Here is a 54,877-nt window from a genome sequence, read left to right as displayed (position 1 = left end):
CCACCACGCCGCTGCTGGTCGTCTCACCGATCTGCTGCCCCATCCACGAGAACACGCCCGGCCCGTCCGCCCCGGACACCGACGCCATGAGTGAGGGCCGGTTGCGCTTCGTCGCCACCGGCGACCCGGCGGAGACCGCCGCCGGGAAGCTGACCCTGGCCGTCATCCGGGACGAGCTGGCCCGGCTGGTCGCGCAGCGGGCGGCCGACGACCCGCATCTGCGCCACCTCGACGGTCTCGGCCTCTACGGCGAGGCCGATAACGCCGAACTGCCGCTGCCCGACGAGCTGCACCCGGACCCCGCCACCCACCGGCTCATCGCCCGGCGTTTCGCGGACGCCGCCTTCGGCCCCGGCGGCCCGTTCGCGCGCCGGGACCGTTGACGCGCACCCGCCGCCCGTCGCCCCCGGGCTCTCCGGGGGCGGCGGCCGGTCAGGCGAGGAAGCCGAGCAGCGCCTCGTTGACCTCGTCGGCGTGCGTCCAGAGCAGACCGTGCGGGGCGCCCTCGATCTCCACGTACCGCGCGTCGGGCAGGTCGCGGCGGAAGCGGCGGGCGGTGGCGTCGACGGGCAGGATCTGGTCGCCGGTCCCGTGCAGGATCAGGGCGGGCTTGCCGCTCTCCCGGACCGCCCGGACATCGGCCCGGAAGTCCTCGATCCAGGAGGAGACGACCGCGTACGCCGCCACGGGGGCGCTCGACACGGCCACGTTCCAGCTCGCGGTCACCGCTTCCTGGCTGATGCGGCTGCCGAGGTTCTCGTCGAGGTTGTAGAAGTTCGAGAAGAACTGCGTGTACCAGGAGTAGCGATCCCCCTTCGCCGCCGCCTCGATACCGTCGAACACCTCCTGCGGGACGCCTTCAGGATTGTCCTCGCGGGCGACGAGGAACGGCTCCAGCGAGGCCAGGAAGGCGAGCTTGGCGACCCGCTCGTGGCCGTGCCGCAAGACGTAACGGGCCAGCTCGCCGGTGCCCATGGAGAAGCCGACCAGGACGACGTCGCGGAGGTCGAGGGTCTCCAGCAGCGTGTTCAGGTCGGCGGCGAAGGTGTCGTAGTCGTAGCCGGAACCCACCTTGGACGACTTGCCGAATCCGCGGCGGTCGTAGGTGACCACCCGGTAGCCGGCGGCCAGCAGCTCCCGGGTCTGACGCTCCCAGCTGTGCCCGTTCAGCGGATATCCGTGAATCAGTACGACAGGCTGCCCCGCGCCCTGGTCCTCGTAGTAAAGCTCGATCGGCGTGCTGTTCTCACTACCGACGGTGACGTAACCCATCTTCGTTCTCCCTTTTCCGAGGTAGAAAAGTCTGCCGGTGAAATGGCGGCCCCGCCACTGGCGGTGCGAGGCGGAAAGGACGGTTGGCGATGAACGCAGACACGACCGAACCGGCCGCAGGTGCCCTGGACGGCGCTGTGCGCCGGGATTCACGGTCCGCGCGTCCGCCTCGTCCGGACAACATCGACGCACACCCGCGCGTATCCCGTCGCCCCGGTGGACCGGCGGGACCGGGAAGTGCTCCACCCCGCGCCGTCGAGAGCGAGTTGACCTCGCTCTCGGTGGCCGGAACCGTAGCACGAGGGCGGTCCGCCGCCGCCCGCGCGGCCGGGCGCCGACCTGCCGTGACCTGCCGGACAAACAGTCTGGTTGACACATCAAACACTACTGTTACCGTAGGTGCCGCATCACCCGGCCGGTCGCCGCTCGTCGCGCCCGGCGACGCGCGGCCGGGGTTCCCGCAGGTCGATTCACCAGGAATTCCCGGACACGAGGCAGGTCAATTCCGGACCGGATCGCGGCCGATCGTGGTGTCGCCGCGGAATCATCGTCCGCAAGGCTCATCTTTCCCTTGAGCGGAATGATCCGCCGCCGGCCCACTCCGCTCCCAGTCCGACCGTACGACGACCGATTCCCGAGGATCTCCATGACGCAGACCCCCGCGACCGCCAAGCCCGACTTCAGCGGACTCAGCGCCCTGTACATCAACTGCACGCTCAAGAAGTCCCCCGAGGAGAGTCACACCCAGGGGGTGATCGACCGGAGCGTGGCCATCATGGAGGCGAACGGGGTGAGCGTGGACCAGTTCCGCGCCGTGGACCACGACATCGCCACCGGTGTCCGCCCGGACATGACCGAGCACGGCTGGGCCACCGACGAGTGGCCCAGCCTGCTCCCCCGGGTTCTCGCCGCGGACATCCTGGTCATCGGCGGATCGATCTGGCTCGGCGACAACAGCTCGGTGACCCGCCAGGTGATCGAACGGCTCTACGGGTACTCCGGCGTCCTCAACGAGCAGGGCCAGTACGCCTATTACGGCCGGGTCGGCGGCTGTCTCCTCACCGGCAACGAGGACGGCCTCAAGCACTGCGCGATGAACATCCTCTACAGCCTCCAGCACATCGGCTACTCCATCCCGCCCCAGGCCGACGCGGGCTGGCTCGGCGAGGTCGGCCCGGGGCCCTCCTACCTCGACGAGGGCTCGGGCGGACCGGAGAACGACTTCACCAACCGGAACGTCTCGTTCATGACCTACAACCTGCTCCACCTCGCCGCGATGATCCGGGGCTCCGGCGGCTTCCCGGCGTACGGCAACCAGCGCGCCGCCTGGGACGCGGGCTGCCGCCCCGACAACGCCAACCCCGAGTACCGCTGACCGCCGCCGCCACCACCGGCTCCCGGCGGCGCCGGAGCGAGCGCCGCGAAGTGGGGCGGCCCTGGAGCCGAACACACCGCCCACCCGCGCGTCCGGGACGACGAGCCCGGTCGAGGATGTGAGATTGAGATGACCGTTCCCAAGACGACCGACTGGCCGAGCCTCCGGGTCGCGGACTGGACCGCCACCCGCGACACTCTCCACATGTGGACCCAGATCGTGGGCAAGATCCGGATGGCGCACGCGCCCCTGGTCAACCACTGGTGGCAGGTGACCCTGTACGTCAGCCCGCGTGGCCTGACGACCTCGACCATCCCCTACCGCGGCGGGGCCTTCGAGGTCGAGTTCGACTTCGTCGGCCACCGGCTCGAGGTCCGCAGCAGCGACGGCGGCACCAAGGGCTTCGCCCTGCGCCCCATGCCGGTCGCCGAGTTCTACGCCCAGGTGCTGCACACGCTGGACGCGCTCGGGATCGAGGCCCCGATCCACCCGCACCCCAACGAGGTCGACCCGGCGATCCCCTTCGCCGACGACCACGAGCACGCCTCCTACGACGGTGAGGCGGCCACCCTGTTCTGGCGCCAGCTGTTGCAGGCCAACCGGGTCATGGGCGAGTTCCGGTCGCACTTCGTCGGCAAGGTCAGCCCGGTCCACTTCTTCTGGGGAGCGATGGACCTGGCCTGCACCCGCTTCTCCGGGCGGGAGGCCCCGCCGCACCCGGGCGGGGCGCCCAACTGCGGCGACTGGGTCATGGTCGAGGGCTACTCCCGGGAGCTGTCCAGCTGCGGCTTCTGGCCCGGCGGGGGCGAGGAGGGCGCCTTCTACGCCTACGCCTACCCGGAGCCCGAGGGCTTCGCCGAGCACCCGGTCGGCCCCGAAGGCGCCTACTTCAGCTCCGAGTTCAAGCAGTTCCTACTGCCCTACGAGACGGTCCGCACCGCCCCCGACCCGGACCGCGCGCTCACCGAGTTCCTGCACTCCACCTACGAGGCGGCGGCGGTGCACGGGCGGTGGGACCGCTCCGCACTGGAGGACGACCCCTTCCGGTGGGACGGCACGTCCACCCCGCGCTGGTCCCCCAGCTAGCCACCCGCCCATCTAGTTGACACATAAACCACCATCCGGCATAGTTGAAGTGTCAACTAGATGGGGCCGCAGGCCCCCGGCATGGCAAGAACGTCGAGAGAAGGCCCCACGATGGATGTTTCCCGTCTCGAATTCGGCATCGACAGCTTCGGGGACCTGCCGCGCGACGAACACGGCGAGGTGGTCTCGCACGCCCAGGCCATCCGCGCCACGGTGGAAGAGGCCGTCCTGGCCGATCAGGTCGGCATCGACGTGGTGGCGCTGGGCGAGCACCACCGGCCCGAGTACGCGATCTCCAGCCCCGAGACCGTCCTGGCGGGCATCGCGACCGCGACGGAGCGCATCCGGCTCGCGTCGGGCGTGACCGTGCTGTCCTCCGACGACCCGGTGCGCGTGTTCCAGCGTTTCGCGACGCTCGACGCCCTCTCCGGGGGCCGCGCCGAGGTGATCCTCGGGCGCGGTTCCTTCACCGAGTCCTTCCCCCTGTTCGGATACGACCTCCAGGACTACGAGGTGCTGTTCGAGGAGAAGATCGAGCTGTTCCACCGGCTCCTGGACGAGAAGCCGGTCACCTGGGAGGGCACCACACGCGCCGCGCTGAACGAGGCGGACGTGTACCCGAAGACCGAATCGGGGCGGCTCACCACCTGGGTCGGGGTCGGCGGGACGCCGCAGTCGGTCATCCGCACGGCGCATTACGGCTTCCGGCTCATGCTCGCCATCATCGGCGGCGCGCCCGACCGGTTCGCCCCGTACGTGGACCTGTACCGGCGCGCGAGCGAGGAGGCCGGTACCGCCGCGCAGCCGGTCGGAGTCCACTCCCCCGGTCTGGTCGCCGCCACCGACGAGGAGGCCAGGGAGCTCTTCTACCCCGGGTACCGGGAGATCCGGGACCGCATCGGGCGGCAGCGCGGCTGGCCCCCGCTGCGCCGGGAGGAGTTCGAGTCCGAGGTGGAGCACGGCTCGCTGTACGTCGGCTCGGTGGAGACGGTCGCGTCCAAGATCGCGCACGCCATGCGGGTGCTGGACGCCGGCCGGTTCGACATGATCTATTCCACCGCCGGGACGGTGGCCGCCTCCGCGCGGCTGCGGTCGGTCGAGCTGTACGGCACCGGGGTCATCCCCCGGGTCCGCGAACTGCTCGCCGAGGCGCCCGCGGGCACGGCGGGAGCCACCCGATGACCACCGTGGGAATTCTGGGGGCCGGGAAGCTCGGCACCGTCCTCGCCCGGCTGGCGGTCGCCGCCGGATACCGGGTCCTGGTCTCCGGCTCCGGCGACCCCGCCAGGATCACCCTGACCGCGAAGGTCCTCATGCCCGGCGCGACCGCGGTCTGGCCGGCCCAGGCCGCGGGGGCCGCCGACATCGTGGTGCTCGCCCTTCCGCTCGGCAGGCACCGCGCGCTGCCCGCCGGGGAACTCGCGGGCAAGCTGGTCGTCGACGCGATGAACCACTGGTGGGAGGTGGACGGTCCCCGCGACGCGGTCCTGCCGCCGGAGACCTCCTCCAGCGAGGCGGTCCAGCGGTTCCTGGCGGGCGCCCGGGTCGTGAAGGCCCTGAACCACATGGGCTACCACGACCTGGAGGACGGGGCGCGCCCGGCGGGCCGGCCCGGACGCAAGGCCATCGCCGTCGCCGGGGACTCCCCCGCCGACCTGGCCGAGGTGTCCGCGCTGATCGACGCGATCGGTTTCGACCCGCTCCCCATCGGCGGCCTCGCGGCGGGCGTCCGGCTCGAACCGGGGACCCCGGCGTTCGGAGCGAACGTCGACGCCGAGCGGCTCCGCGCGCTCACCGCCCCCGTCCCGGCGCACCCCCTCGGGGAAGCGGCCGACGACGGCGTCCCCGCCGCCCCGGCACTGCCGTAACCTCGGGCTCCCCGCTTCAGACCCCGGCGGGACACCCCGCCGGGGCATCCGGCCGTACGTCAGCGGCCGGGACCGGTACTCCGAACGAAGAGGCAAGTATGCGGCCCATCATTCCCGACTATCTGGCCGAGGTACTGGGAGAGGTGGAACCGGACGCCTCCGGCGCTCCGGCGGCCTACATCCCCGAGCTGGCGGGCGCGGACCCGGAGCGCCTGGGCGTGGCCCTGGCGACCGTGGACGGTCAGGTCTACGGCGTCGGGGACGTCGACGTCCCCTTCACCATCCAGTCGATCTCCAAGCCGTTCGCCTACGCGCTGGCTCTGGCCGACCGCGGGTTCGCCCCGGTCCTGGCCAAGGTCGGTGTCGAGCCCTCCGGCGAGGCCTTCAACGAGATCTCCCTGGAACACGGCACCGGGCGCCCCCTCAACCCCATGATCAACGCGGGTGCCATCACCACCCACTCCCTCACCGCCGCAGCGGACTCCGGCCCGGCCGAGCGGGTGGAGCGCGTCATCGAGGGCCTCTCCGCCTTCGCCGGCCGCCCGCTGGCCGTGGACGAGAAGGTGTGCGCGTCGGAGCTGGCCCACGCCCACCGCAATCTCGCCATCGCGCACATGCTGCGCAGCCATGACGTCCTCACCCAGGACCCCGCCGTGACCGTCGAGGGCTACACCCGGCAGTGCGCCCTGCTCGTCACCACCCGCGACCTGGCCGTCATGGCGGCCACGCTCGCCAACCGCGGCGTCAACCCCGTCACCGGCGAACAGGTCGTCCCCGAGAAGGTCGTACGCCAGGTGCTGAGCGTCATGTTCAGCTGCGGTATGTACGACGCCGCGGGCGACTGGATCACCCAGGTCGGCATCCCCGCCAAGAGCGGCGTGGCCGGAGGTCTCATCGGCTCCCTGCCCGGCCGTATCGGCATCGCCACCTTCTCCCCCCGCCTGGACCACCACGGCAACAGCGTGCGCGGAGTGTCCCTGTTCGAGCGCCTCTCCAACGACATGGGGCTGCACCTCATGGGGGTGCCCCCCACCGCGCGAGCGGTCCTGCGCTCCCACCACACCACCGGCACCCCGCCTCACGCCGTGCGCGTCCTCGACCTCCAGGGCGGCATCGGTTTCGCGGAAGCCGAACGCGTCGTGCGCGAGGTCCAGAACACCACCCCCGCGGAAACCCGGATCGCCATCGACCTCACCCGCGTCCACAGCATCGACGACGTCGCGCGCCGCATGATCCTGGAGATCACCCGCCGCCTCACCCTCGACGGCCACGACGTCTACCTCGTCGACCCCGAGACGACGCTGCCCGACCCCGACCCGGGAGACGGCGGGCACCTCACCGTCGTCCGCGAGACCGGCGAGGCGGTGACCGCTCCGGCGCGCGACACGGACGGGGCCCCTTCCTGACATATGTTGATACATCAACCAGGCGGGTCTAGGGTGGAACACGGGGTATTCGCCCCCCCCGCCCCGAGGATCCGGAGACGCTGCCATGCCCCTTGCCATCCGATTCGACTCCTACGGCGACCCCGATGTCCTGCGGGTGGCCGAGGTCGCGCCGCTCACCGCGGGCCCGGGACAGGTGCGGCTCGCGGTGCGGGCTGCGGGCGTCAACCCGGTCGACCACAAGATCCTCAGCGGCGCCATGCGCGGGATGATGCCCCTCGACCTGCCGGGCGGACTCGGCTCCGACGTGGCGGGAGTCGTCGACCAGGTCGGCGCCGGCGTGAGCGCCTTCGGCGTCGGGGACGAGGTGCTGGGAGCGTCCCTCACCCCCGCCTACGCGCAGTCCGCGCTGGCCGACCCCGCCGCCCTGGTCGCCAAGCCCGCGTCCGTCCCGTGGGAGGTCGCCGGGACCCTGGCCGGTACGGGCATCACGGCGTGGGAGGTGCTCGGCAAGCTCCGGGTCTCCGCCGGAGAGACGCTGCTGGTCCACGCCGCCGCCGGGGGCGTGGGCACCTTTGCCGTACAACTGGCCGTCGCCCGCGGCGTGCGCGTCATCGGCACCGCGGCCGAGCGCAACCACGCGCGGCTGCGCGACCTCGGCGCCGAGCCGGTCACCTACGGCGCGGGCCTCGCCGACCGCGTACGGGCGCTGTCCCCGCAGGGCGTCGACGCGGTCCTCGACGCCTCGGGCCGCGGCGAGATCCCGGACTCGATCGCCCTGGCCGGCGGCCCGGAGCGCGTCCTGTCGCTGGTGGCGTTCGACGCCGCGGACACCGGGATCCAGCTGCACATGGGCGAACCCGGAGCCGGGCGGCCCGAGGCGCTCGCGGAGATCCTCGCCCTCATCGAGGCGGGGCGGCTGCGGGTGCCCGTCGCGGGTACGTACCCCCTGAGCGAGGTGAGCGCGGCGCTGGAGGTGAGCCGGTCCGGGCACCCGGGCGGCAAGCTCGTGGTGCTCCCGGGGTGAGGCACCGGCCCGGCCCCGCTCCGGCGCGGCGGCGCCGTAGTGGCCCCGGCGTCGTTCAGCCCAGCGCCGGGATGACGACGGACCCGTAGGCGTCGATGGTGCCTTCCCGGTCGTCGTGCATGGCGTAGACGGCGAACTGGTCGACGCCGAGGTCCTTGAGCCGGCGGAGCTTGTCGATGTGCGCCTCCGCCGGACCGAGCAGGCAGAAGCGGTCCACGATCTCGTCCGGGACGAAGTCGGTCGAGGTGTTCCCGGCGCGGCCGTGGTGGCTGTAGTCGTAGCCGTGCCGGTCCTTGATGTACGCGGTCAGCTCCTCGGGCACCATCTCCGAGCGCTCGCCGTAGCGGGCGACCAGGTCCGCGACGTGGTTGCCGACCATGCCGCCGAACCACCGGCACTGCTCCCGGGCGTGGCCGAGGTCGTCCCCGACGTACGCCGGGGCGGCGACGCAGATGGTGACGGCGTCGGGATCCCGCCCGGCCTCGGCCGCCGCGTCCCGTACCGCCTTGATCATCCATTCGGTGAGGAAGGGGTCGGCGAGCTGGAGGATGAACCCGTCGGCCTTCTGCCCGGCCAGGGCCAGCGCCTTGGGCCCGTACGCGGCCATCCACACCGGCAGCCGCCCGTCCTTCACCCACGGGATGCGCACCGGCTGCTCGTCCACCGTCGCCTCCCGGCCCTCGGCCAGGTCCCGGATGGCGTCGATGGCCTCACCGAGGCGGGCCAGGGTGTTGGGGCGGCGGCCCGCGACCCGCATCGCGGAGTCGCCGCGCCCGATGCCGCAGACGGTGCGGTTGCCGTACATGTCGTTGAGCGTGGCGAAGGTCGAGGCGGTGACCTCCCAGGTGCGGGTCCCGGGGTTGGTGACCATGGGCCCCACGGTCATCCTGTCCGTGTGCTCCAGGATGCGGCTGTAGATGACGAACGGCTCCTGCCACAGCACCGCCGAGTCGAAGGTCCAGCCGTAGCGGAACCCGTTGCGCTCGGCGCGGCGCATCAGACCGACGACGGCGGAGGCGGGCGGGTCGGTCTGGAGGACGAGTCCGAAGTCCATGGCTGGTGCTCCTAGTCGAGATACTGGGAGGTGGCGCGGGGGGTGTAGGTGCCGTGTCCGACGCGCCCGGTGAACGTGCGTGCCTCGATGACGAGTTCGCCGCGTGAGAGCACGGTCTCGACCTGCCCGGTGACGCGTCGCCCCTCGTACGCCGAGTAGTCGACGTTCATGTGGTGGGTCTCGGCGGACAGGGTGTGCTCGGCGGCCGGGTCGTAGATGACGATGTCCGCGTCGGCGCCCGGGGCGATGGTGCCCTTCTTCGGGTAGAGGCCGAACATCCGGGCCGGGGAGGCGCAGGCGATCTCGATCCAGCGGCGGCGGGTGATGTGCCCGTCGACGACGGCCTGGTGCAGCAGGTCCATCCGGTGTTCGACGCCCGGCATACCGTTGGGGATCTTGGAGAAGTCGCCGCGGCCCATCTCCTTCTGCCCCGAGAAGCAGAACGGGCAGTGGTCGGTGGAGACGACCTGGAGCTCGTTGTTGCGCAGCCCCCGCCACAGGGCTTCCTGATGCTCCTTGGGGCGCAGCGGCGTGGAGCAGACGTACTTGGCGCCCTCGAAGTCCGGCTCGGCGAGGTTGTCGGTGGACAGGAACAGGTACTGCGGACAGGTCTCGCCGAAGACGGGGAGACCCTTGTGGCGGGCGGCGGCGATCTCCGCCACCGCCTCGTCGGCGGAGACGTGCACGACGTAGAGGGGCGCTCCGGCGACCCGGGCGAGCTGGACGGCGCGGTGGGTGGCCTCGGCCTCCAGGGCGACCTTGCGGACGTCCCCGTGGTAGCGGGGGTCGGTGCGGCCGGCGGCGAGGGCCTGCTCGACCAGGACATCGATGGCGATGCCGTTCTCGGCGTGCATCATGATCAGCCCGCCGTTGCCCGCGGCCTGTTGCATGGCGCGCAGGATCTGGCCGTCGTCGGAGTAGAAGACGCCCGGGTAGGCCATGAACAGCTTGAAGGAGGTGACGCCCTCGGCGACCAGGCGGTCCATCTCCCGGAGCGAGGAGGGGTTCACGTCCGCGAGGATCATGTGGAAGGCGTAGTCGACGGCGCAGTTGCCGTCCGCCTTGCCGTACCAGGTGTCCAGTCCCTCGCGCAGGGACGAGCCGACGCTCTGGATCGCGAAGTCGACGATGGTGGTGGTGCCGCCCCAGGCGGCGGCCCGGGTGCCGGTCTCGAAGGTGTCGGCCGCGTAGGTGCCGCCGAAGGGCATCTCCATGTGGGTGTGGGCGTCGACACCGCCCGGGATGACGTACTTGCCCGTCGCGTCGATGCTCCGGTCGGCGCTCCAGCTCCCGGCGGTGTCGGTGCCGTGGGCGGCCAGCGCGGCGATCCGGCCGCCCTCGATCAGGACGTCGGCGTGGATCTCGTCGGACGCGGTGATGACGAGGCCGCCGCGGATGACGGTGCGGCTCATGGGTTCCTCCTCACTGCGGGGCGCCCCGCCCGGCCGGACGGCGGTACGGCGGGGCGCCCCGTTGGGCGTTGGGCGGGTACGGCGTCGGACGCGCGTACGGCGGACGGGCCCCGGGGCAGGTCAGCCCGCCGCGTGCAGGGCGTCCGCGAGGATCGCCGCGCCCTCCTCGGCCTCGGCGACGGTCAGGGTCATGGGCGGGGCGATCCTGAGCACGCTGGTGCTGTGGCCGCCGCCCTTGCCGATGAGCAGCCCGCCCTCCCGTGCCGCTTCGAGGACGGCCGCGGCGGCGTCCGGGTCGGCCTCGTCGGTGCCGGGCCGCACCAGTTCGATGCCGATCATCAGGCCCCGGCCGCGCACCTCGCGTACGGCGGGGGAAGCGGCCGCGACGGACCGCAGCCGCTCGATGAGGAGACCGCCGACGCGCCGCGCGTTGCCCTGGAGGTCGTGGTCCAGGAGGTAGGAGAGGTTGGCGAGGGACGCGGCCATGGTGACGGGTGAACCGCCGAAGGTGGAGATGGAGTTGGCGTCGAGGCAGTTCATCACCTCGGCGCGGGCGACCACTCCCCCGACCGACATGCCGTTGCCGATGCCCTTGGCGAAGGTGAGGATGTCCGGCGGCCCGCTCCGCTCGTGCGCCTGCCAGCCCCAGAAGTGCTCGCCGGTGCGCCCCCAGCCGGTCTGCACCTCGTCCGAGATCCACAGCACGCCGTGCCGGTCCAGGACTTCCCGGAAGGCGGCGAACAGTCCGTCGGGCGGGGAGGTGAAGCCGCCGACGCCCTGGATGGGTTCGGCGATCAGCGCGGCGGGGTTGCGGGTGTGGCCGAGCAGGTCCTCCAGGTCCGAGACGCACGCCTGGATGAACCTCTGGTCGCTCAGCTCGGCGTACGGTCCCCGGGTGCGGACGCCGCCGTGGACGTACAGGGTCTGGAGCGGGGAGAGGCTCGTGGGCGACCAGGCCTGGTTTCCGGTGACGGACACCGTGGAGAACGACCGGCCGTGGTAGCTGTTGCGCATCGCGAGGATCTGGTTGGACCCGCGGTGGGCGGTGGCCAGGAGCAGCGCGGTGTCGTTGGCCTCGGTGCCCGAGGTGGTGAAGAAGACCCGGGCGTCGGGGATGCCGGAGAGGGTGGCGATCCGCTCGGCCAGTTCCACCATGGGGCGGTTGAGGTAGAGGGTGGAGGAGTGGATGATCCGCCCGGCCTGCTCGGCGACCGCCTTGGTGACCTCGGGCAGCGCGTGGGCGGTCATGGTGGTGAGGATGCCGCCGAAGAAGTCCAGATAGCGGTTGCCGTCCGCGTCCCAGACGTGGCGCCCCTCGCCGTGGGTGAGTTCCAGCGGCCGGCGGTAGTAGAGGGCCAGCCAGTCGGGGGCCACGGCGCGGTGGCGCTCGTAGAGGCCGGTCACGGCCGCACCAGCCCCTCGTAGGCGTCGGGCCGTCGGTCGCGGTAGAACGCCCACTGCCGGCGGACCTCGTCGATCAGCCCGAAGTCCAGGTCGCGGACGAGGAGTTCCTCGTCCTTGTCGCTGGCGACGTCACCGACGAACTGGCCGCGCGGGTCGACGAAGTAGCTGGTGCCGTAGAAGTCGTTGTCGCCGTACTCCTCACGGCCGACGCGGTTGATCGCGGCGACGAAGTACTCGTTGGCGACGGCGGAGGCGGGCTGCTCCAGCTGCCAGAGGTGGCTGGAGAGGCCGCGCGAGGTGGCCGACGGGTTGTAGACCAACTGGGCTCCACCGAGCCCCAGTTGCCGCCACCCCTCGGGGAAGTGCCGGTCGTAGCAGATGTAGACGCCGACCTTGCCGACGGCGGTGTCGAAGACCGGCCAGCCCGCGTTGCCGGGCCGGAAGTAGAACTTCTCCCAGAACCCCTTGACCTGCGGGATGTGGTGCTTGCGGTACTTGCCGAGGTAGGAGCCGTCGGCGTCGATCACGGCGGCGGTGTTGTAGTAGAAGCCGGTCTGCTCGATCTCGAAGACCGGGACCACGATCACCATGCCGGTCTCCCGGGCCAGGTCCCGCATCCGGCGGACGGTCGGCCCGTCCGGGACCGGCTCGGCCCAGCGGTAGTGCTCGGGCTCCTGGACCTGGCAGAAGTAGGGGGCGTTGAACACCTCCTGGAAGCCGATGATCTCCGCCCCCTGACGGGCGGCCTCGCGGGCGTGCTCCTCGTGCTTGGCAATCATCGATTCGGTGTCGCCGGTCCAGGTCGCCTGGACGAGTGCGGCGCGTACGACGTGGGACATGAGCTGCTCCTTCGACGCGGCGTCAGAGAGCCTGCACGCGTTCTCTACGCACGTAGATCGGTGCATGGATGGAGAACGTAAGCCCCGTGGTCCGGAGGGGCAAGACCATCGCCGTGAACCGGCGGAGTCGATCATGTTTCGTACCCGAGCGGTCCACAACGGACACGGTACCGACCGGACGGCGGTACGCGCGGGAGGCTCAGACCCCGGGCACGCCCGCCACACGCAGCGCGTGCACCAGGTCCCGGGCGCGCTCCGCGGACACCTCGCGGGCGGCGGCCAGCAGGAGGGCCACCAGCCGCGCTCCGGAGGTCCCGCCCGCCGCCGGGCCCCAGGCGCTCACGGCGAGGGCGGCGGCCTCCTGCGGGGTGCGTACGCGGACGAACGCACCGAGCAGGTCCAGCGCCTCCCGCTCCCGGCCCGCGCCGTCCAGGCAGAGCGCCGCGTCGCCCACCTCCCCGGCGGGCCGGGCCACACCCTGGCGCAGGAGCTGCCCGCAGTCCTCGTCGCGCCCCGCCGCGGCCAGCGCGCCCGCCGCGGCGGCAAAGGCGGCGGGCGGCAGCGAGGACACCTCCCACAGCAGGGTCCTCCAGTCGGCGGCGAGGCCCGCCCGGCACAGGGCCACCGCCAGGACCGGCAGCCGGGGCGCGGGCCAGGCGGCGACCTCGCAGAGCACCCCGTGGGCCTCGCCGCTCCGGCCCTCGGCGCGCAGCCGGAGCAGCCGGCCCACGGCGGCGGCCACGGCCTGCTCAGCGGCCGGGTCCGGTACGGGGTCCGGCCCCCGCCCCCGACCGGAGGCGGGGCGCCCCGCCTCCCCCCTGCCTCCGCCGAAGCGCGCCCCGCGCGGAGCCGGGGCGGCGGAAGGCGTGGGGACGGGCGGCAGGGGATCCGGTACGGGTACGGCGGCGCCGGGCCCGTCGTCCGTCTCCAGCCCGGCGAACCGCGCGCCACGCGGCTTCTTGCGCACGGGCGCAGGGGCGGGCGTGGACGCGGCGGCGGGCTCGGCGTACACGTCGAAGACGCCTCCGGAGGCGTGGGTGCCGGAGGTCCGTTCGGCCGGAGCTGTCGTGCCGCGCGCCGTCAGAGCCGTCAGCCGTCCGCGCAGTTCCACGCAGCGCGCGGAGGCCCGTTCGTGGTCGTCGCGGGCCCAGGCCAGGGCCTCCGGGCCGTCCCGGTCCGGGCCGGTGGCGGTACCGGCGCCACCCAGCCGTTCCGCCGCACGGGCCTGCTCGCGGAGCATCAACTCCAGCCGCCGGACCAGTTCCTGGCGCCCCCCGGGCCGCCGGTCGCGGGCGGCGGCGGACGCGGAGTGGAGCGTGGCCGCCCGCACCGAGACCCGCTCGGCGACGTGCGCTCCGTGCAGCGCGGCCAGGTCCGCCAGCAGCGACTCGACGACGTCCCAGGGCGGGATCTCCTCCCCGTCCAGGCAGGACCGCATCCCCACCGGGTCGCGCCGGGTGAAGACCCCGTACCAACCGCGCCCGGGATCGAGCCGCGCCACCAGATCACGGAGATACGGCGCGAACTCGTCTTCTCGCACCGCCTGCTGACGTACCGTCATCGCCGCCCTCGCCGACTGTCGGCCGGAACACTCCCGTGAGGAGGCATTCGACCGCAGGGGTGTTACGGGAAGGCTACGGACAGCTTTCAGGCACGCTGCGGCGGGCGCGCGACCGCCCGGAAGCGCGCCCCCTCGAAGCGGATCAGAAGGTGATGGCGATGCCGGTGTGCGGGCGCTTGCCGAGCCGGGCGACCGTGGCGGGCCAGTCGATGAGCCAGAACTTCCAGGTGTACTTGCGGGACAGCAGCTTGCGCGCCGCGCGGGTGGCGTCGGCGTCCAGCAGCCTGCCCGTGCCTTCGGCGCTCGGGGCCCCGTCGGCGATCCGGCCGCGGACGTCGCAGACGGTGACGAGCACCTTGCTGTTGTTGCGGAGCCGCTTGACCTTCCACGCGTCGGAGCGGGTCCAGACGTACAGCACCTCCCCCTCGGCCGCCGCCCAGACAGGCGTGGCGACGGGCGTGCCGTCCTTGCGGTAGGTGGTCAGACTGACGTATTCGCTGCGCGCGAAGTCCTGGAGAGTCACGCGCGTGACCCTACGCCCTGCCCGCACCGGCCGGGAGCCGCCGGGGGCGTCTACGCGATCAGCGGCGCCGCGGCCGGTGCGGGCGCGCAGCGGCCGAGCACGTCGTCCAGGGAGAGGCCCAGGGCTCCGGCGAGGGCGGCCACGGTGAAGAACGCGGGCGTGGGGGCGCGGCCGGTCTCGATCTTGCGGAGGGTCTCGGCGGAGATTCCGGCGCTCGCGGCGACGGAGACCATGCTGCGCTCGCCGCGGGCCTCACGGAGCAGCAGACCGAGCCGCTCGCCGCGCAGACGCTCTTCGGGAGTCAGAGGAGTACGGACCATGGCCTGAGTCTACTACGCGAAGCGATTTCTATACCGTCATTACTATACCGCTCAAGCGGTATAGTAATGGGCATGGTGCAGCTCAAGACAGACACACACATCGAAGCCATGCGCGCGTCCGGCCGGGTCGTCGCGCAGATCCTGACCCGGGCCCGGGAGGCGGCGGCGGTCGGCGTGACCCCCCGCGAACTGGACGAGGCGGCCCGCGAGGTGCTGCGCGAGGTCGGGGCCGCCTCGCCGTTCCTGAACTACCGTCCGCACTTCGCCTCCACCCCCTTCCCCGCCGTGATCTGCGTGTCCGTCAACGACGCGATCGTGCACGGCATCCCCTCCGACGAGCCGCTCCGGGACGGCGACCTGGTCAGCGTGGACGCGGGCGCGCTCCTCGACGGGTGGGCGGGCGACGCGGCGGTCAGCTTCACGGTGGGCCGCGCCCGCCCCGCCGACACCCGGCTGATCGCCGCGTCCGTGCGGGCCCTGGAGGCCGGGATCGCCGCGGCCGTGGTGGGCAACCGGATCGGCGACATCGCCCACGCGATCGGCACGGTCTGCCGGGACGCGGGTTACGGGATCATGGAGGGGTACGGGGGGCACGGCATCGGACGGTCGATGCACGAGGACCCGGCCGTGCCGAACGAGGGCCGCCCGGGGCGCGGGATGCCGCTGCGGCACGGGATGGTCCTGGCGATCGAGCCCATGCTGATCGCGGGCGGCGGCGACGCGTTCCGCGAGGACCGGGACGGCTGGACGCTGCGGACGACCGACGGGAGCCGGGCCGCCCACAGCGAGCACACGGTGGCGATCACGGACGACGGGCCGCGCGTCCTGACGGTGCTGTGACCCCCGTCCGGCGCCGGCCAGGGGCCGGCCCGCCGCCCCTCAGGGGCGCCCGACGAACCGCCTGGCCAGCTGCTCGCCCCGGCTCCGCGCCGTGGCGCGGCTCTCGATCGGCGAGATACGGGAGTTTTTGAACGCGATGTAGGTGACCCCGGATCCGGCGCCCCCGCTCACCGGGTCCGGGTCGATGCCCAGCGTCTTCGCCATGGCGTACGACGCCTCCCCGATGATCCGCGTCGGGCCGGTGTCGCCGATGACGCCGTAGCTCACCCGGCCGCGGTACACGACGGCCACGACGCTGCCGCCGCCGAGACCCGACTTCCGGTAGTCCCACACCTTGCTCGGCCCCGGTACCACCACATGGGGCAGCGCGGCCGAGTCGAGCGGCTTGCCGCGGGACGAGGTGAAAGCGGTCTCCGGCAGGAAGTAGGGGTCGGTCTTCCTGTTGCAGGCCCTGGACCTGCGGCCGTCGCAGTCGATGTCCATGTCCGCCTTCCAGAACACCGCGTCCCGGGTCCCGCAGACGGGGACGGTGGCCTTCGCGCTGCCGCTGTCCGTGCGGTACCGGCCCTGGGAGATCCGCCGGCAGGAACGGACCCCGGCCAGCAGGTCGGCGGCGGTCACGGCGGCCGGTGCCGCCGCCTCCCCCGCCTCCGCCGTCCGCGGTGCGGTCGCGTCCGTTTCGTCGGCGGCCGCGGGCAGCGCCGCGGTGAGCAGCGCCGCGCCGCAGACGACGGAGGTCAGGGCGAGCGTTCGGGTGCGCATGGAGCGGAGGGACCCTTCCGTGGACCGGCCGGGGAGCGGGCGGTCCGTCGGGGCCGCCGCCCTGCTCCGTGCGACCGGCTCAGTGCCCGCCGCCCGGGTGCACCACCCTTGCCGAGCCGCCACCCCGGCGCACCTTTTCCGCCGCCGCCAGCCAGCGGCCGTCGGGCAGCCGCTGGACGCCGGTGGCCGCCCCGATCTCCGGGTTCTGCTTGAAGGCGTGGCCGAGCTTCTCCAGCTCCGCCCGGACCGGGCTGTTCCACAGCTCCGGCTCGATCTCCGTGGCCGGTGCGTTGCGCTGGCTGGCGCGCGGCGCGGCGATCGCGTCGACCAGCGGGAGGCCCCGGTCGAGGTGTCCGGTGAGCGTCTGGAGGACGGTGGTGATGATCGTGGCCCCGCCCGGGGAGCCGAGGGCCAGGACCGGCTTGCCGTGCTTGAGCACGATCGTCGGGGACATCGAGGAGCGCGGGCGCTTGGCGGGCCCCGGGAGGTTCGGGTCGTGCACCGCCGGGTCGGCCGGGGCGAAGGAGAAGTCGGTCAGCTCGTTGTTGAGCAGGAAGCCCCGGCCGGGCACGGTGATGCCGCTGCCGCCGGTGGACTCGATGGTCAGGGTGTAGGCGACGACGTTGCCCCACTTGTCGGCCGTCGTGAGGTGCGTGGTGTTCTCGCCCTCGTATGTGGTCGGGGCGGCCTTGTCTCCGGCGGTGCACCGCTCGGGGTCGCGCGGGTCGCCCGGTGCCAGCGGACTGGTCAGCGCCTTGTCGTCGCGGATCAGGCAGGCGCGGGAGTTGGCGAACCGCTGGCTCAGCAGCTCCTTGGTGGGGACGTCCTCGAAGGCCGGGTCGCCCACCCAGCGGCCCCGGTCCGCGAAGGCGATCCGGCTCGCCTCGATCAGCCGGTGCAGATAGCGGGTGCGGTCCGCCCGGGAGAGGTCGGTGGACTCCAGGATGTTGAGCGCCTCGCCGACACCGGTGCCGCCGGAGGAGGAGGGGGCCATGCCGTAGACGTCCAGGCCCCGGTAGCCGACCCTGGTCGGGTCCTGGCGCAGGGTCCGGTAGGAGGTGAGGTCCGTGCGGGTGAGGTCGCCGGGGCGGACGACGCGGTCGGCGTCCGGGTCGACCGGGGGCTTGCGCACGGTACGGACGATGTCGTCGGCCAACTCGCCCTTGTACAGCGCGCCGACGCCCTGCCGGGCGAGGGTCGCGTAGGTACGGGCCAGGTCCGGGTTCTTGAACACCGAGCCGACGACGGGGAGTTCGCCGCCCGGCAGGAACAGCTCGGCGGAGGCCGGGAAGTCGGCGAACCGGGCCTGGTTGTCGGCCGTCTGCGAGCGGAAGGTGCCGTCCACCACGAAGCCGTCCCGGGCCAGACGCCGCGCCGGTTCCAGCAGCGTACGCAGGGACTTGCTGCCCCAGCTGTCCAGCGCCCGCTCCCAGGTGGCCGGGGTGCCGGGGGTGCCGACGCCGAGGCCGCTGGTCACGCCCTCCTCGAACGGGATCGGCTTGCCGTTCTCCAGGAAGAGGGAGGCGTCCGCGCTGCGGGGCGCGGTCTCACGGCCGTCGATGGTCCGCACCTGGCGCTTCTTCGCGTCGTAGTGGACGAAGTAGCCGCCACCGCCGATGCCCGCGGAGTACGGCTCGGTCACCCCCAGGGCGGCCGCGGTGGCGACGGCCGCGTCCACCGCGTTGCCGCCCTTGCGCAGTACCTCGATCCCGGCGGCCGACGCGTCCGCGTCGACGCTCGACACCGCTCCCCCGTACCCCACCGCCACCGGGGACTTGGGCGGTGCGGGCCGCCCGGTGGCGGAGCCCGCAGGGGCGGCGGCCCCCACGGACGCGACCACCGCGAGAACGGCCAGCAAGGACGTGTTCCGGCCGACGGAACGACGCATACGTACCTCCAGTCAACGGATCTCCGCCGCAGCGTAGTCCCGGCGGAGGCGGATCGTCAGGACCGCCTCGAACGGATACCCGATCGACCGATAGCATGCGCGCCCATGACGGACGACATGCGCGACATCGTGCTGGGCGTGATAGCGGCCGGTCTCAGCGGTGCGCTGGGCTGGCTGGCCCGCACCCACCTGTGGCGGCGCAAGCTCCGCCGCAAACAGACCTTCTTCGGGCTGCCGCACAACTCCGAGTGCCTGCTGGTGGTCAACCGGTACGCGGGCGCGGACGGTTCCGTGCACCGCTACGACGCCTTCGCGCTGCTGGAGCTGTCCGCGCTGATCAAGGACTGCGGGGCGCACGCGCAGATCGTCTCCCACGACACGGCCCAGCAGGGGTTCGGGGAGCGCACGGAATTCTGCGTGGGCGGGCCGGTCTCCAACCAGCGGATGGCGGCCCATCTGCGCACCCTGCTCCCCGGGGTGCGGGTGAACACCGGACAGGAGCCGGGCCCCGACCAGGGGGCCTTCCAGATCGGGTCGGAGCGCTACCGGCTGGAGCCGGGGACCGCGGAGTACGTCCTGCTCGCCCGGCTGACCGGCGGGCAGGACGCCCGCCCGGTCTTCGTGTTCTGCGGGCAGCGGGCCATCACCAACCAGGCGGCGACCCGCTATGTGGCCCGCAACCACGAGAAGCTGCTGCGCAAGCACGGCCGCAAGTCGTTCTGCCTGCTGCTGAAGGTCCTCAACTCCCAGGCGTACGGCCCCGATGTGGTCGAGGTCGTCGGTGATGTGACGCGCGAGGCGCAGGCGCCCGTACCGGCCGGCGGCGCACCGGCGTCGCACCGGGCGGGCGACTGAGCACGGCACCCCGCTTCCCGGGCCGCCCCCGGGACCGGGATTTTCCGGGACGGAACGGAACCCGGCACGGGGGGATCTCCCTCTGACCTGCTGAGTGTCCAGTCTGGGAGGTTTCCGTTGAGTTCCGCACGTCCGTCACGTTCCGCACGTCCGTCACGTTCCGCACGCCTGTCGCGTTCCGCACGCCTGCCGAGTTCCGCGTATCCGCGTACCCGGGCCGCCGTTCTGGCCGCCCCGGCGGTGTTGCTGGCCGCCGCGCTCACCGGCTGCTCCGGCGGGGGGTCCGGCTCGGCGGGATCCGGTCCGGACCAGGGGCCCGGCACCAGCGTCTCGGTGAACCTCACCGGCAAGGCGGCGGCCCCGGGGCGCCCGGTGGAGGTCACCCTGGCGCGCGGGAAGCTGAAGGCGGTGTCGGTGACGGCGGGCGGGGGCGGCGCGCTGGCCGGGAGGATATCCGCCGACGGCAGGACCTGGACGTCCGAGCGGGTCGCCGCGCCCGGCACGGCGTACACCGTCGAGGCGCGGGACACCGACGGCGGCAGCGACCGGGCGGCGTTCACCACCGCCGCCGCGGAGAAGGTCAACAAGCTGTCGCTGGCGCCCGGCAGGAACACAGCCGTCGGCATCGCCCAGCCGCTGTCGGTCGTCTTCGACCACCCGGTGAAGAACAAGGCGGCCGTGGAGAGGGCCCTGAAGGTGTCCACGTCGAAGGGGACCGAGGGCTCCTGGGGCTGGCTCCGGGACTACTCCGGCAAGGACCGGGTCGACTGGCGGCCCGAGAAGTACTGGAGGCCCGGCACGAAGGTCACCCTGGACGCGCGGCTGAACGGGATCGACACGGGGGCGGACGGCGGCTGGTTCGTCCGCGACTACACCACGGCGTTCACCATCGGCCCGGCCCAGGTGGTCGAGGTCGACCTCGACCGCCACCGCCTCTCGCTGCGCCGGGACGGCAGGCAGGTCATGGACGCCCCGATGTCGGCGGGCACCCCCGGCGGCGACAAGGCGTCCTGGCGGGGCACCGCGGTCCTGATGTCGAAGGAGGGCACGATCAACATGCGCTCCGAGACGGTGGGCCTCGGCGACGCCTACGACAAGATGGTCGACTACTCGATGCGGCTGACGTGGTCGGGGATGTACGCCCACGCGGCCCCCTGGAACGCGGGGTACTTCGGCCGGGCCAACCGGAGTTCCGGCTGCCTCGGGATGAGCGATTCGGACGCCTCCGCGCTGTACGGACAGGTCCAGGTGGGCGACCCCTTCGAGATCACCGGATCGGAGGCGAAGGGTACGGTCGCCGAGGGCAACGGGTACGGCGCGTGGAACCTCTCGTGGGCCGACTGGCAGGCCAAAAGCGCCCTGAAGTGACCCGGTGGCGCCCGTTCCGCACCGGACGCACTACTGACGCCACGTCCAACAATCGTTACCCTCACGCAACACGACGGGTAGTTACCAGGGGTAAACAACCGGGGTTACCGTCGGGTCACTTTGCACTGACCCGCGTGAGGAGTGACCCGTGGTACGTCCGAAACCGGCACTGCGCACCACCGCTTCGATCACCACCGCCGCCGCCCTGCTCACCGGGGCCGCGCTCGGCGCGGCCCCGGCGGTGGCCGCCGCACCCGTCACCGCGTCCGCCCCGTCGAGCGTCGCGACGAGTGCCGGCGGGCAGAGCCTGACGTTCCACGACATCCCCGGCTCCGGCGGCATCACGCTCAAGGGCAACGTCTTCTCGCCCTCCGGGGGCCCCGCCGGGGCGACGTACCCGCTGATCGTGTTCCCGACGAGCTGGGCCGTGCCGCAGATCGAGTATCTGGCGCAGGCCCAGAAGCTCGCCGACTCCGGTTACGTCGTGGTCAGTTACACCTCCCGCGGCTTCTGGCGCTCCGGCGGGAAGATCGAGGTGGCGGGCCCGCCGGACATCGCGGACGCCTCCGCCGTCATCGACTGGGCGCTGGAGCACACCGCCGCCGACCCGGACCACATCGGGATGGGCGGCGTCTCCTACGGCGCGGGCATCAGCCTGCTCGCGGCCGGGCACGACCCCCGCGTCAAGGCGGTCGCCGCGCTGAGCGGCTGGGCCGATCTCATCGACTCGATCTACAGCGGCCGCACCCAGCACCTCCAGGCGGCCGCCCTGCTCGGCGGGGCGGGCCTCGTCACCGGGCGGCCCAGCGAGGAGCTGTCGCAGACGCTGAAGGACTTCCTCGGCTCCAACCTGGACAAGGAGCCGGAGATGATCGCCTGGGGGAAGAAGCGCTCCCCCCTGACCTATCTCGACCGGATCAACGCCAACGGCGCCGCCGTCATGATGGGCAACGCCTGGGGCGACACCATCTTCCCGCCCAACCAGTACGCCTCGTTCTACGAGAAGCTCACCGGTCCCAAGCGCCTGGAGTTCCGCCCCGGCGACCACGCCACCGCCGAGGCCACCGGTCTGCTCGGGCTGCCCAACGACACCTGGACGAGTACCCGCCGCTGGTTCGACCGCTATCTCAAGGGTGAGCGCAACGGCATCGACACCGAGGCGCCGGTCCAGCTCAAGTCCCGTACCGACAAGGGCTACGAGGGCTATCCGGACTGGAAGTCGGTGGGCGCGGCCAGGAGCCGGATCGCTCTGGAGGGCACCAGGAAGGTGCGGGCGAACGTCGACTCGGGGGCCAACGGCGGCATCGCGATCCTGTCCAACGCGCTGGACCAGTTCCTGAAGCTGCCGCCGATGGTCTCCGTGCCGCTGCTGCCGCGGACCTTCGCGAGCGTCTGGCAGTCGGAGCGGTACGCCACCGAGCAGCGCGTCCGGGGCGCGGCCGAGCTGCACACCACGGTCAGCAGCACGAAGCCGAGCGGCACCCTCGTCGCGTATCTCTACGACGTGGGGCCGCTCGGCGTCGGCAAGCTGGTGAGCAGTGCTCCGTACACCTTCCACGGGCAGACGCCGGGCCGGCCGTTCCCCGTCGACCTGGAGCTGTTCTCCACGGCCTACGACGTCCCGGCCGGTCACCGGCTCGCCCTGGTGATCGACACCGTCGATCCGCTGTACATCGAGCACAACCCGACCGGCGCGCAGCTGACCTTCTCCTCGCCCGGCACGGACCCGAGTCATCTCTCGGTCCCGCTGCGCGAGGAGTGATCACCGGCTGCTGCCGGGCGGGCACTGCTCGGCTACCGCCCTCCCGGCAGCAGCGTCCCTGGTTCGGCCGGAGCCACGTCGGCCGCCTGCGTCTTCAGGTCGCGCCGCTGCCGCTTCGCCACCCAGGTGGCGAACCAGGAGAGCAGCATGCACAACCCGATGTAGATCGGAGAGATCACCATCACCACGGGGATGAAGGGAAGATCGTAGTCGAGGTTCGAGGCGATCAGCTTCCCCGCGTGGAGAAACTCCTCGTAGGTGATCAGATAGCCCAGTGAGGTGTCCTTCAGCGCGACCACCAGCTGGCTGATGATGGTCGGCAGCATCGCCCGGATCGCCTGGGGGGCCAGGACGAAGGTCGTGACCTGCGTCTTGCGCATCCCCAGCGCGTACGCGGCCTCCCGCTGGCCCCGGTCCACGGAGTTGATCCCGGTCCGGAAGACCTCGGCGAGCACCGAGCCGTTGTAGAGCGTCAGCCCGGCCACCAGGGCGGGCAGCGCCTGCACCTTCAGCGCGACGAAGATGAAGAAGATCATCACCAGCACCGGCATGGCCCGGAAGAACTCGACCAGCAGGGTGGAGATCCAGCGCACCGGACGGTGCGCGGAGAGCCGCCCGACCGCGAGGACCGCGCCCAGCGCGAGCGAGAGCACCGCGGCGTACGCGAAGGCCTTCAGCGTGTTGCCGAGACCGCGCAGCAGCAGTTCCTGGATGCCCTGGTACGCGAAGGGCCGCCACTTCTCCGCGGTGAACTGGCCGGTGTCGAAGAGCAGGTGGAGGATCCAGCCGAACAGGGCGAGGATCACGACCGTCGAGGCGATGCCGTAGGTGAGGTGGCGTCTGCGGGCCACCGGTCCCGGGATGTCGTAGAGCGCGGTCGCCGGGGCCGGTGCGGGCCTGCGGGTGCGGGTGGGGGTCGTGCGGGTCGAGGTCATCGGGCGACTCCCCAGCGCTTCTCCATCACGTTGAACAGCGCACTGATGGTCAGGGTGATGATCAGGTAGCCGACGGCGATCCAGACGAAGCTCCAGATGATGCTGTAGCCCAGTTCGTTGAGCGTCTTGTAGGTGCCGAGCAGTTCGGTGACGCTGAACGCCCCGGCGATCGCCGAGTTCTTGGCCAGGGCGATCAGGGTCGAGCCGACCGGCGGGATCACCGACCGGAACGCCTGCGGCAGCACCACGGTGCTCAGACTCTGGCCGAAGTTCATGCCGAGGCTGCGGGCCGCCTCGCCCTGTCCCCTGGGCACGGTGTTGATGCCGGAGCGCAGCACCTCGCAGATGAACGCCGAGGTGTAGCAGCCCAGCGCGATGACCGCGAAGGCCTGGAACGGCAGGACGAGCCCGAAGCGCGGCAGGCCGAGCAGGACCGCGAAGAACAGCAGCGTCAGCGGGGTGTTGCGGAGCACGGTCACCCACACCGTGCCGAACACCCGGAAGGAGCCGACGGGCGCGACCCGGAAGGACGCCATCAGGAAGCCGAGGACGAGCGCCAGCGCGGAGGCGTAGACGGTCAGCTCGACGGTGCCGAGGAAGCCCTTGCCGTAGAGGGAGAAGTTGTCGGTCAGTACGTCCATGGGTGGGGCCTCTCCCCTCAGTTCGCCGGGTAGCGGTCGATGGGCGGCGGGGTCGGCGCGGGCGCTCCGGAGAGGCCGAGCGTCGCTTCGTACGCCTTCTTCCAGTCGCCGTTCTTCTCGGCCGCCTCCAGGGCGTCGTCCAGCGCGAGCCGCAGGGCGTTGTCGGCGCGCGGGACGCCGACACCGTAGGGCTCCTCGGAGAACGGCTTGCCGACGACCTTCATCTCGTCGGGCGCCTTGGCCGCGAAGCCGAGCAGGATCGCGTCGTCGGTGGTGACGGCGTCGACCTGGTAGGTCAGCAGGTTGTCGACGCAGATGGAGTAGGTGTCGTAGGCGACGAGCACCGCCTTCGGGTAGTCGGCGGCGATGCGCTGGTAGGGCGTGGACCCGGCCGCCGAGCAGACGGTCTTGCCGTCCAGGTCCTGGGGGCCGTCGATGTCGTTCTCGTCGGTGCGCACCAGCAGGCCCTGGCCCGCCAGGTAGTAGGGCCCGGCGAAGCCCACGAGCTTCTTGCGCATGTCGTTGATGGTGTAGGTGCCGACGTAGTAGTCGATCTGACCGTTCTGGAGGGCGGTCTCGCGGTTGGCGGAGGCGATGGTGCGGAAGCTGACCGCCTTCGGGTCGAAGCCGATCGAGGCCGCCAGCATCCGGGCGATCTCGATGTCGAACCCGGAGTAGACCCCGCTGGCCGGGTCCTTCTCCCCCAGGTACGGCTGGTCCTCCTTGGCGCCGACGATCAGCCGGCCCCGCTTCTTCGCCTTGGACCAGGTCGGCGAGCCGGGCAGCTCGAAGGCGGTGTCGACGCGGTACGCCGGCAGGGCCTCGGGCCTGGGGCCCTTGACGGGCGGGCTGCCCTCCTTGCCGCAGCCCGCGGCGAGTGCGGCGAGCAGCAGACCGGCCACGAGGGCGGCGGCCCGGCCCGTACGCGTGTTCCTCGTACGCAACATGGAAGCCCCCCTCAGTGCTTGAGGATCTTGGACAGGAAGTCCTTGGCGCGGTCGCTCTCGGGGGAGGTGAAGAAGTCCTCCGGGACGCGGTCCTCGACGACGCGGCCGTCGGCCATGAACACCACGCGGTTGGCGGCGGAGCGGGCGAAGCCCATCTCGTGGGTGACCACGACCATGGTCATGCCCTCCCGGGCGAGCTGCCGCATGACCTCCAGCACCTCGTTGATCATCTCCGGATCGAGCGCCGAGGTGGGCTCGTCGAAGAGAAGCACCTTGGGGTCCATCGCCAGGGCGCGGGCGATGGCCACCCGCTGCTGTTGGCCGCCGGAGAGCTGGGCGGGGTACTTCTCGGCGTGGACGGCCAGGCCGACCCGCTCCAGCAGTTCCCGGGAACGCCGGTCGGCCTCGTCCTTCTTGCGCTTGCGCACCTTGAGCTGCGCCAGGGACACGTTGTCCAGCACGGTCTTGTGCGCGAAGAGGTTGAACGACTGGAAGACCATGCCGACTTCGGCGCGGAGCTGGGCCAGGCCCCTGCCCTCCTCGGGGAGGGGCCGGCCGTCGATGGTGATGCTGCCGGACTCGATCGTCTCCAGCCGGTTGATCGCCCGGCAGAGGGTCGACTTCCCGGAGCCGGAGGGGCCGATGACCACCACCACCTCTCCCCGGCCGACGGTGAGATTGATGTCCTGAAGTACGTGCAACTCTCCGAAGTGTTTGTTGACGTGCCTCAGTTCGATCAACGGATCGACGGCCATGCGCTGCCCTACCCACTTGTCGCTGTGTCGAGGTCAGCGCAAACTATCCAGCCCGATAAGGGACTTCGCAGGCGACACGCGCAAATGGTGCAATAAGGCTGTTTATCTCGATCAGGTGACGGTGGGCGGCGTCCCGCGTCAGTTCTCCGCCGACTCCGCGTAGACCTGGGAGAGCTCGGGGCTGCCCGACATCGCCCAGTCGAGACCGGCCGCGACGACGTCGATCTCCCGGCCGGAGGCCAGCCGCACGACGGGCTGACCGCTCGGCCAGACGTCCCACGCGGCGCCCGGCACCGTCCGGACGATCACCGTGCCGAGGTAGAGACCGGCGTCGTTGCCGAGCCAGGGCAGTTCCTCGGGGTCGTCGCGCCAGCGGGGCGGCAGCTGGTCGAGCGCGGACAACGAGGCGGGGGTGTCGTCGAGTTCGAGTCCTTGCTGCCCCGCCCGGACACGCAGCAGTTCGCACTCGGCGAGCAGCTCGGCGACACCGTCGGGGTCCGACTCGACGATGGCCGCGAGCGAGCCCTCCCGCGTACCGCCCTGACGCTTACGCCAGTTGTCCAAGAAGGGGAATTTCATACCACTAGGATCCCATCCCCGCCAGGTTCCGCACCACAGGGCGCGCGGCCCTCACCTGTCCGGCGCTCCCGGCCGGGGCCGGACCTCGGAGGCGTCCGTAGAGTGCGGACATGAGTGCACAGGTGTACGTATCGGAACTGTTCTCCCTGGAGGGCCGGGTGGCCGTGGTGACCGGGGGCAGCTCCGGCATCGGGCGGGCGGTCACCGGCGCGCTGGCGCGGGCCGGCGCGTCCGTCGTCGTGGTGGCCCGCCGGGAGACGGAGCTGCGGGCGACCGCCGACGAGCTGACCGCCGGGGGCTGCCGGGCGGCCTGGGTGAGCGCGGACCTGGGCACCGCTGAGGGGGTGCGGGCGGTGACCGAGGGGGCGGCGGAGCCGTTCGGGGAGCCGGACGTCCTGGTCAACTGCGCGGGGATCAACCTCCGCCCGCCGCTGGGCGAACTGGGCGAGGACGTCTGGGACACCACGATGGCGGTCAATCTCAAGGCCCCGTTCCTGCTGGGGCAGCGCTTCGGTCCGGGGATGGCGGAGCGGGGCTACGGGCGGATCATCCACGTCACCTCGCAGCAGGCGCACCGGGCCTTCGTGGACAGCGGGGCGTACGGGGTGTCCAAGGGCGGCCTGGAGTCACTGGCCCGGTCGCAGGCCGAGGCCTGGTCGGCGCACGGCGTGACCGTGAACACCCTGGTGCCCGGCTTCGTGCTGACCCCGCTGAACGCGCGCCTCCAGTCCGACCCGGAAAAGGTGGCCGCGCTGGCCGGGCGCACCATGGCCGGGCGCAACGGGCTGCCCGAGGACTTCGCGGGGGCCGCGGTGTTCCTGGCGGGGCGGGCCTCGGCGTACGTCACCGGGCAGTCCGTGTTCGTGGACGGCGGGTTCTCGGTGCACTGACAGCCGGTACCCCGGGCCCTCGGCTCTTCCCGTGACCGCCCCGGGGGCCCGGCCGCCGACCGCCCGGCCCTGCTCACAGGTCCAGGTCGACCACCACCGGGGCGTGGTCGGAGGCCCCCTTGCCCTTGCGCTCCTCGCGGTCGACGTAGCTGTCCTTGACGGCGGCGGTGAACGCGGCGTTGCCGTAGGTCAGGTCGATGCGCATGCCCTTGTTCTTGGGGAACCGCAGCTCGCGGTAGTCCCAGAAGGTGTAGGCCCGGTCGTACTTGAGGGGGCGGGGGACGACCTCGCTCAGGCCCTCCGCCTCCAGGGCGGTGAGGGCGGCGCGCTCGGCGGGCGTGACATGGGTGGCGCCCTCGAAGAGGGCCGGGTCCCAGACGTCCTCGTCGGTCGGGGCGACGTTGAAGTCGCCCAGGACCGCGAACGGCAGGGGGCCCGCCACCTCCGCCGCCGCGGCCTTCCGCAGCGCCTCCAGCCAGCGGAGCTTGTACGCGTAGTGCTCGTGCTCGACCTCGCGGCCATTGGGCACGTAGACCGACCAGAGCCGCAGCGGGCCGCAGGTCGCGGAGATCGCGCGGGGCTCCTGCACCCCCTCGTACTCCGGGCCGCCGGGCAGCCCCGTGACGACGTCGGTGAGGCCGACGCGGGAGAGCAGCGCGACCCCGTTCCACCGGCCCGTGGCGTTGACGGCGGACTCGTATCCCGCCTCGCGCAGGGCTTCGGCGGGGAACTGTTCGGCCGTGCACTTGGTCTCCTGGATGCACAGCACGTCGGTGCCGCTGCTCTCCAGCCAGGCCAGCAGCCTCGGCAGCCGGGCGGTGATCGAGTTGACGTTCCAGGTGGCGATGCGCATGGCAGCCAACCTATCGGCTCCCACTGACAGCGGCCGCCGGGCTCACAGCTCGGTGGTGCCGCCCGGGGCGAGGCGGTCGTGGTCCGCGCCGCCCAGGGCGCCGATCTGGTGGTCGTAGACCGGCCGCGCCAGGTCGGTCAGCAGGGCGTCGTGGACGTCGATCGCCCGGCGCGGCCTCACCTCGCGTACGTAGTCGATGACCTCGGAGATCTTGTTCCAGGGGGCCATCACCGGCAGCAGCAGGGTGTCCACGGGGCGCTCGGGGACGGTGAGCGCGTCGCCGGGGTGGAAGACCGAGCCGTCGACGAGGAACCCGACGTTGGTGATCCTCGGGATGTCGGGGTGGATCACGGCGTGCAGTTCGCCGTGGACGGTGACGTCGAAGCCGGCGGCCGAGAACGCGTCCCCGTCGCCCACGGTGTGCACCCGTCCCGGGAAGGCCGCCGAGAGCTGGCCGGCCACGCTGCGCAGGGTCCAGACCTCGGCCGCCGGGTCGGCCTCCAGGGCCGCCCGCAGCCGGGCCTCGTTGAAGTGGTCGGGGTGCTCGTGGGTGACCAGCAGGACGTCGGCGCCGAGCGCCGCGTCGTCCTCGGAGAAGCCGCCCGGGTCGATGACCAGGACCCGCCCCTCCTTCTCGATCCGCACGCAGGAGTGCGTCTTCTTGGTGAGCGTGAGTGCCTGGGGCGATGCGTTCATGGCCCCATCCTGCTACGCGGGCGGGGTCGTTTCCTGCTGGATCACGGACTGCGCCACGGAGAAGGCCGCCCCCGCCGCCGGGATACCGCAGTAGACGGCCGTCTGGAGCAGGATCTCCTTGATCTCGACGGGCGTCAGGCCGTTGCGCAGGGCGGCCCGGATGTGGGCGGCCAGACCCTCCAGGTGACCGGAGGCGACGAGCGCGGTGAGCGTGATGACGCTGCGGGTGCGGCGGTCCAGGCCCTCGCGGCTCCAGACCTCGCCCCAGGCGTACCGGGTGACCAGCTCCTGGAAGTCCTCGGTGAAGGCGTCGGCCCCGGCGGTCACCGCGTCGACATGGGCGTCCCCCAGCACCTCGCGGCGCACCTTCGTCCCCTGCTCGTACCGGCTGTCCGGGGTCGCGGCGGACGCGGCGGCGGGCGGGGCGATCTCGGCGACCGGGGCGAAGGGGACGCTGGGGGCCGGGGGCGCGGTGGTGTGCGGCAGTACGGGGATCGAGGTCGAGGTGTCCTGCTGCCAGGCGGTGGAGAAGTGCATCAGCAGCAGGTCGCTCACGGCGGCGGGCTGCTCGACCGGGGCGAGGTGGGAGGCCCCGGGGACGAGCGCGAGGCGGGCGTCCGGTATCCCGGCGACCAGGGTCCGGGCCTCGGCCGGGCCGGTGACCTGGTCCTCGGCCCCGACCAGGACCAGGGTGGGGACGCCGATCCGGTCCAGCGCGCCCCGGATGTCGAACGCCGCGAGCGCCTCGCAGGCGGCGATGTAGCAGCCGGGGTCGGTGGTCCGGACCATCTGCACGGCCCACTCGACGATCGCGGGCTGGGCGGCGGCGAACCCGGGGGTGAACCAGCGCTCGGGCGAGGTGCGGGCGATCGGCTCCAGGCCGTTGGTGCGCACGATCACGCCCCGCTGGCGGAACTCGTCGGCCGTGCCGAACCGGGGCGAGGAGGCGACGAGCGCCAGTGAGGCGACCCGGTGCGGGTGGCGCAGGGCCAGGTCCGTCCCGATCGCGCCGCCGATCGAGCAGCCCGCGTAGCCGAAGCGCTGGACGCCGAGTCCGTCCAGCGTCGCGAGCAGCCGGTCGCCCAGCTCGGCGACCGAGGAGGCGGCGCGGGCCGGGGCGCCGCCGTGCCCCGGGAGGTCGTAGCGAAAGACCCGCCAGTGCTGGGACAGCTCGGGTATCTGACGGTCCCACATATGCCAGGTGGTACCGAGCGAGGGCCCGATCACCAGGACCGGTGCGTCCTCGGGGCCGTCGAAGCGGTACTGCATCGATTCCGTCGCCTTCTCACTCACCGTTCCCACGCTCCCATATCCCCGCGGGCCGCCGGACGGCGGGGGCGCGGTGTCCGGACCCCGCCGTCTCCAGCGGTAGCGGACAAGGACCGCCGCGCGCTCCGGCGGGCCCGCTTTCACCGGCGGGCGAGGAAAACGGGCATCGGCTGTGCGAAAGCAAATACGAGAAAGGGAAGCGGCGGTATCTCACCGAGAATCGGCGGCCGTTCCCAGCATTGCTCTCCGGGGTTTCCTTTTATCGCGGCGTCATCATGGATTCGGTCCGCCCGTGCCGGAGCAGTGCGGCGCACAGCGCGCCCAGGCTCAGGACACAGAAAAGGGTGCGGAAGACATTGACCGGGACCCAGACCGACTTGAAGTCCTCGATCACCGCGTGGAGGTCCTGGGCTGACGCCGGGTCGCCCAGCGCCGCCAGGTCCGCGTTGAGGGGAAGGTTGACCGCCACGGTGACGACGAGCACCAGCAGGTAGCAGACGGCCGCGACGGCGAGCGGCAGGGCCACCGCGCGGCGCTTGCGGCGGAAGGCCACGATCGCGGAGGCGGCCGTCAGGGCGAGCGCGGCGAGGAAGACCAGGCCGAACAGCGCGCTGCCGTCGATCGCCGCGTTGAACCGCTGCATGGCCGCCGCGTAACCGGCGTCGTCCAGCTCGGCGAGGCCCGGCATGACGGAGACGTCGTAGGCGAAGAACAGTCCCGCCATCAGCCCGGTGCAGAGCACCGAGGCCACCAGCAGCGGCACGGTGATCCGCTCACGGGCGGGCGGCGGACCGGCGGGCCGGGCCGGGCCGCTCGGGTACGGGGCGGCGTGGGGAGGGTAGTGGCTCATGTCGCGGTCCTGTCGATCGGGTGGACTCTCCCGGATGGTGGCGCACGGTCCGCCCGGCCGGACGGAGCGTGCGCACGGCGCGCGTGATCATCCCAGCAGGTTCAGGGCCCCGAGGTCCATATCTCACACGCTCACGCGCATACGAGTACGTCACCTCGGGCGGCCGGAGGGGGCGGCCAGGCACTCCTCCAGGAACGTCAGCGCCCGTGCGTGGTAGAGCGGGGCGGCCAGTCCGAGGCTGAGGTTGTGCCCGGCCTCCGGCAGCAGGTCGACGGCGGGACGGCGGGTGCCCGTGAAGCCGGCGGCCACCGCGTCCAGTTCGTCCCTCTCCAGGCACCACCAGCCCTCGTACGCGCCGAAGGTGAGCCGCACGGGGCAGCGGACCCGGGCGGCGGCGGCCGGGAACCTGCCGGGCCACCGGCCCGTCTCCTCCTCCTCGGCGGCCGGGACCTCGCGGAGCAGGGCGCGGCTGGTGCGGAAGGTGCCGCCCGGGTAGAGGCGCAGCGGGCCCCAGTTGAGCGCCCCCGCACCGCCGCTCAGGGTGTCCGGGAAGTGGGCGGCGGCCGGTGCGTAGTGCCAGCCGCAGCCGTTGAGGTCGAGCCCGAGGAGACGGTCGGCGGGCGTCGCCCCGGACCAGGTCTCCCCCGCCAGGTGCAGGGCGGTCTTGCCGCCGTCGGAGTGCCCGAGCAGGAAGAACCCGGCCCCCACGGGGTGCAGTCCGGCGTAGTCGGCGAGCGAGAGGCGCAGCAGCCGGGCCTGTTCGGCGAGCGGCAGGCCGCGCGGGAGCGCGGCGCGGGAGAGACCGTAGCCGGGCCGTTCCACCGCGAGGACGGTGTGGCCGAGCGCGGTGGCGAGGGCGAGCAGCGAGGTGTGCGGGGCGCTGGGTCCGGCGAAGTAGCCGGGCGACATGGCCCGGCCGTGGACGGCGACGAGGACCGACCGGGGCGTCCCGGTGGCCGGTTCGGCCCGCCAGGCGCCGAGGCGGTGAGCGCCCCGGCCGAGCACGATCCGCTCCACGCCCTCGGGGACCAGGTCCGGCGCGGTGGTCTCCGCGGGGGCGACGGTCGGCGGGGCGCTCACGCGGGCACGCCCTCGGCCGCGTCGGCGGGACCGGCCGGCAGCTCCGGCCCGGCGGCGGGTGTGCTCGGCAGGGGGGCGGGGAGCGGCAGGACGGGGGGCGCTTCGACGGTCAGCGGGACGACGATGCGCCCGGTCGTCTCGGCGCTCGCCTCGCGGTGCGCGTCGAACGCGCCCAGCCAGGCCTCCACGCTCGGGGCCCGCAGGAGCGAGGTGCCGATGAGCAGCCCCCGGTAGCCCTCGGCGAGCAGACCGGCGGCGGTGGCGGGGCCGTCGACCGCGCTGGCGCTGACGGGGCAGAGCGTGCCGGCGGCCCGTACGGCGGGCAGCAGCGCCCGGCTGCGGTCCAGGTCCCCGGCGTCCCGTTCGCGGGCGGTGATGTCCTTGTTGTTGACGGCGACGACGCAGCCCTGCGGGTCGGGCAGGCCGAGTGCCTCCTCGGCCCGGGTGATCTCCACGAACGGGGTCAGCCCGTGCTCCTGGCACACCCGCACCAGGTCGTGCAGGGACTCCCGGGGCAGCAGGGCGGCGGTCAGCAGGACCGCCGAGACGCCCGAACGGGCGGCGGCGGCGATCTGGTCGCGGCGGGTCACGAAGTCCTTGAGCAGGACCGGGACGCCGACGCGGGCGGTCACCTCGTCGAGCATGGCCGCCGAACCGCCGAACCACCGCCCGGTCACGACGGACACACAGGGCGCCCCGGCCCGCTCGTAGGCGGCGGCGACGTCGCCGGGCGCGCGGCCCCGCAGCAGGTCGGCGCCGTGCGCGTCACGGGACTTCACTTCCATGATCAGGGGACGCTCCGCGCCGAGGAGCGCGGAGAGGAAGGGCTGCGTCATCGGGGGTTCCTCACGGGGTGTTCGGGGCTGGTCTCACAGGGCGGAGGCGCCGGTCCAGGCACGGTCCAGCGCGGCGACCCGGGCGGGGTCGAGCGGGCCGCCGCCGTCGCGGGCGGCGTTGTCGATGTCGACGCCACGGAAGCCGGGGTGCGCGGCGAAGGCGTGGCCGGGTGCGTCGGCCTCGGTGAGGCCGCCCGCGAGGAGGAACGGCAGCGGCAGGGCGGGCAGCAGCTCCGCCAGCGCCTCGGCCGGGACGCGCAGGCCGGTGCTGCCGACCGCGCCGTCCCGGGTCGCCGCGTCGACGAGGAGCAGGTCCGCCCCGGCGCGGGCGTACGCCCGCAGGAACGGCCGCTCCAGGCAGGCCCCGTCGCGTACGTGCACCGCCTTGACCAGCACCGCGCCGGGCAGGGCCGCGCGCAGGGCGGCGACCGCCGTGGGCGGCTGGTAGGCGTGGAGCTGGATCCAGCGGATCCGGGCGGCGCGGGCGGCCGCCGCGATCCGCCCGGCGTCGTGCAGGAAGGTGACGAGCACCGGCTCGGCCCGGCCCGCCGAGCGGACGGACCCGGCCAGGGCGGTCAGCTGGGCACCGGTCAGGTCGCGGGCGCCGTTCTCCACCCCGTACCAGAGGCCGACGAGGTCGGACCGCCCGGCGACGGCGGCGGCCTCCCCCGGGGTGGTGGCGCCGCACACCTTGAGCAGCGGCCGGGGCGGGCCGGCCGGCTCGCTCATCCGCCCAGTCCCAGGGTCGAGGCGACGTGGTTGTACTGGATGTCGTTGGTGCCGGAGTAGAGGGTGCCCGCGACCGCGGCCCGTACCTCCTTCTCCAGGCCCACCTCGCTGAGGTAGCCCGCGCCGCCGAAGACGCGGACCGCGGAGAGGCTGGTGGACAGGGCGGCCTCGCTGGCGAGGATCTTGGTGATGGCGAGGTCGGCGGTGACGTCCTCGCCCGCCGCGAGCCGCTCGGCGGTGTCGTAGAGCCACTTGGCGGCGGTCTCGGTGCGGATCTTCATGTCGACCACGCGGTGCGAGACCGCCTGGTAGTCGCCGATGGGGTGGCCGAAGGCCCGGCGCTCGCGGGCGTAGGCGATGGTGCGCTCCAGCCGGTGGCGCATCTCGCCGAGCTGGACGGTGAAGCCGAACAGGATCTCGCGCTTCATCACGTGGTCCAGGACGAGCAGTCCGCCGCCCACCCTGCCCAGCACCCGGTCGGCGGGGATCCGGCAGCCGTCGAGGTGCAGGGTGGACAGGGGCGCGGTCCGCAGGCCCATCTTGGCGGTGGTCCCGCCGACGGAGAGTCCGGGGGTGTCCCGGTCCACGAGGAAGGCGGTGGTGCCGAGCGGTCCGCCCTCCGGGCGCGTACGCGCGTAGACGACGAAGACGTCGGCGATGGGGCCGTTGCTGACGAAGGCCTTGCCGCCGGTGAGGACGTAGTGGGTGCCGTCGCGCTCGGCGCGGGTGGTCATCGCCATGGCGTCGGAGCCGCTGTCGGGTTCGGTGATGGCGTGCGCGCCGATCAGCTCGCCCGAGCAGATGCCGGGCAGGTAGCGCTCGCGCAGGGCGTCGCTGCCGAAGGTGGTGAGCGGGACGCCGGTGCTGGCCATCGAGGTGGTGGCGCAGAAGTTCAGTCCGGACTCCCGGCAGGTCTCGCCGAGGGTCTCCAGGACGTGCAGGGTGGTGACGAGGGACTGGCCCGTGCCGCCCCATCGCTGGGGGAACGGCAGCCCGAGGACGCCGCTCTCGGCGAGGGACCGCCAGCGGCCCGGTTCGAACGCCGACCGGGCGTCGGCCTCGATGTGTCCTTCGCTCAGGATCTTGCCCCACTGGGCCATGCCGGCGCAGAGCGCCTGCTGGTCCGCGTCGCGCTTGCTCATGGCGGAGCCTTCCGTACGGGCCGTGCGGGTGGCCTCGGTCGATGACGGGCTGGAGGGGGGACGACGGTCTCCCGTCGTCGGGTCGGCGGGCGCCCGTGGTTCAGGCGCCCGTCGGGTGGGCGGCCTGGCCGTCTAGTACGCGGAGGAGACGTCCTCGTCCAGGCTGTGCACCTCGTCGCCGCGCAGCGCGGGGGCGAAGACGCAGACCAGACGCAGGTCCTCGTGCGGGGAGGCGATCAGGAAGTGCGGGTCGTTGTTGTCGAGCGAGTAGAGGACGCCCGGCGTCAGCGGATGGCTGGTGCCGTCGAGTTCCACCACCTCGCCGGAGCCCTCGATGCAGTAGCAGGTCTCCAGGTGGTTGCGGTACTCCAGGCGGGACTTGGTCCCGGCCCGCACCGTGGTGTCGGTGACGCTGTACCCCAGGCCGTCGGCGTCCAGGACGAATCTGCGGCTGAGTCCGTTGCCCCAGTCGACGGTCTTGACGGTCTCGATGTTACGGATGAGCACGGGTGTCCTCCTTCGGACGGGCGGTGGTGGGACGGCCGAGCGCGGCGACGAAGGAGCGGTAGCCCTCGACCGGGTCGGACCCGGCCTCCAGACCCCGTTCCAGCGCGGCCACTCCGGCGGAGCCGACGATCGCCGCGTCCGCGCCGCTGCGGGCGACGGAGGCGAGATCCTCGGCGGTGGACACCCCGAAGCCGACGGCTATCGGGGAGGCGGTGAGGTCGCGCAGGGAGCCGACGAAGGGCGCCAGTCCGGCGTGGCCGCCCTCGGGCGTTCCGGCGCCGCTGCGCCCGTAGCGCGCGACCAGGTAGAGGTATCCGGTGGCATGGGCGGCCGCCTCGGCGACGGTCGCCGGGGAGCTGGCCGGGTAGCAGGTGGTGACCTCGGGCAGCCCCGCCGCGGCGAGCGCCTCGTGGTGGGCGGGGCGCAGCCGGGGCGGCAGCCCGTGGGCCAGCAGGGCGTCGGCGCCGCTGTCCGCGACGGCGCGGGCGTAGTCGGCGGGCGGGGCGGTGCGCAGGGTGTGGCTCCAGTCGGCGAGCACCGCGATCCGCAGCCGCTTCAGGCCGGGGCGTACGGCGGCGACGAAGGCCAGGGTCTCGCGCAGTCCCACCTCCCGGGCCAGCGCCCGGTCGGCGGAGCGGCGCACGACGGGTCCGTCGGTGGGCGAGTCCGGGAAGGGGACGGCCAGTTCGAGGCAGTCGACGTCCGACTCGTCCAGCGCGGCGACCAGGTCGGTGAGGACGGGCAGCGGCGGATCGCCCGCGTTGAGGAAGACCGCCAGGCCCAGTTCCTCGCGGGCACGGGCCTCGGTGAAGAAGTCAGCCCGCGCCATGGCCCGCCTCCTTCCGGCGGGCGGAGGCCAGCCGCTCCAGCAGGCCGAGTGCCGCCCCGTCGTCCAGCGCGGCTCCCGCCTCGGCGACCGCCTTCGCCCAGTCGTCGCGGTGGCCGGACGCCAGGGCGAGCGCGGCCGCGTTCAGCTGGAGGGTGGCGCGCAGCGGGCCGCCGGCCCGGCCGGTGAGGACGCCGCGGAAGTGGTCCGCGGCCTCCTCCCGGGCGACGGGGGCCAGGTCCTTCGGCGTTCCGTCGGCCGGGACGAGGTCGCCCGCGCGCAGCGTCAGCGTGGTGCCGTCGGGGAGGTGGACGGTGTTGTCGCACATGCTGAGGAGTTCGTCGGCCCCGGCCGGGTTGGTGACCAGCCAGGTCCTGGGAGCCCCCGGCCGGGCGGCGACGGCCCGCAGGGCGGGCGGGAGTTCGCCGCCGCTGACCCCGGTGACCTGGGCGGCCACCGGGACGGCCGCGAGGAACGGGCCGACGGTGTTGAGGAAGCGGCCGAACACCCGCATGGGCGTCGGCACGGCCAGCAGGGCGAGCCGGGCGAGCTGCGCCGGGTAGACGAACGGCCCGGTGAAGGCGATGCCGTGCGCGTCCAGCTGGGCTGACGCCTGGTCGAGGGAGGCGGCGAAGGGGACGCCGAGTCGGTCCAGGAGGTCGACGGAGCCGGTGCGCGCGGTGTGGGCGCGGGAGCCGGACTTGACGACGCGGACCCCGCAGGACGCGGCGACGAGCGCGGAGGCCGTGGAGAGGTTGACGGTGGGCGGACCGCCGCCGGTGCCCACCACGTTGACGGTGTCGGGCCACGGCGTGGCGGGCCGCGCCGGGCGGCGCCGGTCCAGGGCGTCGAGCAGCGCGAGCAGCCCGTCGCCCTCGGGCAGGGCCGCGGTGAGCGAGGCGAGCAGCGCCAGCGCGTCACCGCGGTCCAGGGCTCCGTCGGCCAGCGCCTGCCACAGCGCGTCCCACTGGTCCGGGCCGGCCGGGGCGCGCCGGTCGACGATCGGGACGAGGGCCGGGTGCACGGCTCAGCCGCCCGCGGCGGCGGCGCTCCGGGAGCGCGCGATGTAGGCGTCGATGGCGTTGACGCTGCGGAAGTTCTCCGGGTCGAGGTCGGTGTCGCCGACGGCGAGCTGGAAGTGGTGCTCGACCCAGGCGATCAGCTTGAGGACGCCGAGGCTGTCGATCGCGCCGTCGGCCAGCAGGTCCAGGTCGTGCGGGAGCTGGGAGGGGGTCAGGTCGGGCAGGAACTCCCGGACGATGTACTCGCTGATCTGGTCGGTGTTGCTCACGCGGTGCTCCTTGGCGGGTTGCTGGTACGGGGGGTGCGGACGGGTTCGGATCGGCCGGGGCCCGCGGGTGGTCCGCGGACCGGGGGCGGACCGGACGGGGTGGGGTCAGGACGCGGCGGCGGGTACGGGGGCGGCCGCGGTCGCCGCGGCGAGCGCGCGGCGGTCCACCTTGCCGGTGCTGGTACGGGGCAGGGGCTCGCGTACGGGGGTGAGGAGACCGGGCACCCAGCCGCGGGCCAGCCGGGCGGTGCAGTGGCGTTTCAGGTCGAGACTGGTGGCGGTGGAGGCGGGCTCCAGCCGGACGACGGCGACCAGGCGGCGGCCCTCGACCGGGTCGGGGACCGTGATCACCCCGGCCTCCAGCACCTCGGGGTGTTCCAGCAGCACCTGTTCGACCTCGCCGGTGTTGACGGCGACGCCCCGGATCTTCACCTGGTGGTCCAGCCGGCCGACGAGCCTGAGGGTGCCGTCGGCGTCCCGCTCGACCAGGTCTCCGGTGCGGAACCACCGGGTGCCCGCCTCGCCGTCCGCCGCATCCGGGACGAACTTCTCGGCGGCCCGGCGCGGATCGGCGTACCCGGTGCTCTGGAAGGGCGTGGAGACCTCCAGTTCACCCCGGCCGGGACCGGTCAGCTCCCGCCCCCCGGAGTCCCGCAGCCGCAGGCGGACGCCCGGCAGGGGGCGGCCCAGCGGCATCGGGACGGGGGGCGGCAGGCTCCGGTCGACCTCGTGGATCAGGCTGTCGTTGGTCTCGGTGCAGCCGTAGATGTTGTGCAGCCGGGCCCCGGGGGTGAGTTCCGCGAGGTCGGCGAGGACCTGCTCGGGCATCACGTCGCCGGTGAACGCCGCGTGCCGGACGGTCTCCAGCGGGCCGCCGCCCTCCGCGCGGGCCTGGGCGCCGACGAGGGCGTAGAAGAGGGGGACCGCTTGGACCACCTCGACGCGGTGGGTGCGCAGCAGGCGCAGCAGCCGGGGGCCGCTGGCCGCCGTCGACGCGTCCACCAGGACCACCTGGCCGCCGTGGGCGAGGGTGGTCCAGACGTCGAGCAGGCACAGGTCGAAGTTGAGCGGGGCGTAGTTGAGGACCGGGGTGGCCTCGGTGATGCCGAAGGCCTCGGCGGCCCAGCCGGTGAAGGCGTCCACGGCCCGGTGGGGCAGCGGGACGGCCTTGGGGATGCCGGTGGAGCCGGAGGTGGTGAGGACCAGCGCGGTGCCCGGCGGCACCGCTCCCCCGCCGCCGGTGTGCTCCGGGCCGCTCGGGGTGACGGTCGCCCCGGTGAGCGCGTAGCGGCAGTGCGCCTCCGCCATCACCGCCGCGAGGTGGTCGGGCGGCAGGGTCGGCGAGGGCAGCAGGACGGGGCGGCCCGAGACCAGGCAGGCGAGGACGGTGGCGATGGTGTCCGGCGACTTGTCGTCGAGTACGGCGACCGTGGCCCCGGGGGGCACCTGCTCGGCGAGCCGGGTGCGGGCGGTGGCGGCCGCCTCGGCCAGTTCCCGGTAGCTGGTGGGGGTGCCGTTCCACCACAGGGCGGGCGCGTCCGGGGTCTTCCCGGCCCACCGGAGCACGGCTTCGGCGCTCTCGCCGTACCGCACGTCCCCGGTCACCGGTCCGCTCCCGCCGCGGGGCCCAGCCGGAGCCAGCCGCCCTTGACGGCAGCGGCACCCCCGGACCGTACGGTGAAGGCGACGGTGTCCCCGGCGGCGGAGGGCGTGAGGTCCAGGGCGGTGCCCTCGCCGGGCAGGACGGGGCGGGCGAAGCGCGCGCCGACGGCCAGCACCCGGTCGGTGTCCCCGTCCGCGTACCGCTCGGCGGCCTCCTCGACGGCGAGCGCCACGAGGCTCATGCCGTGCGCGATGACGTCGTCGAATCCGGCTTCCCGGGCGGCATCGGGGTCCAGGTGGACCGGGTTGAGGTCTCCGGCGGCGTGGCCGTAGTCGGCTATCCACTCCCGGTCGATGCCGAGGTCGCGGCTGACCGGGTCGCCCGGCGACTCCTGGCGGACCGCGGCCATCGGGACGAGCGTGCCGTGCGGCTCGGCGGTGCGGAGTCCGACGAGCAGGATGTGGGCGGTGAGCCGTGCCTGGGCGGCGCCGGTCGCCGGGTCGGTGAGCGTGGTGGTGAGCACGAGCCGGGTGCCCTTGGGTTCCAGGCGTACGGCGTCCAGGGCGGCGGACGCGTCGAGCGGGGCGCCGGGGCGCGGCGGGTGGTGCACCTCGATCTCCTGGGCGAGGTGCACCAGGGAGTACGGGCCGTGCCCGGCGGCGAGGGCGGCGACGGTGTGCTCGGCGAGCGGGTGGGTGAGGACGAAGGCCGCGAGGGGGCCCGCCCCGGTCCCGCCGGGCGCCGGGCGGCCCAGCGCCCGTCGGGTGACGGTGCGGTAGTGGCGGGCGGCGTCCGCGTCCAGGAGCGGTGCGGCCGGGTCGAGCGCGGAGCCGGGCGAGGTCGTCATGCGGGGGTCACCACCAGGCTGCTGTTGTGGCCGCCGAAGCCGAAGGAGTTGCTCAGCGCGGGGCCGGTGGCGACTGGCCGCGGGCTGCCGTGGACCACGTCGATCTCCATCTCGGGTTCCGTTCGTGTGTGGTTGGCGGTGGGCGGTACGGCTCCGGCGTTCATCGACATCAGGGTGACCAGGAGTTCGACGGCTCCGGCCGCTCCGATGAGGTGGCCGAGCACGCCCTTGCTGGCGGTGACCGGCGGCCCCTGCGGCCCGAACACCTTGGCCAGGGCGGCGGCTTCGGCGCGGTCGTTGTGCACGGTGGCGGTGCCGTGCGCGTTGACGTGGACGATGTCCGAGGGCGTCAGTCCGGCGTCGGCGAGCGCCCCGGACATGGCCTCGGCGGCGAACGCGCCGTCGGGGTGCGGGGCGGAGAGGTGGTGGGCGTCGGAGGTCGCGGCGTACCCGGCGACCAGTCCGTACGCGCGGGCGCCCCGGGCCCGTACGTCCCGCGCCCTCTCCAGCACCACGAAGCCGGCGCCCTCGCCCATCACGAAGCCGTCCCGGCTCTCGTCGAAGGGGCGGCAGGCGGTGGCGGCCTCGGTGCGCAGGGAGGCGGCGTTGAGGTTGCCGAACCCGGCGAGGGTGATCGGGGTGAGGGTCGCCTCGCAGCCGCCCGCGATCACCACGTCGGCGCGGTGGTCGCGGAGCATGGCCGCCCCCAGACCGATGGCGTCGGCGCCGCTGGCGCAGGTGGTGGAGACGGTCAGCGCGGGTCCGTGCCAGCCCAGTTGGAGGGCTATCTGGGCGGCGGCCGCGTTCGGCATCGTCATCAGCGGCATCAGGGGGCGGACCCCGCCGGGGCCCTTCGCCGCGAAGTTGACGGACTCGGCGTCGCTGGTGGCGCGTCCGCCGACGGCGTTGCCGACGACGATGGCGCAGCGGGCGGCGGGCGCCTGGGGCAGACCGGCGTCGGCGTGGGCGGCGAGCGCGGCGGCGAGCCCGTAGCGGGCGAAGGGGTCGAGCCGCCGGGCGGCCTTGGTGGCCAGCGCCTCCTGCCAGGGCAGGCCGTGGCCGGTGAGTTCCGGCACCCGGCAGCCGATCCGGATGCGGTGGTCCGCGGTGTCGAAGTGGGTGAGGCCGACCGCGAGGGAGCGGCCCGCCGACACCGCGTTCCACAGGTCGTCGGTGGTGAGTCCGGCCGGGGTGACGGCGCCGATCCCGCTGATGGCGATGTCCGGCCGGGCGGAGCGTTCCGCCTCGGTGCGCATGTCCGTGTGGTTCCTTCCCGTTCCGGTGACCGGCCGTCGGCCGTGGACGCGACGCCCGCGCCCGGGTGGGGTGCGCGGGCGACGGGGGACGTCAGTCCGTCAGCAGGCCGCACTCGCCGGCGGCCTTGAGGAACGCCTCGGCGGCCAGTTCCACGTCCGCGTCCGTGTGCCGTGCGGTGACGGCGATCCGCAGCCGGGCCAGGTCGCGCGGCACGGCGGGCGTCACCACGGGCAGCCCGATCACGCCCAGGCGGCGGGCGGCGGTGGCCAGGTCGTAGGCCGCCTCGTCGCCGCCCGCGATGAGCGGGACGACGGCGGTCTCGCTGTCCCCGGTCCGCATCCCGCCCGCGGTCACCAGCTCGCGGAACCGGGCGCCGTGCGCCTGGATACGGGCGACGCGCTCCGGTTCGGCGCGCAGCACGCGCAGCGCCTCCAGGGCGGCGCCCGCCGAGGCGGGGGCGAGGGCGGCGGAGAAGAGGAACGGCCGTGCGGCGTAGCGCAGATGGCCGATCAGCTGGGCCGATCCGGCGACCCAGCCGCCCATGGAGGGGATGGCCTTGGACAGGGTGCCGAGCTTGACGTCCACCCGGACCCGGCCGTCGAAGTGCTCCTCGATGCCCAGGCCGGTGCGGCCGATCACGCCGAGGGCGTGGGCCTCGTCGGTCATCAGCAGCGCCTCGTGGGCGTCGCAGACCTCGCGCAGCCGGGGCAGCGGCGCGATGTCGCCGTCCATGGAGTAGACGCTGTCGACGATGACCAGCCGGACTCCGCCGGGGGCGGCGGCCTCCATCCGGCGGGCCAGGTGCTCGGTGTCGTTGTGCCGGAAGCGGACGACGGTGGCCCCGCTGAGGCGGCAGCCGTCGACGATGCTGGCGTGGGCGTACTTGTCGACGAAGACGGTGTCGCCGGGGCCGACCAGGGCGCCGATGGTGCCGACGTTGGCCGCGTAGCCGGAGCCGAAGACGATGGCCCGCTCCCGCTCGGCGACGGTGGCGACCTCGGCCTCCAGCTCCTCGTGGAGGGGGATCGACCCGGCGAGGGCGCGCACGCCGTGGTTGCCGGTGCCGTAGCGGGCGGCGGCGGCCTGGGCCGCGGCGACCACGCGCTCGTCCCCGGCGAGGCCCAGGTAGCTGTAGCCGGACATCATCAGCAGCCGGCGGCCTTCGAGGTCGACGTAGGCCGTGTCGCGCTCGGCGGTGTAGGGGACGAAGCTGTTGCGGCGCTCGGGCTCCCACTCCAGGGAGGCCACACGCCGCTCCGTCGCCTCCAGTTTGTGCGTGATTCTCCCCCACGCTGCGGATGCCATCGGCCGTCCTCTCATTTGTGACCGCCATTGCACACAGGTGCAACGAATCTGATGCGCCTCGAATTCAACGGCCCTCTCGCAATCGAGGCGCAACACGGGAGCAAGATCAAACAGTCACCAATGGTTTTGGCATGTGCCAGCGCATCCGATTCACCATGCGTTAACTGATGCAACTTTATGGTGCAGTTGACACACCTCTTTTTTGAACGAGAATGCTGTTTACTCAGCTGTGGAGAAGATTTGACCAAGCTCGCTCCGGACCACTGCACACCTCCCACCGGATCCTCACGTGCCCCGCTCGGCCTCGGGTCACGTCCTGGGTCCCGCGCACGGACCGCACGCATGCCAGACAGTCGACTTCCGTCATCCATGCCGCCGAGGAAGTCGCCTCAACCTTTTCTTGGGGGGATCGACCGTGCTCATCAGGCTTGTCGGCCTTGTCTCCATCGAACATGAATCCGAGGCCCCGCGGGTACTGGCCAGTCATCAGGCCCAGATCGCCCTGGCCCGGCTCTGTGTGGAACGACCTTCTGGCATAGGCCGGGAGCAACTTGCCGACACCATATGGCCGGACGGCCTGCCCAGCACCTGGGCCTCGGCCTTACGCAGTGTCGTCAGCCGCCTGCGGCCTCTCCTCTCGGAGGGGGAGAACGCCGAGCCCGCGGTGATCGCACGCGGCGGACGCTATCTGCTGCGGCTGCCCGAGGACGCGCAGGTGGACGTGGAGCGCGCGGAACAGGCCGCCTTCACCGCGGCCGTCGCGCACCGGGAGGGTGACCACGGCACCGCGCAGCGGCTCGCCACCACCTCCGTCTCCCTGCTGCGGGGCCCGTTCCTCGCCTCCCACGAGAGCGAGTGGGTGGAGTCCGTCCGGCGCCACCTCAAGGAGCTGCGCGTCTCGGCCCTGGAGACCGCGAGCAGTTCGTCCTCCGCGCTCGGCGACACCCACCACGCCCTGCGGTACGCGGAGGAGGCGGTGCGCCAGGCCCCGTTCCGGGAGAGCGCCTACCGCTGCCAGATGACCGCGCACCGGCTGGCCGGCAACCGGGCCGAAGCCCTGCGGATATACCAGAAGTTGCGCGTCGTCCTCGCCGAGGAGCTGGGCTGCGACCCGAGCCCGGAGAGCGAGGCCGCCTACCTCGGGCTGCTGGAGCGGAGCCGGATGCCGACGGCTCCGGTCCGGACGGAGCGGGAAACGATGTCAACTCACCGGCTGAGCTGACCCCGGCACGCCAGTGGGGAGGAACGCGGCTTCGCGTTCCTCCCCACTGGCGTGAACGGCTCACATGATGGAGACGCCGCTGTCGATGCTGACCACCTGTCCGGTCATGCAGTCCTGGTCGAGGAAGAGGGAGACGCCGCGGGCGACCTCCTCCACCGTGACGAACCGCGGGACCGGCGCCTTGCGGGCCATGTCGGAGATGATGCTCTCCGGCAGCTGGTCGGTCATACCGGTGATCATGAACCCGGGTGACAGGGCGTTCACCGTGACCCCGCGCCGGCCGCACTCCGCGGCCAGCGCACGGGTCATCCCCATGACACCGGCCTTGGACGCGGAGTACGCGGTCTGCCCCGCCGTCGCGATCAGGCCCGAGGGCGAGACCACGTTGATGATGCGGCCCCAGCGCCGCCGCAGCATGGACGGCAGCGCCACCCGGCTGGTGTGGAAGGACCCCAGCAGGTTGGTCCGGATGACCTCGTGCCAGTCGTCCGGGGACTGCATCGCCATCAGGGCGTCCTTGCGGACGGCCCCGTTGTTGACCACGACGTCGATGGGCCCGAGCGCCTCCTCCACCTCGCGGTGGAGCCGCTGGGTCTCCTCCCAGGAACCGACGTCCGCGCCGACGACGACCGAGTCGTTCGTCAGCTTGTCGCTCACCGCTCGGGCCTGGTCGGCCGAGCTGCGGTAGTGGACGGCCACCCGGCAGCCCAGCGCGTCCAGTTCGACCGCCAGCGCCTGCCCGAGGCCGCCCGACGCGCCGGTGACCAGGGCCACCGGCGCGTCGGGCCGCTTGCCCGCTTCCTTCACTCCGCTCACGCGGCGCCTCCCCAGCGCATCAGGACCGATCCCCAGGTCATGCCCGCCCCGAAGCCGGCCAGCAGCACCAGTTCCCCGGCCTTGATCCGGTCCGCCTCCAGCGCCTCGGTGAGCGCCAGCGGGATCGAGGCCGAGGCGGTGTTGCCGTACCGGTCCAGGTTGGTGATCAGGGACTCCGGGCGCAGACCCGAGTGCTGCACCACGGAGTTGATGATGCGGATGTTCGCCTGGTGCGGGATGACGTGATCGACCTCCGCCGGAGCGATCTTCGCGCTCTCCAGCGTCTCGCGGACCGTCCGTACCGTGTAGCGGACGGCGTTGAGGTAGATCTCGTTGCCCTTGATCTGGGCGAAGTGGAGCCCCTGCGCGACCGTTTCCGGTGTGGTGGGCATCCGGCTTCCGCCCGCCGGCACCTTCAGCGCGTCCGCGCACGATCCGTCCGCGCCCAGGTTCCAGGCCAGGACGGGATCGTCCGGGCCCGGTACGAGGACCACCGCGGCCGCCCCGTCGCCGACCAGGATGGAGAGGTCCCGGTCGGCGGGGTTGGCGGTCAGGGTGTGGGTGTCCGAGCCGATCAGCAGGATCGGACGGCGGTCCATGCGCAGGATGCCCATGGCCGCGACCAGTCCGTAGACGAAGCCCGCGCACTCGGAGTTGACGTCCATCGCCCCGCCGCCGATGCCCAGTTCGTGGTGGACGAAGGCGGACGTGGCGGGGGACGGCTGCTCGGGTGTGGCCGTGGCCACGATCAGATGGGCGATGTCGGCGCCGGTCAGCCCGGCCTTGGCCAGGGCGGCGCGGCCCGCGTCGACGGCCAGGGAGGCGGTGGTCTGCCCCGGGTCGACGGCCCGGCGCTCATGGATGCCGCAACGGCTGACGACCCAGTGCTCGTCGACGCCGAAGCGTTCGGCCAGCTCGGTGCTGGTGACGACTCGCTCGGGCAGGGCCTTGCCCCACCCCGCGATGGCGAATCCACTCATGGACCCGCCTCAGGCCTCGGCCGGCTGCGGCGCCAGGTCGACCAGCTTCGCGTACACGTCCCGCATGGTCGTGGTGTCGTCCAGCTCCGCGAAGAGGGACTCGTCGGCGGGGATGTCGGGGTGCTGGTTCTGGAAGTTGTACAGCCACTCCATCAGGTCCAGCGAGTCCACACCCGGGATGTGCCGGATCGGCGCGTCGGGTGTCACCTCGGTGGCTCCGGAGACGGCGGCGAGCTGCTCCGAGAGAACCTCGACAGTCGGCAGTGCCATGATTGTTCCTCTCTCAACGCGACGTAACGACGTGTCGGCATGCAAGCCGCTCCTCGCAATCGGGCCGCAACAGGGCGGTCACACGCCGCTGTTGCGGACGGATTGCACCGGTCCGCTTGGCTCCCTCTCAGCACGGTTCAGGACCGGACAGCCGCCCGGCGCTCAGCGCCCGGCCGGCAGAAGCTGCGAGGAGAGGGCGAGGATGGCGACGATTGCCTCCCACACCGCGGAGCCGGAGGTGGACGCAGTCCGCCACCACTACGAGGTGGGAAACGAGTTCTACCGTCTGCTGCTGGGTCCCAGCATGATGTACAGCGGGGGCTACTGGCAGGAGGGTGAGGGCCTGACCGAGGCCCTGGACCAGGCGCAGGAGCGCAAGCTGGACGTGTTCGCCGAGCTGGCCCACGCGGTCGGCAAGGACCGGGTGCTGGACATCGGCTGCGGCTGGGGCACCCTGATGGACCGGCTGACCCGGAAGCACGGCGTACGCGAGGCGGTCGGGCTGACGCTGAGCCGCACCCAGGCCGACTTCATCGCGGGCCTGGACAACCCGGCCCTCACCACCCGGGTGGAGAGCTGGTCGGAGCACAGCGCCCCCGGCTCGTACGACGCGGCGTTCTGCGTCAACGCGCTGGAGCACTTCGTGCCCTCCAGCCTGTCGCCGAAGGAGCGCACCCGGCGCTACCGGTTCTTCTTCCAGCAGGTGCACGAGGCGCTCGTGCCGGACGGCCGGTTCGTCCTGCACACGATGACCGCCGAGGCCCAGCCGATCGGCCGGAAGATCCTGGCGGACCTGAAGTTCCTCCAGCGCTCGGAGTTCGCCGGGATGCACATCCCGCACCTGCACGAGCTGACGGCCGCCGCCGAGGGCCTGTTCGAGGTGGTGGAGCTGGTCAACGAGCGTGAGGCGTTCGCCCAGGCCTGCCGCGCCTGGCTGGTGCTGCTCGCCGAGCGGCGCGAGGAGGCCGTGGCGCTGGAGAGCGAGGAGGTGGTGGCCCGCTTCGAACGCTACCTGGACATCTTCGCGTACACGCTGGAGGACCGCTTCTTCAACAACTTCCGGCTGACGCTCGCCCGCAAGGGGTGACGGGGATGGCTCAGGCACCCCTGGACCCGGCCCGCGACCTGCGGGTGGCGGTGATCGGCAGCGGTTTCTCCGGGCTCGGCACCGCGATCCGGCTGATGCAGCAGGGCATCGAGGACTTCCTGGTCTTCGAACGGGCCGACGAGGTCGGCGGCACCTGGCGCGACAACACCTACCCGGGCTGCGCCTGTGACGTGATGTCGCACCTGTACTCCTTCTCGTTCGCGCCGAACCCGAAGTGGAAGAGCACCTTCGGCAAGCAGCGGGAGCTCTTCGACTACCTGCGCGACTGCGCCGACCGGTTCGGGGTGCGCTCGCGCATCCGCTTCCGGCACGAGCTGACCGAGGCGCGCTGGGACGACCTGCGCAAGCGGTGGCTGATCTCCACCACGGGCGGCGACTACACCGCCCGGGTCCTGGTCACCGGCACCGGCTACCTCAGCGAGCCCGCCATCCCCGGCATCCCCGGACTCTCCGAGTTCCAGGGCGAGGTCTTCCACTCCTCGCGCTGGCGCCACGACCTGGACCTCACCGGCCGCCGGGTCGCCGTCATCGGCACCGGGGCGTCCGCCATCCAGTTCGTCCCGGCCATCCAGCCGGAGGTCGGACAGCTCGACCTCTACCAGCGGACGCCGCCCTGGATCGGCCCGAAGAACGACAAGGCCAACAGCGCGCTCCAGACCAGGCTGCTCACCTCCGTCCCCGGCTACCAGCGCTTCCGCCGCAACTTCAACATGTGGGGCCGGGAGATCCTGGCGTTCGTGATGGCGCGTCCGGCCGTCGCCGGGAAGATGCAGAAGATGGCGTCCGACCACCTCAAGAAGAGCGTGCCGGACGAGGCGCTGCGGGCCCGGCTCACGCCCGACTACGTGATGGCCTGCAAGCGGCTGCTCTTCTCCAACACGTACTACCCCGCGATCCAGCAGCCCAACGTGGAGCTGGTCACCGACGGCATCGCGAAGGTCACCGCGGACGCGGTGGTCACCGCCGACGGCCGGGAGCGCCCGGTGGACACCATCGTCCTCGGGACGGGGTTCGAGGCGGTCCGCCGGCCGGTCGCCGAGCGCGTCTTCGGCCGGGACGGCGCCAGCCTCAAGGACGCCTGGAGCGAGGGCATGAGCGCGCTGCGCGGTACGGGCGTGGCCGGGTTCCCGAACCTGTTCATGCTGCTCGGACCGAACACGACGCTCGGCCACTCCTCCCAGGTGATCATGATCGAGGCGCAGATCGCCTACCTCCTCGACGCCCTGACGACGATGGACAAGCGCGGCCTGTCCAGCGTCGAGGCGCTGCCCGAGGCCCAGCGCGCCTACAACGAGAAGCTGGACCAGCGGCTGGACGGCACCGTGTGGAACGCCGGGAACTGCAACAGCTGGTATCTCGACGAGCACGGCCGCAACCCCTCCATCTGGCCGACCTACACCTGGCGCTTCCGGCGGGCCACCAGCCGCTTCGACCCCGCCGAGCACCTGCTGACCACCAGCGAGGACCTGCGGGCGACCGTGCCCGCCGGCTCCTGACTTCCCGACGCGTGACCGACGAGACATGGAGTTGCTCCCCGTGAACCTGCACACCCCTTCCCGAAGAGCAGTGCTCGGCACGGTCGGCGCCGCCGCCACGGTGATCGGCTGGAACGCCACCACCGGCAGCTGGGCCTTCGCCGCCGACCCCGCGCGCCGCCCCGGCGACCGCGTCGTGGCCGTACCGCCGCTGGACGGCACGCTCACCACGGACACCAGCCAGTTCGGCTCCTACAGCCACGACTTCGGGCGGCTGGTCACCAACACCGTGCCCTGGGCGGTCCTCACCCCCGGCTCGGTCCAGGACATCGCCAAGATGATCGGCTACGCGCGGACCAACCGGCTGAAGCTGGCGGTCAACGGGCGCAGCGGCACCGGCGACGACCTGGAGTCGCACTCCTGCTACGGCCAGGCCGCCGTGCCCGGCGGTATCTCGGTCAACGCCCGCGGTATGGCGCGCATCCTGTCCACCGGCAGCGACTCCATCACCGTGGAGGCCGGGGCGACCTGGGCGGAGATCACCGACCACCTGCTGCCGCGCGGCCGCACGCTGCCCGCCCTGCCGGACTACCTGCCGCTCTCGGTGGGCGGGACGATCAGCGTCGGCGGCATCGGCCTCACCATGGGCTCCGAGGGGCTCATCGCGGACACCGTGACGGCGATGACCGTGGTGACCGGCACCGGTGAGGTGGTCACCACCTCCCGGACCCGGCGCTCGGACCTCTTCCGCACCGCGCTGGCCGGCGGCGGCCAGGTCGGCGTCATCGTCAGCGTGACGCTGCGGACCGTGCCGTCCGCCGAACGGGCCACCGTCTTCAGCCTGTTCTACAGCGACGTCACGGCCTTCATGAAGGACTCCGAGATCCTGCTCGCCGACCGCCGCTTCCAGATGCAGGGCGGCGAGATGGTCCGCAAGCCGGACAACTCCGGCTGGCGCTACAAGATCGAGGCGGTCGCAACGTACTCCGGCGGACGCGTCCCGGACCGGGCGAAGCTGCTGAAGGGCCTCAAGGACCTGCGCGCCGAGGCCCACATCGACGACTTCGCGCTGCGCGACTACCTCTTCCGGCTGGACGGCTACGAGGCCTTCCTCAAGGAGGGCGGGCACTGGTTCGAGGCCAAGCCGTGGCTGAGCCTCTTCCTGCCGCGCTCCTCGGCCGCCCGCTTCCTGCGCCTGGTGGAGAGCCAGCTCACCCCGGAGAGCCTGGGCGCCGGTGTGCTGCTGACCTACCCGTACCCGACGTCCAAGGTGACCGCGCCGATGGCGGTGCAGCCGAAGGACAAGACCGGTTACCTCTTCGACCTGCTGCGCTTCCCGAACCCGGGGACCAGCGACGCGGAGATCGCGCGGATGGTCAAGCAGAACCGCTGGCTGTACGACCGGGCCGTGGAGATGGGCGCCAAGCGCTACCTCGTCGGGGCGGTGCCGGACCTGACCGCCGCGGACTGGCGGCGCCACTTCGGCAGCAGCTACGGGGCCCTGTGCGACGCGAAGCGGCGCTTCGACCCCGGCAACGTCCTCACCCCCGGCCAGGGTTTCTTCGGCTGACCGAGCACGGCCCCGGGGCCGCTCCTGCGGGAGCGGCCCTTCCCGTTCATCCCCAGGAGGAGGAGCAGTTGAAGAAGTACGAGCTCGTCGACGAGGTATTGCTCGCCGCCGGTCCGGACGCGGTCTGGGAGGCCCTGCTGGGCGAACTCGCGGGCGACGCGCGGTGGTGGGTGCCGGACAACACCTTCGAGCCGGTGGACGGCGCCCCGGACCGGGTCGGCGCGCTGACCCGGGTCACGGTCCACACCAAGGGCGTCGACAAGGGCGGCAAGAAGCTGCGGTTCACCGCGCGCACCACCGCCGTGGAGCGGGCGCGGCGGCTGGCGCTGGAGTACGTGGAGGGGGCGTTCCGCGGCACCGCCGAGTTCACGCTCACCGGGCTGGAGGACGGCGGCACCCGGCTCGTCATGTTCTTCCGGGCGAGCCCGCAGGGGCAACTCGCCCTTCTGGCCAACCTGGTGGACGTCGGGGCCATGCACACCCGGGCCACCCGCGCGGCGTTCGGCAGGCTCAGTCGGCTGCTGCCCGCCGCCCCGGCGGCCGACCCGGCCACCGCGGCCCCGGCCGCCGCTCCGGCCGCCGGAGGTTCCCGGTGACCGCGCCCGCCGCCGGCGAGGTCTTCCTGACCGCCGAGGACGGCGGCCGCCTCGCGCTCTCCGTGCTGCACCCCCTGGAGGGGAGCGGCGAGGAACTGCCCGTGGTCGTGCTGGCGCACGGCTGGGGCGGCAGCCGCCGGATCTGGAGCCCGGTCACCGACCGGCTGCTGCGCCACGGCTTCCCGGTCCTCGCCTACGATCTGCGCGGCCACGGCGCCTCGACCGCGGGCTCCTCGGGGGTGAGCGCCGAGGCGATGACCGCCGACCTGGCCACCGTCGTCGCGTACGCGGGCGGGGCGCCGGTCGTCGTCGGCCACTCCGGGGGCGGGTTCGCGGCGCTGTCGCTGGCGGCCGCTGCCGGGCCGGACGCCGGTCCGGCGGGCCTGGTGCTGGTCGCCTCGGCGGCCTACGACCAGGACACGCCGGAGAAGGAGGCCTCGATGATGGAGGCCCCGCTGTTCTCGTGGGCGCTGCGGCGGCCCGCGCTCGGGCGGCTGTTGCTGGGGCAGATGACGGGTTCGGCGCTGGATCCGCGGCTCCGTGAGGTCAACCGCCAGGTGTTCGCGGGCACCGCGCCGCCGGTGCGGGGCGCCTGCTTCCGGTCCTCCCGGGGCATGGACCTGCGGGCGGCGCTGCCCTCCGTACGGGTCCCGGCCGCCGTGCTGACCGGGGAGAAGGACAAGGTCATCCGGCCGGAGCTGGGCCGGGAGCTGGCCGCCGCCCTGCCGGACGCCTCGTTCACCTCGCTGCCCGGCGCCGGACACGTGCTGCCGCTGGAGAGCCCGGACGCGGTGGTCTCCGCCGTCCTGCGGGTCCAGGGCCCCGCCGCCCACGGCCCCCGGGACGGCGAGGCCGCGAAGCGGGCGGGCTCCCGATGACGGTCGCCCCGCGCCGGCCGGCGCCCCGGGGCCGGGCGGGGAGGGGCGCGCCCGGGGCGCGGCCGTCCGGGCCCGGCCCCGGGGCGCTCCGGGCGGGCACGCCCGGTCCGGGTCCCGCGGGGCCCGGCCTCGCGAAGCCCCGGGTGGGCGGGCCCGGTCCGCGCCGCCCGGCGCGCGTCCTCGGGGCGGGCGGCGGGCCGTGATCGAGCGGATCGTCCCGGCGGGGGTGGCGCGGGCGGAGGCGTTCGACGACGCGCTGCCCGCCCTGCCCGACCCCCGCGAGCTGGCGCTGCTGCGCGGACGGCCCGAGGCGACCGTCCGGCGGTTCGCCGCCGCGCGGGCCTGCGCCCACCGCTGCCTGGACCAACTGGCGGTGCGGCGGGGTCCGGTGCTCCGTACCGCGGACGGGGCTCCGGCGTGGCCGTCGGGCGTCGTCGGGAGCATCACGCACTGCGCCGGGTACCGGGGGGCGGTGGCCGCCCGCGCCGAGGTGTGGGCGGCGCTCGGCGTGGACGCCGAACCGGCCCTGCCGCTGCCGCCGGGGGTGCTGGGCCTCGTGGCGACGGAGCCGGAACGGCACATGGTCGCCGAGCTGTCCCGCAGCAGCCCCGGCGTCCCCTGGGACCGGCTGCTGTTCAGCGCCAAGGAGTCGGTGTACAAGGCCTGGCACCCGGCGACGGGCCGCTGGATCGGGACCCGTGCCGTCGAGGTGGCGCTCACCCCCGACGGCGGGCTCACGGCGTCGGTACGTCCCGAGCGCACGCCGCCCCCGGGGCGAGGACGGTCCGCGCCCGGGGGCGGCGGTGTGCCGCGGCCGGTGCGCGGCGCGTACCCGTACACCGGCCGCTGGCAGGTCGGGGGCGGGCTGCTGCTCACGGCCGTGGCCGTGCCCGGCGCCCGGGACGGCCTGCCGGACGGGACGCCCCGTCCGGCGGCGCGGCTCAGCGCCTGAGCATCACGGTCCGGCCGTCGGAGCCGGTGGCCGGGACCTCCTCCGAGCGCTTGCCCCGGCGGTACTCCTGGGGGCTGACGCCGCGTTCGCGTTTGAACGCGGCGCTGAGCGCGAACGGCCCCGAGTAGCCGACCTGTTCGGCGATCTTGGCGACCGAGAGATCCGGATCGCGCAGCAGGTCGGAGGCGAGGGTGAGCCGCCATCCGGTCAGGTAGGACATCGGCGGTTCGCCGACCAGCTCGGTGAAGTGGCGGGCGAGCTTCGCCCGGGAGACCTCCACGGCGGAGGCGAGCGAGGCGACCGTCCACGGCTCGCTCGGCCGGTCGTGCAGCAGCATCAGCGCCCGGCCGACGACCGGGTCGCTCTGGGCCCGGAACCAGAGCGGCGCACCCGTGCCGGGCTCGACCAGCCAGGAGCGCAGCACGTTGATCAGCAGCAGGTCGAGCAGCCGGTCCAGGACCACCTCCTGGCCGATGTCCTCCTGGTCCATCTCGGCGGCCAGCATGCCGATCAGCGGCGTCCGGGCGGCGGAGGCGGGCTGCACCAGCAGGGCCGGCAGACTGGCGAGCAGCCGGCGGCCGACCTCGTTGGGCGCCTGGTAGGTGCCGCTCAGCATCACCGTCGAGCCCGAGCGGTGCGGCTCGCCCCAGGTGCGCACGCCGAGCGACATGGTCTCCGTGACGTCCTCGCCGTCGGCGGTGCTGCACCGCTGCTCGGCGGCGACCGTGACACCGGGCGGGGTGGCGGGGTCGTCGACGAGGGTGTACGGCTCGGGCCCGCGCAGCACCGCGACGTCACCGGCGGCCAGCTTGACCGGTTCGCCGCCCTCGCGGAGCACCCACGCCGACCCGTGCAGCAGGGTGACGAGCGAGAGCGGGGCACGGTCCTCGACACGCAGGCCCCAGGGCGGGTTGAACACGGATTTCAGCAGGAAGGCTCCCCGGGCCTTGGGGCTTCCCAGCAGGCCGCTGAACGCGTCCACCACCATCACCTCATACCGTTTCGCCGTCGGGGACCCGCGGGCCGGCCCGGCGTGGAAGGCCGCCTTCGCACGGCCCCCCGGGCGCCGTACGGACCGGCCCCGGAAGCTCGGTCGTGCTCCCGGGTCCTCCTGGCAACGGCCCGGAACCGGCAGCGGTTCCCGCTCCGCTCGCCCCGCGTCACCGGCCGTCACCGTGCCCGGTCGCGGTCCGCCGCCGGGCCGCGCCGCCCAGCAGCGCGAGGGCGCCCAGACAGGCGGCCGTGCGGACGGCGTTGGCCGTGCGCCACGGGCGCTCGTAGGCGGCCCGCGCGGCCGTCGCCGCCGCCGACGTGGCCGCGGGCGCGGCGCGCAGGCGGCGGTTCAGCGGCAGGTTGGCGCCGATGGTCACGGCGACGCTGAGGCCGTAGAGCACCGCCGCGGCCTTGGCACGACGGGCGGCTTCGCCCTGCTCGGCGCGGCGCAGGCGGCGGGCCGCGACGCCGGTGGCCACGAACACCCCGAGGAAGAGGGCTCCGAAGGAGGCGCTGTCGTCGAGGGCGTCGTTGGCCCGGCGCATCGTGCTGACGAACCGCTCGTCCTCACGGCGGGCCAGTGCGGGCATCACACCGACGTCGAAGGCGAGGTACAGCCCGGCCATCAGTCCGGTGCCGACGGTGGCCGCGAGGAGCGCGGGCTCGGGTCGGGAAGGGGTGGGGCTCATGGTGTCTCTCCGGTCGTTCGGTGGTACGGGCCGCCGGGCCCGGCGGACGGGGGTCCGGGTCAGGTGGGTTCCAGCAGTCCGGTGACGGAGCGGCGGTAGGACTTCAGGAGCAGCGTGCGGCCGATCAGCCGCACCGGCCCCGGCATCACCCCGTCCGGATCGGGAAGTCCGTCGAGCAGCCAGGGCGGCAGGATCCGCTTGATGCCGAAGGGCGCCGCGGCCAGGACCCGGCGCTCCAGGGCGGTGAAGACGTCGGCCGGCACCCGGGCGAAGACCGGGAAGGTCAGCTCCTCCTCCTCGTGCAGGTGCTGGTGGAGGACGGAGTCGAACACGCCGACAGGTCCGGCGAGCGCTTCGGCCCGGCCCGCTTCGAGCGCTTGGGTCACCCGGAGCATCGAGTCGTCCAGGGCCACGTGGTCCTGGACCATGAGGTGCGATCCGGCGGCGATCTCGGGCGCGTACTCGATCAGCCCCGGCCAGAGGATCTCGTCCTCGGTGCGGTGGTGCCAGTCGACGATGGCCCGGAACTGCCGCCACCACTCCGCGACCGCGGGCAGGCCGGCGGATGTCAACAGCGGTACCGCGGCTACCAGTCGGCGGGAGTCACGTCGCAGCGCGAGATGCGTCTGCGCGAATCCGCGGAGGTGGCGGGGCAACGCGCCCACACCTCTGCCCTCCCACGCCGGCCCGTCCATCGCGTCCCTCTTTTCTCCGGGCGGTCCGGCGCTCTGCTGCCGGCCCCCGACTTGTCGGTATGTGGCGACACACGGTCGACAGGGTGGTGGGGGGGGGGGGGGGCCCGGGGCCCCGCCCCCCCCCCCCCCCACCCCCCCCCCCCGGCGCGCAGCCCCCCCCCCCCCCCCCCCCCCCCCCCCCCCGCCGCCCCCCC

Annotated in this window: 56 protein-coding genes (1 of these 56 cut by a window edge); 19 read left to right on the top strand and 37 right to left on the bottom strand. The window is 73.0% G+C overall.

Annotation, left to right across the window (positions count from 1 at the left end; all coding sequences use genetic code 11):
- Positions 1–383, top strand: partial view of a GDSL-type esterase/lipase family protein gene (locus ACIRRU_RS28680; protein WP_403685249.1) — the end only. The gene continues 802 nt to the left of window position 1, outside the view; 383 of the gene's 1,185 nt are visible here — the last part of the coding sequence; its start codon lies beyond the left edge, outside the window; its stop codon occupies positions 381–383.
- A gap of 49 nt (positions 384–432) precedes the next feature.
- On the opposite strand, the gene ACIRRU_RS28675 is transcribed toward ACIRRU_RS28680, so the two are convergent.
- On the bottom strand, positions 433–1,272 hold the full coding sequence (locus ACIRRU_RS28675; RefSeq protein ID WP_403685248.1) for an alpha/beta fold hydrolase: 840 nt from the start codon (positions 1,270–1,272) through the stop codon (positions 433–435).
- Positions 1,273–1,918: 646 nt separating this feature from the next.
- On the opposite strand from ACIRRU_RS28675, the gene ACIRRU_RS28670 reads away from it, so the two are divergent.
- The 6 genes from ACIRRU_RS28670 (at position 1,919) to ACIRRU_RS28645 (ending at position 8,013) form a co-directional block, all read left to right on the top strand.
- On the top strand, positions 1,919–2,647 hold the full coding sequence (locus ACIRRU_RS28670) for a flavodoxin family protein (protein WP_403685247.1): 729 nt from the start codon (positions 1,919–1,921) through the stop codon (positions 2,645–2,647).
- 129 nt (positions 2,648–2,776) lie between these two features.
- Positions 2,777–3,733: a DUF5996 family protein gene (locus ACIRRU_RS28665; RefSeq protein ID WP_403685246.1), complete on the top strand. Its 957-nt coding sequence runs from the start codon at positions 2,777–2,779 to the stop codon at positions 3,731–3,733.
- Between the two features lie 111 nt (positions 3,734–3,844).
- Positions 3,845–4,915: an LLM class flavin-dependent oxidoreductase gene (locus ACIRRU_RS28660; protein ID WP_403685245.1), complete on the top strand. Its 1,071-nt coding sequence runs from the start codon at positions 3,845–3,847 to the stop codon at positions 4,913–4,915.
- On the top strand, positions 4,912–5,601 hold the full coding sequence (locus tag ACIRRU_RS28655) for an NADPH-dependent F420 reductase (protein WP_403685243.1): 690 nt from the start codon (positions 4,912–4,914) through the stop codon (positions 5,599–5,601). The genes ACIRRU_RS28660 and ACIRRU_RS28655 overlap by 4 nt, the downstream gene beginning before the upstream one ends.
- Positions 5,602–5,699: 98 nt before the next feature.
- Entirely contained in the window at positions 5,700–7,007 is a 1,308-nt protein-coding gene (locus ACIRRU_RS28650) for a glutaminase (protein WP_403685242.1), read from the top strand.
- 85 nt (positions 7,008–7,092) lie between these two features.
- Positions 7,093–8,013, top strand: coding sequence for an NADP-dependent oxidoreductase (locus ACIRRU_RS28645; RefSeq protein WP_403685240.1), 921 nt, complete (start codon positions 7,093–7,095; stop codon positions 8,011–8,013).
- A 55-nt stretch (positions 8,014–8,068) separates the two neighbouring features.
- Here the strand turns inward: ACIRRU_RS28645 and ACIRRU_RS28640 are convergent, their stop codons facing one another.
- The 7 genes from ACIRRU_RS28640 to ACIRRU_RS28610 form a co-directional block, all read right to left on the bottom strand.
- Positions 8,069–9,067 carry a TIGR03842 family LLM class F420-dependent oxidoreductase gene (locus ACIRRU_RS28640; RefSeq protein ID WP_403685238.1) on the bottom strand — a complete coding sequence of 333 codons (999 nt, stop codon included), beginning with the start codon at positions 9,065–9,067 and terminating at the stop codon, positions 8,069–8,071.
- An 11-nt stretch (positions 9,068–9,078) separates the two neighbouring features.
- Positions 9,079–10,479 carry a dihydropyrimidinase gene (hydA, locus tag ACIRRU_RS28635; protein ID WP_403685237.1) on the bottom strand — a complete coding sequence of 467 codons (1,401 nt, stop codon included), beginning with the start codon at positions 10,477–10,479 and terminating at the stop codon, positions 9,079–9,081.
- Positions 10,480–10,599: 120 nt separating this feature from the next.
- The gene (locus tag ACIRRU_RS28630; RefSeq protein WP_403685235.1) at positions 10,600–11,883 is read right to left on the bottom strand and encodes an aspartate aminotransferase family protein; all 1,284 of its coding nucleotides are present in this window, start codon (positions 11,881–11,883) and stop codon (positions 10,600–10,602) included.
- The gene (locus tag ACIRRU_RS28625; RefSeq protein ID WP_403685233.1) at positions 11,880–12,722 is read right to left on the bottom strand and encodes a nitrilase-related carbon-nitrogen hydrolase; all 843 of its coding nucleotides are present in this window, start codon (positions 12,720–12,722) and stop codon (positions 11,880–11,882) included. The genes ACIRRU_RS28630 and ACIRRU_RS28625 overlap by 4 nt, the downstream gene beginning before the upstream one ends.
- A 199-nt stretch (positions 12,723–12,921) precedes the next feature.
- The gene (locus ACIRRU_RS28620; RefSeq protein WP_403685232.1) at positions 12,922–14,283 is read right to left on the bottom strand and encodes a hypothetical protein; all 1,362 of its coding nucleotides are present in this window, start codon (positions 14,281–14,283) and stop codon (positions 12,922–12,924) included.
- Positions 14,284–14,425: 142 nt separating this feature from the next.
- Positions 14,426–14,806, bottom strand: coding sequence for a PPOX class F420-dependent oxidoreductase (locus ACIRRU_RS28615; RefSeq protein ID WP_363201579.1), 381 nt, complete (start codon positions 14,804–14,806; stop codon positions 14,426–14,428).
- A gap of 50 nt (positions 14,807–14,856) precedes the next feature.
- Entirely contained in the window at positions 14,857–15,126 is a 270-nt protein-coding gene (locus tag ACIRRU_RS28610) for a helix-turn-helix domain-containing protein (RefSeq protein ID WP_403685230.1), read from the bottom strand.
- 72 nt (positions 15,127–15,198) lie between these two features.
- On the opposite strand from ACIRRU_RS28610, the gene map reads away from it, so the two are divergent.
- Complete coding sequence (map, locus tag ACIRRU_RS28605) at positions 15,199–15,966, top strand: type I methionyl aminopeptidase (RefSeq protein WP_403685229.1); 768 nt, start codon at positions 15,199–15,201, stop codon at positions 15,964–15,966.
- 39 nt (positions 15,967–16,005) lie between these two features.
- Here map and ACIRRU_RS28600 read toward each other — a convergent pair whose 3' ends face one another.
- Complete coding sequence (locus tag ACIRRU_RS28600; RefSeq protein WP_403685227.1) at positions 16,006–16,728, bottom strand: glycoside hydrolase family 75 protein; 723 nt, start codon at positions 16,726–16,728, stop codon at positions 16,006–16,008.
- A gap of 79 nt (positions 16,729–16,807) precedes the next feature.
- Positions 16,808–18,616 (bottom strand): gamma-glutamyltransferase, encoded by a 1,809-nt coding sequence (gene ggt, locus ACIRRU_RS28595; RefSeq protein WP_403685226.1) that lies wholly within the window; start codon positions 18,614–18,616, stop codon positions 16,808–16,810.
- Positions 18,617–18,721: 105 nt separating this feature from the next.
- Between ggt and ACIRRU_RS28590 the strand changes: the two genes are divergently transcribed.
- The 3 genes from ACIRRU_RS28590 (at position 18,722) to ACIRRU_RS28580 (ending at position 22,601) form a co-directional block, all read left to right on the top strand.
- Complete coding sequence (locus ACIRRU_RS28590) at positions 18,722–19,471, top strand: hypothetical protein (RefSeq protein WP_403685225.1); 750 nt, start codon at positions 18,722–18,724, stop codon at positions 19,469–19,471.
- Positions 19,472–19,588: 117 nt separating this feature from the next.
- The gene (locus ACIRRU_RS28585) at positions 19,589–20,839 is read left to right on the top strand and encodes an Ig-like domain-containing protein (protein ID WP_403685224.1); all 1,251 of its coding nucleotides are present in this window, start codon (positions 19,589–19,591) and stop codon (positions 20,837–20,839) included.
- 148 nt (positions 20,840–20,987) lie between these two features.
- Complete coding sequence (locus tag ACIRRU_RS28580; protein ID WP_403685223.1) at positions 20,988–22,601, top strand: CocE/NonD family hydrolase; 1,614 nt, start codon at positions 20,988–20,990, stop codon at positions 22,599–22,601.
- 32 nt (positions 22,602–22,633) lie between these two features.
- Here the strand turns inward: ACIRRU_RS28580 and ACIRRU_RS28575 are convergent, their stop codons facing one another.
- The 5 genes from ACIRRU_RS28575 to ACIRRU_RS28555 form a co-directional block, all read right to left on the bottom strand.
- Positions 22,634–23,536 carry an amino acid ABC transporter permease gene (locus tag ACIRRU_RS28575; RefSeq protein WP_403685221.1) on the bottom strand — a complete coding sequence of 301 codons (903 nt, stop codon included), beginning with the start codon at positions 23,534–23,536 and terminating at the stop codon, positions 22,634–22,636.
- Positions 23,533–24,177, bottom strand: coding sequence for an amino acid ABC transporter permease (locus ACIRRU_RS28570; protein WP_403685220.1), 645 nt, complete (start codon positions 24,175–24,177; stop codon positions 23,533–23,535). Before ACIRRU_RS28570 ends, ACIRRU_RS28575 begins: the two co-directional genes overlap by 4 nt.
- Before the next feature lie 17 nt (positions 24,178–24,194).
- Positions 24,195–25,124: a glutamate ABC transporter substrate-binding protein gene (locus ACIRRU_RS28565; RefSeq protein WP_403685219.1), complete on the bottom strand. Its 930-nt coding sequence runs from the start codon at positions 25,122–25,124 to the stop codon at positions 24,195–24,197.
- A gap of 11 nt (positions 25,125–25,135) precedes the next feature.
- Positions 25,136–25,879, bottom strand: a complete 744-nt coding sequence (locus ACIRRU_RS28560) for an amino acid ABC transporter ATP-binding protein (protein ID WP_403685218.1) — start codon at positions 25,877–25,879, stop codon at positions 25,136–25,138.
- Positions 25,880–26,017: 138 nt separating this feature from the next.
- The gene (locus ACIRRU_RS28555) at positions 26,018–26,458 is read right to left on the bottom strand and encodes a DUF6278 family protein (protein ID WP_363201567.1); all 441 of its coding nucleotides are present in this window, start codon (positions 26,456–26,458) and stop codon (positions 26,018–26,020) included.
- A 110-nt stretch (positions 26,459–26,568) separates the two neighbouring features.
- Between ACIRRU_RS28555 and ACIRRU_RS28550 the strand changes: the two genes are divergently transcribed.
- On the top strand, positions 26,569–27,348 hold the full coding sequence (locus ACIRRU_RS28550) for an SDR family NAD(P)-dependent oxidoreductase (RefSeq protein ID WP_403685216.1): 780 nt from the start codon (positions 26,569–26,571) through the stop codon (positions 27,346–27,348).
- A gap of 73 nt (positions 27,349–27,421) precedes the next feature.
- Here the strand turns inward: ACIRRU_RS28550 and ACIRRU_RS28545 are convergent, their stop codons facing one another.
- The 16 genes from ACIRRU_RS28545 to ACIRRU_RS28470 form a co-directional block, all read right to left on the bottom strand.
- Positions 27,422–28,201 carry an exodeoxyribonuclease III gene (locus ACIRRU_RS28545; RefSeq protein WP_403685215.1) on the bottom strand — a complete coding sequence of 260 codons (780 nt, stop codon included), beginning with the start codon at positions 28,199–28,201 and terminating at the stop codon, positions 27,422–27,424.
- 42 nt (positions 28,202–28,243) lie between these two features.
- The gene (locus ACIRRU_RS28540) at positions 28,244–28,897 is read right to left on the bottom strand and encodes an MBL fold metallo-hydrolase (RefSeq protein ID WP_403685213.1); all 654 of its coding nucleotides are present in this window, start codon (positions 28,895–28,897) and stop codon (positions 28,244–28,246) included.
- Between the two features lie 12 nt (positions 28,898–28,909).
- Positions 28,910–30,166, bottom strand: a complete 1,257-nt coding sequence (locus ACIRRU_RS28535; protein WP_403685262.1) for an alpha/beta fold hydrolase — start codon at positions 30,164–30,166, stop codon at positions 28,910–28,912.
- Between the two features lie 259 nt (positions 30,167–30,425).
- Entirely contained in the window at positions 30,426–31,052 is a 627-nt protein-coding gene (locus ACIRRU_RS28530) for a DUF6264 family protein (RefSeq protein ID WP_403685261.1), read from the bottom strand.
- A gap of 114 nt (positions 31,053–31,166) precedes the next feature.
- Entirely contained in the window at positions 31,167–32,096 is a 930-nt protein-coding gene (locus ACIRRU_RS28525; protein WP_403685212.1) for an alpha/beta hydrolase, read from the bottom strand.
- A complete protein-coding gene (locus ACIRRU_RS28520; protein WP_363201562.1) occupies positions 32,093–32,932 on the bottom strand; it encodes an indole-3-glycerol-phosphate synthase in 840 nt (279 codons plus the stop codon). Before ACIRRU_RS28520 ends, ACIRRU_RS28525 begins: the two co-directional genes overlap by 4 nt.
- Positions 32,933–32,965: 33 nt before the next feature.
- Positions 32,966–33,661, bottom strand: a complete 696-nt coding sequence (locus tag ACIRRU_RS28515; RefSeq protein WP_403685210.1) for an N-(5'-phosphoribosyl)anthranilate isomerase — start codon at positions 33,659–33,661, stop codon at positions 32,966–32,968.
- The gene (locus ACIRRU_RS28510) at positions 33,658–34,803 is read right to left on the bottom strand and encodes an acyl-CoA dehydrogenase family protein (RefSeq protein WP_403685209.1); all 1,146 of its coding nucleotides are present in this window, start codon (positions 34,801–34,803) and stop codon (positions 33,658–33,660) included. The genes ACIRRU_RS28515 and ACIRRU_RS28510 overlap by 4 nt, the downstream gene beginning before the upstream one ends.
- Before the next feature lie 132 nt (positions 34,804–34,935).
- On the bottom strand, positions 34,936–35,310 hold the full coding sequence (locus ACIRRU_RS28505) for an ectoine synthase (RefSeq protein WP_363201559.1): 375 nt from the start codon (positions 35,308–35,310) through the stop codon (positions 34,936–34,938).
- On the bottom strand, positions 35,297–36,139 hold the full coding sequence (gene trpA, locus ACIRRU_RS28500) for a tryptophan synthase subunit alpha (protein WP_403685207.1): 843 nt from the start codon (positions 36,137–36,139) through the stop codon (positions 35,297–35,299). The genes ACIRRU_RS28505 and trpA overlap by 14 nt, the downstream gene beginning before the upstream one ends.
- On the bottom strand, positions 36,126–37,160 hold the full coding sequence (locus tag ACIRRU_RS28495; RefSeq protein WP_403685206.1) for a hypothetical protein: 1,035 nt from the start codon (positions 37,158–37,160) through the stop codon (positions 36,126–36,128). The genes trpA and ACIRRU_RS28495 overlap by 14 nt, the downstream gene beginning before the upstream one ends.
- Positions 37,161–37,163: 3 nt before the next feature.
- Positions 37,164–37,427 (bottom strand): acyl carrier protein, encoded by a 264-nt coding sequence (locus tag ACIRRU_RS28490; RefSeq protein ID WP_403685204.1) that lies wholly within the window; start codon positions 37,425–37,427, stop codon positions 37,164–37,166.
- 105 nt (positions 37,428–37,532) lie between these two features.
- Positions 37,533–39,032: an AMP-binding protein gene (locus ACIRRU_RS28485; protein WP_403685202.1), complete on the bottom strand. Its 1,500-nt coding sequence runs from the start codon at positions 39,030–39,032 to the stop codon at positions 37,533–37,535.
- On the bottom strand, positions 39,029–39,877 hold the full coding sequence (locus ACIRRU_RS28480) for a MaoC/PaaZ C-terminal domain-containing protein (RefSeq protein WP_403685200.1): 849 nt from the start codon (positions 39,875–39,877) through the stop codon (positions 39,029–39,031). Before ACIRRU_RS28480 ends, ACIRRU_RS28485 begins: the two co-directional genes overlap by 4 nt.
- Entirely contained in the window at positions 39,874–41,133 is a 1,260-nt protein-coding gene (locus tag ACIRRU_RS28475) for a beta-ketoacyl-[acyl-carrier-protein] synthase family protein (protein WP_403685198.1), read from the bottom strand. The genes ACIRRU_RS28480 and ACIRRU_RS28475 overlap by 4 nt, the downstream gene beginning before the upstream one ends.
- Before the next feature lie 91 nt (positions 41,134–41,224).
- Positions 41,225–42,439, bottom strand: coding sequence for an aminotransferase class I/II-fold pyridoxal phosphate-dependent enzyme (locus ACIRRU_RS28470; protein WP_363201552.1), 1,215 nt, complete (start codon positions 42,437–42,439; stop codon positions 41,225–41,227).
- Between the two features lie 664 nt (positions 42,440–43,103).
- On the opposite strand from ACIRRU_RS28470, the gene ACIRRU_RS28465 reads away from it, so the two are divergent.
- The gene (locus tag ACIRRU_RS28465) at positions 43,104–43,661 is read left to right on the top strand and encodes a BTAD domain-containing putative transcriptional regulator (protein ID WP_403685196.1); all 558 of its coding nucleotides are present in this window, start codon (positions 43,104–43,106) and stop codon (positions 43,659–43,661) included.
- A gap of 60 nt (positions 43,662–43,721) precedes the next feature.
- On the opposite strand, the gene ACIRRU_RS28460 is transcribed toward ACIRRU_RS28465, so the two are convergent.
- From ACIRRU_RS28460 to ACIRRU_RS28450, 3 genes are read right to left on the bottom strand one after another with little or no spacing between them, the layout of a single operon-like run.
- Complete coding sequence (locus ACIRRU_RS28460) at positions 43,722–44,477, bottom strand: SDR family NAD(P)-dependent oxidoreductase (protein WP_403685194.1); 756 nt, start codon at positions 44,475–44,477, stop codon at positions 43,722–43,724.
- On the bottom strand, positions 44,474–45,457 hold the full coding sequence (locus tag ACIRRU_RS28455) for a 3-oxoacyl-ACP synthase III family protein (protein ID WP_403685193.1): 984 nt from the start codon (positions 45,455–45,457) through the stop codon (positions 44,474–44,476). The genes ACIRRU_RS28460 and ACIRRU_RS28455 overlap by 4 nt, the downstream gene beginning before the upstream one ends.
- A gap of 9 nt (positions 45,458–45,466) precedes the next feature.
- Positions 45,467–45,727 (bottom strand): hypothetical protein, encoded by a 261-nt coding sequence (locus ACIRRU_RS28450; RefSeq protein ID WP_363201548.1) that lies wholly within the window; start codon positions 45,725–45,727, stop codon positions 45,467–45,469.
- 202 nt (positions 45,728–45,929) lie between these two features.
- Between ACIRRU_RS28450 and ACIRRU_RS28445 the strand changes: the two genes are divergently transcribed.
- The 6 genes from ACIRRU_RS28445 (at position 45,930) to ACIRRU_RS28420 (ending at position 52,306) form a co-directional block, all read left to right on the top strand.
- Positions 45,930–46,814, top strand: a complete 885-nt coding sequence (locus tag ACIRRU_RS28445; protein WP_363201547.1) for a class I SAM-dependent methyltransferase — start codon at positions 45,930–45,932, stop codon at positions 46,812–46,814.
- 5 nt (positions 46,815–46,819) lie between these two features.
- The gene (locus ACIRRU_RS28440) at positions 46,820–48,331 is read left to right on the top strand and encodes an NAD(P)/FAD-dependent oxidoreductase (RefSeq protein ID WP_363201546.1); all 1,512 of its coding nucleotides are present in this window, start codon (positions 46,820–46,822) and stop codon (positions 48,329–48,331) included.
- Positions 48,332–48,356: 25 nt separating this feature from the next.
- Positions 48,357–49,880: an FAD-binding protein gene (locus ACIRRU_RS28435; protein WP_403685190.1), complete on the top strand. Its 1,524-nt coding sequence runs from the start codon at positions 48,357–48,359 to the stop codon at positions 49,878–49,880.
- Positions 49,881–49,948: 68 nt separating this feature from the next.
- Positions 49,949–50,476, top strand: a complete 528-nt coding sequence (locus ACIRRU_RS28430; RefSeq protein ID WP_403685189.1) for an SRPBCC domain-containing protein — start codon at positions 49,949–49,951, stop codon at positions 50,474–50,476.
- Positions 50,473–51,354: an alpha/beta fold hydrolase gene (locus ACIRRU_RS28425; protein WP_403685188.1), complete on the top strand. Its 882-nt coding sequence runs from the start codon at positions 50,473–50,475 to the stop codon at positions 51,352–51,354. Before ACIRRU_RS28430 ends, ACIRRU_RS28425 begins: the two co-directional genes overlap by 4 nt.
- A gap of 199 nt (positions 51,355–51,553) precedes the next feature.
- A complete protein-coding gene (locus ACIRRU_RS28420; RefSeq protein WP_403685187.1) occupies positions 51,554–52,306 on the top strand; it encodes a 4'-phosphopantetheinyl transferase in 753 nt (250 codons plus the stop codon).
- Here the strand turns inward: ACIRRU_RS28420 and ACIRRU_RS28415 are convergent.
- The 3 genes from ACIRRU_RS28415 to ACIRRU_RS28405 form a co-directional block, all read right to left on the bottom strand.
- On the bottom strand, positions 52,296–53,288 hold the full coding sequence (locus ACIRRU_RS28415; protein WP_403685185.1) for an AraC family transcriptional regulator: 993 nt from the start codon (positions 53,286–53,288) through the stop codon (positions 52,296–52,298). The two genes, ACIRRU_RS28420 and ACIRRU_RS28415, sit on opposite strands and share 11 nt — an antisense overlap.
- A 178-nt stretch (positions 53,289–53,466) precedes the next feature.
- Positions 53,467–53,988: an anthrone oxygenase family protein gene (locus ACIRRU_RS28410; RefSeq protein ID WP_403685183.1), complete on the bottom strand. Its 522-nt coding sequence runs from the start codon at positions 53,986–53,988 to the stop codon at positions 53,467–53,469.
- A 59-nt stretch (positions 53,989–54,047) separates the two neighbouring features.
- A complete protein-coding gene (locus ACIRRU_RS28405; RefSeq protein WP_403685182.1) occupies positions 54,048–54,683 on the bottom strand; it encodes a hemerythrin domain-containing protein in 636 nt (211 codons plus the stop codon).
- Positions 54,684–54,877: the final 194 nt, after the last annotated feature.

Origin of the sequence: Streptomyces sp. NPDC101181, assembly GCF_044767975.1 — a bacterium.
Lineage (GTDB): Bacteria > Actinomycetota > Actinomycetes > Streptomycetales > Streptomycetaceae > Streptomyces.
This window is presented reverse-complemented; position numbering and strand designations above follow the sequence as displayed.

What these genes read in the sequence shown, in the direction of transcription:
- ACIRRU_RS28675 (WP_403685248.1), bottom strand. Translation starts at nt 1,272, where the DNA reads ATGGGTTACGTCACCGTCGGTAGTGAGAACAGCACGCCGATCGAGCTT.
- ACIRRU_RS28670 (WP_403685247.1), top strand. Translation starts at nt 1,919, where the DNA reads ATGACGCAGACCCCCGCGACCGCCAAGCCCGACTTCAGCGGACTCAGC.
- ACIRRU_RS28665 (WP_403685246.1), top strand. Translation starts at nt 2,777, where the DNA reads ATGACCGTTCCCAAGACGACCGACTGGCCGAGCCTCCGGGTCGCGGAC.
- ACIRRU_RS28660 (WP_403685245.1), top strand. Translation starts at nt 3,845, where the DNA reads ATGGATGTTTCCCGTCTCGAATTCGGCATCGACAGCTTCGGGGACCTG.
- ACIRRU_RS28655 (WP_403685243.1), top strand. Translation starts at nt 4,912, where the DNA reads ATGACCACCGTGGGAATTCTGGGGGCCGGGAAGCTCGGCACCGTCCTC.
- ACIRRU_RS28650 (WP_403685242.1), top strand. Translation starts at nt 5,700, where the DNA reads ATGCGGCCCATCATTCCCGACTATCTGGCCGAGGTACTGGGAGAGGTG.
- ACIRRU_RS28645 (WP_403685240.1), top strand. Translation starts at nt 7,093, where the DNA reads ATGCCCCTTGCCATCCGATTCGACTCCTACGGCGACCCCGATGTCCTG.
- ACIRRU_RS28640 (WP_403685238.1), bottom strand. Translation starts at nt 9,067, where the DNA reads ATGGACTTCGGACTCGTCCTCCAGACCGACCCGCCCGCCTCCGCCGTC.
- hydA (WP_403685237.1), bottom strand. Translation starts at nt 10,479, where the DNA reads ATGAGCCGCACCGTCATCCGCGGCGGCCTCGTCATCACCGCGTCCGAC.
- ACIRRU_RS28625 (WP_403685233.1), bottom strand. Translation starts at nt 12,722, where the DNA reads ATGTCCCACGTCGTACGCGCCGCACTCGTCCAGGCGACCTGGACCGGC.
- ACIRRU_RS28620 (WP_403685232.1), bottom strand. Translation starts at nt 14,283, where the DNA reads ATGACGGTACGTCAGCAGGCGGTGCGAGAAGACGAGTTCGCGCCGTAT.
- ACIRRU_RS28610 (WP_403685230.1), bottom strand. Translation starts at nt 15,126, where the DNA reads ATGGTCCGTACTCCTCTGACTCCCGAAGAGCGTCTGCGCGGCGAGCGG.
- map (WP_403685229.1), top strand. Translation starts at nt 15,199, where the DNA reads ATGGTGCAGCTCAAGACAGACACACACATCGAAGCCATGCGCGCGTCC.
- ACIRRU_RS28600 (WP_403685227.1), bottom strand. Translation starts at nt 16,728, where the DNA reads ATGCGCACCCGAACGCTCGCCCTGACCTCCGTCGTCTGCGGCGCGGCG.
- ggt (WP_403685226.1), bottom strand. Translation starts at nt 18,616, where the DNA reads ATGCGTCGTTCCGTCGGCCGGAACACGTCCTTGCTGGCCGTTCTCGCG.
- ACIRRU_RS28590 (WP_403685225.1), top strand. Translation starts at nt 18,722, where the DNA reads ATGACGGACGACATGCGCGACATCGTGCTGGGCGTGATAGCGGCCGGT.
- ACIRRU_RS28575 (WP_403685221.1), bottom strand. Translation starts at nt 23,536, where the DNA reads ATGACCTCGACCCGCACGACCCCCACCCGCACCCGCAGGCCCGCACCG.
- ACIRRU_RS28570 (WP_403685220.1), bottom strand. Translation starts at nt 24,177, where the DNA reads ATGGACGTACTGACCGACAACTTCTCCCTCTACGGCAAGGGCTTCCTC.
- ACIRRU_RS28565 (WP_403685219.1), bottom strand. Translation starts at nt 25,124, where the DNA reads ATGTTGCGTACGAGGAACACGCGTACGGGCCGGGCCGCCGCCCTCGTG.
- ACIRRU_RS28560 (WP_403685218.1), bottom strand. Translation starts at nt 25,879, where the DNA reads ATGGCCGTCGATCCGTTGATCGAACTGAGGCACGTCAACAAACACTTC.
- ACIRRU_RS28555 (WP_363201567.1), bottom strand. Translation starts at nt 26,458, where the DNA reads ATGAAATTCCCCTTCTTGGACAACTGGCGTAAGCGTCAGGGCGGTACG.
- ACIRRU_RS28550 (WP_403685216.1), top strand. Translation starts at nt 26,569, where the DNA reads ATGAGTGCACAGGTGTACGTATCGGAACTGTTCTCCCTGGAGGGCCGG.
- ACIRRU_RS28545 (WP_403685215.1), bottom strand. Translation starts at nt 28,201, where the DNA reads ATGCGCATCGCCACCTGGAACGTCAACTCGATCACCGCCCGGCTGCCG.
- ACIRRU_RS28540 (WP_403685213.1), bottom strand. Translation starts at nt 28,897, where the DNA reads ATGAACGCATCGCCCCAGGCACTCACGCTCACCAAGAAGACGCACTCC.
- ACIRRU_RS28535 (WP_403685262.1), bottom strand. Translation starts at nt 30,166, where the DNA reads ATGCAGTACCGCTTCGACGGCCCCGAGGACGCACCGGTCCTGGTGATC.
- ACIRRU_RS28520 (WP_363201562.1), bottom strand. Translation starts at nt 32,932, where the DNA reads ATGACGCAGCCCTTCCTCTCCGCGCTCCTCGGCGCGGAGCGTCCCCTG.
- ACIRRU_RS28515 (WP_403685210.1), bottom strand. Translation starts at nt 33,661, where the DNA reads ATGAGCGAGCCGGCCGGCCCGCCCCGGCCGCTGCTCAAGGTGTGCGGC.
- ACIRRU_RS28510 (WP_403685209.1), bottom strand. Translation starts at nt 34,803, where the DNA reads ATGAGCAAGCGCGACGCGGACCAGCAGGCGCTCTGCGCCGGCATGGCC.
- trpA (WP_403685207.1), bottom strand. Translation starts at nt 36,139, where the DNA reads ATGGCGCGGGCTGACTTCTTCACCGAGGCCCGTGCCCGCGAGGAACTG.
- ACIRRU_RS28480 (WP_403685200.1), bottom strand. Translation starts at nt 39,877, where the DNA reads ATGACGACCTCGCCCGGCTCCGCGCTCGACCCGGCCGCACCGCTCCTG.
- ACIRRU_RS28475 (WP_403685198.1), bottom strand. Translation starts at nt 41,133, where the DNA reads ATGCGCACCGAGGCGGAACGCTCCGCCCGGCCGGACATCGCCATCAGC.
- ACIRRU_RS28470 (WP_363201552.1), bottom strand. Translation starts at nt 42,439, where the DNA reads ATGGCATCCGCAGCGTGGGGGAGAATCACGCACAAACTGGAGGCGACG.
- ACIRRU_RS28455 (WP_403685193.1), bottom strand. Translation starts at nt 45,457, where the DNA reads ATGAGTGGATTCGCCATCGCGGGGTGGGGCAAGGCCCTGCCCGAGCGA.
- ACIRRU_RS28450 (WP_363201548.1), bottom strand. Translation starts at nt 45,727, where the DNA reads ATGGCACTGCCGACTGTCGAGGTTCTCTCGGAGCAGCTCGCCGCCGTC.
- ACIRRU_RS28445 (WP_363201547.1), top strand. Translation starts at nt 45,930, where the DNA reads ATGGCGACGATTGCCTCCCACACCGCGGAGCCGGAGGTGGACGCAGTC.
- ACIRRU_RS28440 (WP_363201546.1), top strand. Translation starts at nt 46,820, where the DNA reads ATGGCTCAGGCACCCCTGGACCCGGCCCGCGACCTGCGGGTGGCGGTG.
- ACIRRU_RS28435 (WP_403685190.1), top strand. Translation starts at nt 48,357, where the DNA reads ATGGAGTTGCTCCCCGTGAACCTGCACACCCCTTCCCGAAGAGCAGTG.
- ACIRRU_RS28410 (WP_403685183.1), bottom strand. Translation starts at nt 53,988, where the DNA reads ATGAGCCCCACCCCTTCCCGACCCGAGCCCGCGCTCCTCGCGGCCACC.
- ACIRRU_RS28405 (WP_403685182.1), bottom strand. Translation starts at nt 54,683, where the DNA reads ATGGACGGGCCGGCGTGGGAGGGCAGAGGTGTGGGCGCGTTGCCCCGC.